Source organism: Thiorhodococcus fuscus, from assembly GCF_042682685.1.
GTDB classification, from domain to species: Bacteria; Pseudomonadota; Gammaproteobacteria; order Chromatiales; family Chromatiaceae; genus Imhoffiella; species Imhoffiella fuscus.
The window spans coordinates 1-56,299 of sequence record NZ_JBHUHX010000009.1 but is presented as its reverse complement, the minus strand read 5'-3'; the positions used below and the strand labels follow the sequence as shown (position 1 = coordinate 56,299).

Genomic DNA, 56,299 nt, shown 5'->3' with positions numbered 1-56,299 from the left:
TCAGCAGAGATCGAAGCGATCGAACTGCATGCTGAACTGTCCCCGGCCCTGGGTCATGCTGCGCAGGCGGGTGCTGTATCCGAGCAACGGTTCGAGCGCGACCTCGGCCTGGATGGTCACCTGATCGCCGAATGCCGCCGTGTCCTGGATGAGCGCGTGGCGAGCCTGCAGGTCACCTAGCACGGTCCCGAGGCTCGTCGCCGGAACCACCGCCTCCAGACGCATGATGGGATGTATGTGGGCTGGCGACGCCGACTCGAAGGCCTTGCGCAAGGCCTTCGAGGTTGCGGCCACGAGGGCCTCGGGAGTCGATCCGGGTCCAAAGAGTTCGACCTCGGTCACCTGAATCGCCACATCCATGACCTGAGTGCCATTGATCGGACCCGATGCGAGCGCGCCTTGGATGCCGTCTTGGATCGCTTGGACCTGCGCCTCGTTCAGTGACGCCCCCTCCGGCAGGACCCTCGGGGCGAGCTGGATCTCGCAGCCGCTGCCGCGCGGGCGCGGCGTCAGGGCGACCGCGACGCGGGCCATGAGATCCGGTTGGCGCACGTCCGGGCGCGGCGGCGGGGCGAAGAGCGCATCGGCGCTGGCGGTGCGACGGATGGTCTCGCGCACGGCGACCGCCGGACGACCGGCTCTCACCTGGATGCCGAACTCGCGCTCGATGCGTTCCAGCACGATCTGCAGGTGCAGCTCGCCCATCCCGCGCAGCAGCCGCTGTCCCGTCTCCGGATCCTCCTCGACCAAAAGCGTCGGATCCTCCTGCTCGATCTTGCCCAGCACCTCCAGCAGGCGCTCCTCGTCCGTTGCGGTGGCGGGCTCGATCGCCAGGCCCAGGACAGGCGCCTGCAGTGCGATGCGCTCCAGCATCAACAGATGCCCGGGCGCGCAGAGTGTGTCGCCGGTCGTTGCCCAGCGCAGCCCGGCGAGCAGGACGATCTGACCGGCCTCGGCCCGATCCAGCTTGGTCTTTTTGCCGGCGTCGATCTCGAACAGCCGGGCGACCTGCTCACGTCGAATTCGGCCGTCGCTTGAGCGGAATTCCAGCGCGTCTCCCGGGTTGAGGGTTCCTCGGTAGAGTCGGACGAAGACGTGACGCCGTCCGTCCCACAGTTGGACCTTGAATGCCAGCGCGGCGAGCGGTCCCTGTGGGTCCATCTCGACCGACTCCTGCTCTCCGTCGGGGCCCTCGGCGGACGCGGGCGGTCGGTCGAGTGGTGCGGGAAGACAATCGATGATGCCGTCCAGCAATGGCTGGACGCCCATGTTGCGTAGCGCGCTTCCGCCATAGCAGGGGCAGAGCAGTCCGTCCAGGGTGCCACGGCGCAGCGCCGCGCGGATGGCCTCGGGTGTGGGTTCCATCCCCGATAGAACCGCCTCGGCCAGGGTCTCGTCGGCCTCCGCCGCAGCGAGTAGAAGCGCCTCCCGTAATTCGGCGCAGCGCTCCCACAAGTCTGGTGGACAGGGTTCGGTGACGACCTCCTCGCCCTGTTCGCCGGTGAAACGAATCAGCGTTCGGTCGATCAGATGAATGACAGCGCCGCCGTCCGGCAGCGGTACGGTGACGGGCGCCGGCTCGGCACCGAGACGTTGCTTGACGGCGGCGAGACTTCGGTCAAAATCCGCGCCCGGTCGATCCATCTTATTGACGAAGAAAAGGGTCGGAAGCTTGAAGTGCGAGCGTTGCCGCCACACCGTTTCTGTCTGTGGCTCGACCCCGCGCACCCCGTCGAGAACGATGACGCAACCGTCCAGCACGCGCATCGCGCGCTCGACCTCGATCGTGAAATCGACGTGTCCTGGGGTATCGATCAGCTGGATCTGGTGGTCGCGCCAAGGGGCCTTGGTGACGGCGGCGGTGATGGTGATACCGTGCTGCTGCTCCTCGGCCATGTAGTCCATGTGGGCCGCTCCGTCATGCACCTCGCCGATTTTGTAAGAGGCGCCGGTGTAATAAAGGATGCGTTCGGTAAGCGTCGTTTTACCCGCATCCACGTGAGCGGCGATCCCGATATTGCGGACGTGCGAGAATCGGGCCGGTTTTTTCATCGCGTTTTACTTCGCTTAGGAGCAAGAGGGGTTATGAGAGCTGTTGTTCATGGCAAACGCAATCGGGCGTGGCTTGTGCCGGCGATGTGCGTATCGCTGCTTGGTTGGGGGGGCAGTACCGGCGCCCAGGCCGAAACCTTCCGGCTCGAGAATCCGAACGACTCGGTCGTCGGGGTTCCTTTCTATTTCAAGGCGCGCAATAAGGATACGCTGCTCGACATCGCTCGCCAGAACAACCTGGGCTTCGATGACATGCGCCAGGCGAATCCCAGCGTCGATATTTGGGTCCCCGGCGATGGAACCGAGGTGATGGTTCCGAGCTTCTTCGTGTTGCCGAACGTGCCGCGTGAAGGGATCGTGATCAATCGGGCCGAGAAGCGCCTCTATTACTATCCGCCCGAGGATCCCAGCGAGGTGCGCATCTACACCATCAGCGTCGGCAAGGACGCTATGGGAACCCCGCTCGGCAACTTCAAGGTCATCCAAAAGCGCAAAGATCCGACCTGGACTCCGGGACCCAACGTGCGTGCCATGCATGCCGCGCGCGGCGATATCCTGCCTGCCCAGGTTCCGCCTGGACCGGACAATCCGCTCGGCCGTTATGCCATGCGTCTGAGCAATCCCGATTACCTGATCCATGGAACCAGTATGCCATGGGGTCTCGGTATGGAGGTGAGCGGAGGCTGTATCCGCATGTACCCCGAGGGGGTCGAGGAACTGTTCGGGCTGGTGGACCTTGATACGCCCGTGGCTATCATCGATCAGCCCTACAAGATCGGTTGGCGCGGCAACGACCTCTATCTGGAGGTCCAGACTGGCGAGAAGAGTGTGACGCAGAGTGCCAGAAACGTCATCCCTGAATCGGTGGCGAATGCCGAGGGCGTCGTAATCGACTGGGGTGCGGTCGAGCGGGCGGTGAAGGAGGACTCCGGTGTCCCACAGGTCGTGGGACACCGGAGTGGATCAGGCAGTGGGTCTTACTTGCCCATGATCTTCTGATACATGCGGTCCAGACGCTCGGTGTTGGCGTTGCAGCAGGACTGGGCGCTGTTTGCGGTGTCCAGGGCCTGCTGAGCCATGTCGCGGGCGGTTTGGTCGGTGGTGCAGCCACCGAACATGGAAGCGGTCAGAATAGCGGCAGCAGAAAGGGATGCGAACTTCAGTGTTTTGCTCATCGGCTTAAATCTCCTGGTCTTTGGCCGTTAGGCCATCAATGTATAACACAGTATGCGGATTATTTCCGAACCTCACGCGCACCAATGCCGCCAGCTCTGGCGATTCGCCATGGTCCAAGTTCGTACGGGAGCCTGTGCTCATGCGGACGTACTCCGACTCATGCGAGAGGAGCGGCCCTGGGGTTGGGGTCGGTACAAAGATTGGGGCAAATTCGATTCAACATCAAGCCCACAGATGGGCTCAAAATCAGATTTTTTACCACGGTTTGCGTTCGGGCAGCATTCGACGATTTATCGCTCCCATGCGAAACATCAAGTCTTTTTAAGGCTATCTATATAATTCATATTCTTACAAGATAATTTTGTTCCTTTGTCGCATCTCTGGAAAAGAGATGATCAGCCGGTCGATCCGCGCCGTCGCCCCTTCCTTCGAGGTGGGCGAAGGGGTGGAGGACAAGAATCGATGCCTCGAACCAACAAGTTGCAAAATCACCAAGCCCGCTTGGGTCGTCGGGGTATTCCTCCCTGCAACTCACTGTTCGACCCGCGTTTTCGAGCACGAATCGAGTGCGATTGTCCGGCTGTTGTTCTGCGACGCTATCCGTCTTTTCGTCACCCGAGTCCATATCCTTACCGGCTGGATCGAGGTCGTGAGGGAATCTAGGAGTTTTCGATGCATCGTTACTACGGACGCGTCGCTCAGGCGCCGTCTCAATTGCCCTTTCGCTGCAGCGGTTTCTCGCAGGATGCAGTGATCACATCGGTTTCTGGGGATTCCGTCCCCTTGAGCGACCTACCTGCCTTTCTGCGCGCCCTTCTGGTCACCGATGGCACCGTGACCAAGACCCTGGAGGCCTATTTCTGGGAGTCGATCGCTGTGGATACTCTGGAACAGCGGTTCGAGGTGGCCAGCGAGCCGGTGCCATGGATTCAGGTTCAGACGGGCGATCTCTGTCTGGTGCGCGATGCCAGGCTGCGCGGTACCCGTACCGATCGCAACTATGTCGAGGCCTTTTCGCTCATCCGTATCGACCTCATCCCGCCGGGCTTTCGGCAACGGCTGATCGACCGCGAAATCGGCATCGGGGTCCTGATTCGCGACAGCGGTCTGGAGAGCTATCGGGAGGTTCTGGATATCGGGCTGGACCGAACGGCCGAGGGCGTGGCGGCGGTCTTTCGCACCTACCGCATCATCATCGACGGACGACCGGTGATCCTGATCACGGAATACTTTCCGTTGACCCTCTATCGTTGATCCTTCATCTTCAGCGAGCACCCCGCGCCGCCCGTCCTTCATCGATCGAGTCAGGCTCCCATGTCGCCACCTCTGGATACCATTCGCTTCAACGAAACCCCGGAGGGCGTGGATCTGGGATTGCGGGTCGCGGGTCCCGTCCCGAGGGCGCTCGCGTTCCTGTTGGACGCGGTCGTTCGCGGTGCGCTCTACCTGGCCCTGACGCTGCTCATGGCCTTCGCAGGGGTCGGACTCGGTCTCATGCTGCTCGGTTTTTTCCTGCTCGAATGGTTCTATCCGGTCCTGTTCGAGATCACCAAGGGGGCCACGCCAGGCAAGTCGGCGATGGGATTGACGGTCGTCCATGACGATGGAACCCCGGTTGCCCTGCCGGCCTCGATGATCCGCAATCTGCTGCGTGTCCTGGACTTCATGCCGGTCCTCTATGGCGTGGGACTCGTCTCCTGTCTCGTCGACCGCGATTTCAGACGTCTCGGCGATCTGGCCGCAGGTACCTTGGTGGTGCATCGGGAGCGCCGTCGGCAGGTCGCTGGGATTCCGCAGATCGCCTCCCGTCCGCCGCCTCCCGGTTTGGATTTGGCGACTCAGCAGGCGATCCTCTCCTTCGTCGAGCGCGGTCCGCGTCTATCGACGGCCAGACGCGTCGAGCTGGCCGAGATCCTGACGGCGGATACTGGCCCTCGGGGTCCGGCAGCGGTCGATCAGGTGAATGGTTGGGCCAGTTGGCTGGCGCGCGGACAGGGCTGATCGACGATGAGACAGCAGCCCTTCGAGTCCGAGAACCAGGCCGAATGGGATGACTACCGCGCGCTCATCTCACGGCTCGACGCGCCAGGAAAGAGGGGCGACGCGCCCGATCGGGTGTCGCTCGACGCCTTTCCCAGGCTCTTTCGACGTCTCTCCAGCCACTATGCCTTGGCGCGTCGGCGCGGTTACAGTCCGGGGCTGATCGAGGAGCTGCACGATCTGGTGCGACGCGGCCACGGTCATCTCTACCGGCGCAGAACGCGCTACCTCACCGCCGCGCTCGGATTCATGGCCTATGACTTTCCTCGAACCTTGCGTCGTCATGCCGCACTCTTCTGGCTTGCGGCGGCGCTCCTTTTCCTGCCCATGCTGGCGATGGGGCTGCAGGCCTACCAGGACGCGGAGATCATTCTCTCCCTGATGGACGCGGATCAGGTCGCCGAGATCGAGACCCTGTACGACCCGGACAACCGCAAACCGGGCCGTGCCCAAGAGCGCCAGGCGGACACGGATTTCGCCATGTTCGGTTTCTATATCCTCAACAACGTCGGCATCGGCTTTCGCAACTTCGCCGGGGGGCTGATGTTCGGTTTGGGCAGCGCCTTCGTGCTGCTCTTCAATGGGCTGCATATCGGCGCGGCGGCAGGACATCTCACCCGACTGGACTATGGCGGCACCTTCTGGCCCTTCGTCAGCGGTCATGGTCCTTACGAGCTGACGGCGATCGCCATCTCCGGTGCGTCCGGATTGCTGCTCGGAAAGGCGCTGCTGGCGCCCGGCAATCGCCCCCGGCTCGTCGCGCTTCGGCGCAACGCGGTCGATGCCATCCGGCTGGTCGGGGGCGCGGGGCTCATGCTGCTGCTGGCAGCCGTGGTCGAGGCATTCTGGTCATCCGGTCCGGCGCCCTCGGTCGTCAAGTACGCGGTCGGTGCGGCGGGCTGGATTCTGGTGGCGCTCTATCTGACCCTGGCCGGTCGTGGACGTCCGCGCATGGAGGCCGAATCGGGCGATGGAGATTGATCGGATCCAGGTCGCCTTGCGTCCGCGCAGTTCCTGGGAGGGGTTGGATCTGGGATTCGCGCTCGCGCGGGGCTGGTTCTGGCCGCTGTGGGGGCTCTGGTGCGCCGGAGCGCTGCCCGTCGCAATCATCCTGTTGCCGCTGACCGGATTTCGTCCGGATATCTGGCTGCTGGCTGTCTGGTGGCTCAAGCCACTCTACGAGGCGCCGCTACTGGCCTGGTCGAGTCGCGCGCTCTTCGGTCGCGTTCCAGCTCGCGCCGAGCTTCCCGGTCTGCTGCGAACCGGATGGGGGCGACGGATCCTGCCGTTTCTGCTCTGGCGGCGGCTCGGTCCCAGGCGCTCGTTCGTCATGCCCGTGTCTCTGCTCGAAGGGCTCGGAGGACGCGACGGGCGCCAGCGTCGACGGCTACTCAACGAGGGCGGGGCGACCCCGAGTTGGCTGACGCTCGTCTCCTATCATTTCGAGATCGTCCTCTGGGCTGCGGCGTTGCTGGGGCTCTTCTTTCTGGTGCCGTCCGAGTTGCCGCGCATCGATCTTCAATCGGCGGTGCTGGACGCGGAGACATGGGCCTACTGGATCAGCGCACTGGCCTACGTTCTGGTGTTCTCCTGCATCGCGCCCTTTTACGTGTGTGCCGGTTTCATGCTCTATCTGAATCGGCGTACCGAGCTGGAGGCTTGGGACCTGGAGTTGGCCTTTCGCAAGGCGGCCGAGCCCACATCCCGTTGGTCCGCCTCGGCGCGAGTCGCACCGGTCCTGTTGCTCGTTCTGGCCTTGGGCGCGGGTCTGCCGACCGGTTCGGCGGAGGCGGCCGCCACGTCGGACCCGGAGCGTGCGCGACAGCACATCCAAGAGATCCTCGACATGCCTGACTTCGGTCGGGCGCGCGAGATGTGGGTCTGGGTTCCGATCGAGCGAGCCGAGCAGGGTGCCGAGCCCGCCGAGGCGCTCCCGGATTGGATCGCCGCGATCGCGGTTCGCGTCGGTGGCATCCTCAAGTGGGGGCTCATGGTCTTGGCGCTCCTGGGGCTGGCCCTGCTTGCGCGGCGCGTTTTGCGCGACTGGCGCCGCCCGTCTCTTCGGCCGCCAAATCCAGGGCCGGAGCCCGTGGGCATCTTCGAATCGATCCCTGAAGGGATGTCCCTGGATGCGATCCCGGACCAGGTTCGTGCCCATCTGGCCCAGGGCGATGCGCGTGGCGCGCTCGGGCTCTTGTACCGTGCGGCACTGCTGCATCTCGTCCACCGAGGGCTCGGCATCCCGGACGGTGCGACCGAACTCGAATGTCTGGCGCTGGCCCGGAAGCGATTCTCCGCGACCGAGCTCGGCCCCCTGCCGCACCTGGTGCGTGAGTGGCGGGGGCTCGCCTATGCCCATGTCGTGCCCGATCCCGGAACGATCGAATCCTTGCTGACCGATTGGTGTCGCTGGAGGCAGTCCAGATCCACCGAGGAGGTGGCGGTATGAGCTCAGAGCGACGCCTTGTCTCGCTGGTCCTCTATGGATTGCTGTTCGTGCTCGGCGTTGGAGGCGTGGTCTGGTTTTTCGACAACTTCGAGCGCCGCGCCATCCAGGTTCCGGTCGGCTATTCCGCCGAAGCGCGCCGCAATCCCTGGCTGGCGCTTGAGCGTTATCTGAGTCGGAGCGGGACCCAGGTCGAGAGCCTGACCGGACGCGCCCCGTTGGGCGATCTACCGCCCACGACCGACACCCTCGTCGTCAGAGGTCTCGGTCCGCTGAACGCGTCGCGACGCGACGCGCTGCGGCACTGGATGGAGGAGGGTGGCCATCTGATCGTCGAGGCCAGACGGCTGTGGGACGAGGATGCGCGTCCCCGCGACGACCTGCTGGCCGATCTCGGAATCCGGCTCCAGATCGAGTCCGACGAGAAACGGCTTCAAGAGGGTTCGGAGGCGTCCGCATTCGAGATTCCGGCACCGGATCTACCCAGGCCGCTCATGGTGGCCTTCGATCCCCGTTACCATCTGGCTGCGGAGGGCGAGGCGTCCGGCGATCTGATGCTGGGCGGTCGGCTGCGTCTGGTCGAGCGCGCGGTCGGGGCCGGCCGGCTGACCGTGCTTAGCGATGGCGGTTTCATGACCAACGCCGAGATCGGCCATCATGATCACGCCTTCTTCGCGGCGCGGCTCGTCGCTTCCAGTTCCGGCAGCAAGGTCTGGTTGCTCTACGACAGCGCGGTTCCCTGGCTCGGCGAGCTCGTCTGGTCGGCCGCGCCCCAAGCGGTGATCTCGGCCGGTACGCTGATTCTGGTGTGGCTCTGGTCGCTCGGCGTTCGCTTGGGGCCGTTGCGGAACGAATCGCGAGCGCGCCAGCGCGATCTGCTCGAACACCTGGATGCGAGTGGCGATTTCCTCTGGCGCCAGGGCCGTGCCGCCCAACTGGTCGAGACGGGCCGGCGCCGGGTCCTTGCCGCCTGGGTGAGACGTTACCCGCATCTGGAGCGCTCAGATCGGAACGCTCAGGCCGATGCCATCGCCGAGTCCACCGGCTGGCCGGCGGAGCGGGTGAGCCGTGCCCTGTTCACCCGTGCCGAGGATGCCGCCGGATTCGTCGAGCAGGCCAGGTTGCTCCAATCGCTCTGGCGCCGGGCCGGACCCGGCCGCAGCCGGCCGTCGAGCCACCGGCGATGAGGGCGGAACGAGCTGTCAGAGACCAGCCTCCAGCTACCAGCTTGATGTAGGTGCGAATTTATTCGTACCTGCGAACATCGGGACGCTGTTGTCGGACGACTGCTCAAGGCGAAAATCTTCGCAAAACAACGGCTGGAAGCTGGTCGTTGGCGGCTGACTGCTTATCGATGACTTTTGGAGAATTGGATGAATCGAACCGAGATCGCGTCACCCCAGGAGGTGGAACGTGCCGCCGATCGGCTTGCGCGGCTGGAGGCGTCGGTGGCACTGGCGCTCGTCGGTCAGCGTCGGGTGGTGCGCGAGTCGATCGTCGCCCTGGCCGCCGCCGGGCATGTGCTGCTCGAAGGCGTGCCCGGGGTCGGCAAGACGCTGCTGGTGCGCGCCCTGGCCGCCGCGCTCGGTGGACGCTTCTCGCGCATCCAGTTCACGCCCGACCTGATGCCGAGCGATGTCACGGGTCACGCCATGTTCGACCTGAAAAGCGAGGAGTTTCGGATTCGGCGTGGTCCTCTCTTTTGCAACCTGCTCTTGGGCGACGAGATCAACCGCGCGCCCGCCAAGACCCAGTCGGCCATGCTGGAGGCGATGCAGGAGCAGCAGGTCACCATCGAGGGCAAGGCGCTGCCGTTGCCCTCGCCCTTCCTGGTCTTCGCCACCCAGAACCCGATCGAGCAGGAGGGCACCTATCCATTGCCCCAGGCCCAACTCGACCGCTTCCTGCTCAAGGCGTTCATCGACTATCCGGAGGCCGAGGATGAATTGGAGCTGGTCCGCGCAGCCACCCAGGGCAAGGTCGGCGATCGGCTGGATACCTCGCAGGTCGAACAGGTCTGCGGCCCCGAGGATCTGCTCGATCTGCAGCGGGTCGCGGCCCGGTTGCGGATGGACGAGAGTCTGCTCGACTATGCCGTGCGGCTGGTTCGCGCCGCGCGCGATTGGCAGGGCATCGAGACCGGGCCCGGACCGCGCGCCAGCGTCGCGCTGGTTCGCGCCGCCCGGGGGCATGCGCTCCTGGCCGGAAACGGCTTCGTCACTCCGGACGACGTCAAGGCGATGGCCCCTTCGGTGCTGCGTCATCGGCTCAAGCTGACCGCCGATCTGGAGATCGAGGGCTATCGCCCGGACGAGGTGCTGGCCGACCTCGTCGCCGGGGTTCCTGCACCGCGCGTCTGAGACGGACCTTAAGGGCGGGGACGCGTTTTTTTACGGGTTCTCGCTCATGGGGGATGCGGGTGGGCAGCAGGGTTCCGCTTCGTCCCACACGATGCGCAAGACTTCGATCTCCCGCACGCCGGCACTCGTCGGACACGGGTCGCAGATATCGCGAACCGGGCGTCGTCGACAGCCGTGACAGCGCTCGACCAATGCCAAACCCCGCGCGATGTCCTGGCGCCGCTCCTCGATCGCACGGGCACGCGCCTCCAAGTCGGCATCCATCTTTCTGAGTCGCGATGCCACCGCTCGACTCGCCTCGTCGCCCGTCTGGCTCGACCTTCGCAGATCTGCAAGCTCAGCGAGCTGCTGCAAGGAAAAACCGAGGCGAGCCAAGGTCAGCAGGGCCGCGAAGCGAGCCTCATCGTCTTCCGTATAGAGCCGAGTCCCGCCGGGTGTCCGGCGGGGATGTACCAGGCCATTCTCTTCGTAGAACCTTAGGGTTCGCACCGTCGTTCCCAGTCGTTGCGCGATCGCGCCGATCTTCAGACTCATCGATCGACCGCTCATAGATCCACGATTTGGACCTGATAGCCCTGCTCGCGCACCGCCGCGAGGACGCGGTGCGGCGGTGCGTGCACGGGATCGCTCGGCAAGAACAGTAGATGGGGCTTTGCGGAATGATGGGTTTCTCCCGAGACACCCAGCTGCTCGGCAAGCCGGGCAACCAACTGCTGCTTGGTCTCGCTGTCCAACGCTTCCTTGATATGCAACATCACATCAGTGGCCATGGGGGTTCCTCCGCGACAGGGGGGTGTATTTATCTAACGTTAACGTTAGATGTTTTTATCTCACGTCAACGTTAGATCAATGTCAAGCTCGATGTTTCGCGATCGGTCGTCTATCGATTGCTTCCCGATCTCGACTCTCGGCTCGTGCGCTTCCGTTTCGCTCGGCGGAATGACGCGCTTGGCGACGTGGAGATGCCGTCTCGGACTGGCAGAAGCCCGGCATCAGCGCCGGGTTTTCGAGGGATTCACCGAGAAGGTTTGATTTATATTTTTTGGTTCGAGCTGCGTAGAGTAGCCGCGTCCAAACCCATGCGAGGTGTTATGTCATGAACGTACAAGAGCAGACCATGATCGAGGATTTGTTCCAGCGTCTGCGCAAGGCGGAGTCTCGGACTGGTCCGCGCGATGTCGAGGCGGAGAGTCTCATCCTCGACCTGACGGATCGCCAACCGGCCGCACCCTACTACATGGCCCAGGCGATCCTGGTTCAGGAGCAGGCGCTACACCGGCTGCAGGAGCGCGTGGAGGAGCTGGAGCGAGCGGAGGCCGAGCGTCCCCAGGGCGGTGGCTTCCTCGGTGGTCTATTCGGGGCCAATCCTCAGCCTTCCGCCAAGACTCGGTCGTCGATGAAAGGCGATTGGAACGCCAATCGTCACCTACCGAGTTCGGCTGGCGCCATGTTTCAGCCCTCGGCGGGTGGCGGCGGCTTTCTGAGCGGTGCCGTTCAGACGGCCATGGGTGTGGCGGGCGGCATGCTGATCGGCAATGCCATCGCGGATCTGTTCTCGGGCGAGGAGCCGTCCGCCGAGAGTCCGCCCGCCGCGTCTTTTGAGCCGGCCGACGGGACCCGCATGGCGGATGTCGAGGAGGAGGACGATGGCGGTTTCTTCGACGGTTTCGGGGGAGGCGACGACGGGTTCGCCTGATCTCCAGCGAAGCCGTATCCGGCGAGCGCTTGTCTGACGGGGCGGGGTCGAGATGCGCTTCAGCCGGAACCGGCGAAGAGCCAGATTCCCAGGTTCAAGGTGACGAATGAGAGCAAGGTCGTGACCAGTAGCGCAGAGGCGCAGCGCTCGCCCTGGCCGTAGTGTTGGGCGAGCAGCGGGAAGATGGTCACCATAGGCAGTCCCGCCAGGATCACCGCCGCCTGGGTCAGTGTCGGGTCGAAGGCCGGAACCACTGCCAGCATCAGAAGGACGGCAGCCGGATGCAGGAGCAGCTTGCCGGCGGCGATCGCCAGGGTCCCATCCAGTCCGTGGTGCAGACGTTGTCCGGCCAGATTGCCGCCGATGGCGAAGAGTGCGACCGCCGCTGCGGATCCGGCCAGCAGATCGACGGTTCCCGACAGCGCCCGCGGAAGATGCCAGCCCAGTCCCGAGAAAAGGAGTCCCAAACCGATCGCGAGCAGGAGCGGATTTTGCGCCACGACGCGCACGACCTTGCCGAGTGTGTGCAGCATCCCCTGATGCTCGCGACTCTGGTGAACCTCGATCAGGATGAGCGTCAGCGGCAGGATGACCAGCACCTCGGTCAGGATCGCCATGGCGACCGCGTTCAGCGCAGTCTCGCCCAAGAGCTGGGCGATGAGCGCATAGCCGAGATAGCCGCTGTTTGACATGGAGACGCCGAGTCCGAAGAAGGCGTTGTCGAACAGGGGCGTGCGGCGCACTGCCGTCGCCACGCCGAGGCCGATGGCGAAGGCGATCAGCGATCCGGCCACATAGGCGGCCAGGAAGGGCGCAACGATGATGTCGTCGAGCGGGCGTTGCGCAAGCGTCTTGAACATCAGCGCCGGCAGGGCGAAGGAGAGTACGTAGCGCCCCATGGCGGCCGTCCCTTCGCGCGGCATCCAGTCCGCACGCACGGCGAATGCGCCGATCACGATCAGCAGAAAGAGCGGCGCGGTGGTGGCGAGGAGGGATGACACGGCGAATGTCCAGTCGGAGCGTCCCATGGTGTCGATCCGAAGGTTTGCTTGTCAACCCGCGTGTGGGCTGAAAATCTCCTGTCCAGCGTGCATGGGGTCAGGATCCATACGACCGTTCAATAGGGCCGCGAGAGCGATTCAACATGGGTTTCCCGTGTCGTGTTCGGGCGGATTCGGGCGGCTCGCGCGTCTTGACGCGCCATGAACGCCTATCGATAATGAATGAAATTTCATTCATGAATACAATGTCTTCCGTGACTGCTCAAACCAGCGACGGCCCCGTTATCGAAGACCGCAAGGACATGATCTTTCATCATGCCAGCCGGGTCTTTGCCGCCAAAGGCTATGCCGGGACCAAGATCACCGACATCGCCGCCGCCGCCAATATGTCGCAGGGGCTGCTCTATCGCTATTTCGATTCCAAGGAGCGGCTCTTCACCGAGTTGGTTCGGGCCTCCTTCGAGAGACTCAATGCCTCCGTTTCCGAGTTGGAGCAGATGCCCCTATCTGCGGGCCGCAAGATCGCGCTGGCGCTCGAACAGGTGGTCGGCGGCATGGAAACCGATTCCGCCTTCGCCGAACGGGTCCTGCTGATCGCCCAGGCGACCCTGTCCGAAGGGATCCCCGAGACCACCAAGCAGCTAATTCTGCGCGAGCGCGACAAGCCCTACGAGGCGATCGCCCGCATCATGGCCAAGGGGCAAGAGGAAGGGGGTATCCGGCCCGGATCGCCGGAGGATCTCTCGCTGCTCTTCTGGACCAACATCAAGGGGCTGGCCTTGCATAAGGTGTCCTTCGGGAGTCGCTTCTGGGTTCCCGATTTGGAGCTGTTGATCGGCTTCTTCGTGCAGTGCCGCGACTGATGGCTTCGATCGTCGTTCCGATCCTCATTCGGTATGCGTCCCAGAAACCGGGGCCGCGCTTCCGCGAGCATGCTGTGTGTTGGCGCCATGACTCGACCTCCGTTCGCGACCTCAACGGCCTTAATCGATGAGAGGCGTAAATCCTGAATGAGTCTCCAGGGTCAGATGCGCGATAGGTGTGCGCCGTGCGATGAAACAGGAACTTCGTCATCCGTGTCAGATAGGGACGTCGAAGATGGACGGTCCCGCGACTCACGGGTGGGTGGTGTCTGGGCAAGGTTCTCATGTGCCACTATGATCATTAACCCTTCGACGCGGGGAGTCTGAGTCCATTGGATTCGCCCCGTATCCGTTGCTTCCATCGTTAGCGCCGCCGCATGCAAACCCGAACCAAACTGGCCGCCGGGCTCGTTATCATTCTCGTCGTCAATCTCGTCGTCAGTCTCTATGGCATCTATCAGTTGAAAGAGACTGCAGATCGCGAGGCGGCCGTGCGCGAGCACAGCTCATTGGTCGTCACGACGGCATTGACTGCCCAGGTGTATTTCAAGAAACAGGTGCAGGAGTGGAAGAACATCCTGCTCCGGGGGCAGGACAAGGCACTCTTCGACCGCTATCTCGCCCGTTTCGAGCATGAGGAGGCGCTGACCAGCCGGAGCATCCACCAGCTGATCGGCCAACTGGCCGATGAACCTCGGGCGATCGCCATCGCCCGACGTTTTCTCGATGCCCACGAGCGGCTGGGCCGCGAATACCGTCAGGCGCTCGTTTTCTACCGCGCCGAGGACGCAAGTCCCCAGTTGGTCGTCGACCAGCGGGTGCGCGGGATCGACCGCGAGCCGACCGATCTCATCGACGAGGTGGTCCGGGCCGCGCTCGCGCACAAGGATCGCGTCCTGGCCGAGATCGATGCCTCGGCCACGCGCGTGGAGACCTGGATCCTCGGTCTCATGATCGGGGCCATGAGCGGGGCCGTCTTTTTGCTCATCTGGCTCGTCGATCGCAACATCGGGCAACCGATCGCAACCGCGACCGCCATCGCTCGGCGGGTCAGCGCGGGCGATTTTTCGGTCCCGATCAAGGTCGAGGGCTTCGGTGAGCAGGCCGAGATGCTCTCCGCGCTCAAGGCCATGCAGGAGAACTTGTCCAGTTCGCAGGCGAGTCTGCGCGAGAGCGAGGCGCGCTCGCGCATGCTGCTGGAATCCACCGGCGAGGGCATCTATGGGGTCGATACGGACGGGATCTGCATCTTCTGCAATCCGGCTGCAGCGCGCATGCTCGGCCATCAGTCGCCGGCCGTGCTCATCGGTTGCGACATGCATCAGGTGGTCCACCATTCATACGCCGACGGTACGCCCTATCCGCTGGAGAGCTGTCAGGCGTTGGCGACCTACACGCAGGGCGTTCCGGCCTTCGGCGACGACGAGGTCTTCTGGCGCTCGGACGGAAGCTGCTTTCCCGTCGAGTACCATTCCAACCCCATTCATCGCAGAGGCAAGCTGGTCGGCGCGGTGGTGACCTTCTCCGACATCTCGGCGCGCAAGGAGGCGGAGTTGGCGCTGCGGGTGGCCCATGCCGCGCTCGCCGAGGAGCGTTCCCAGCTCGCCGACCGCGTGCGGCGTCGCACACAGGAGCTGGATCGGGCCAATGCCGAGTTGGCCCGCTCGGCCCAGGCCAAGGACGAGTTCCTTGCCGCCATGAGTCACGAGCTGCGCACCCCGCTGACCTCCATCCTGGGGTTGTCCGAGACCCTGGGCGATCGTCTTCTAGGACCACTGAACGGCCAGCAGGAGAAGGCCATCCGCATGGTTCACGAGAATGGCGCCCATCTGCTCGAACTCATCAACGACATCCTCGATATGTCCCGCGTGGCCTCGGGTCAGATGAGCCTGCGCATGGATCAGGTCCCTGTCGATCAGCTCTGCGACGCCAGCCTGCGGCTGATCGGTCTATCGGCCAAGCGCAAGGAGCTCAAGGTCACCATGAGCATCGACCCGGCGGTGCGTCTGGTCCAGGGCGACAGCCGTCGGCTCAAGCAGATGCTGGTCAACCTGCTGGGCAACGCGGTCAAGTTCACCCCTCAGGGCGGCTCGGTCGGTCTCGACGTCGTCGCCGATGCCGCTCGACGCGAGGTGCGTTTCTGCATCTGGGACACGGGTGTCGGCATACCGGCCGAACAGTACGAGCGTCTCTTCCAGCCGTTCGTACAGCTCGACAGCCGGCCGTCGCGTCAGTACGACGGCACGGGACTGGGGCTGGCGCTGGCCTCGGGCATGGCCGAGCTGCACCAGGGGCGCATCGAGGTGCGGAGCCAGGTGGGCGAGGGCAGCCGGTTCGAGATCGTCCTGCCCTGGGATCCGGAGGCGCAGAGCGCCGACCGGCTCGACCGGCATGCGGTTCCGAGCGTGGAAACCGACGGCCCGGTCGAATCGGGATCGCCTCCACGGGTCCTGCTGGTGGACGACAACGAGAGCAATCTGGAGATGATCTCGACCTATCTGCGCATCAGAGGCTGCGAGGTGCGTACCGCCAACAGCGGGTTGAAGGCGATCGCCATGGCCAGGCAAGCACGTCCCGACATCGTTCTGATGGACGTGCAGATGCCCGAGATGGACGGTCTGGAGACCACCCGGCGTCTGCGCGACGACCCGGCGCTGCGTCTAACCCCCATCATCGCGGTGACCGCGCTGGCCATGCCGGGTGATCGCGAGCAGTGCCTGGAGGCGGGCATGGACGATTATCTGAGCAAGCCGCTCGGTCTCAAGGAACTGCATGGAGCCCTGATCAATTGGATCAGCCGGACGCGGGCTGCATGAGGGGCGTCGCCTAAGTTTCGCTTTCGCTTGGGGTCCGAAATGGGCAGCTGGCGATCACCTTGGATGGAACCCGCGCAGCAGACGGCGGAGCCGATTGGCCGTCGTTGCCTCTTGTCCCGCGCGACCGAATCGGGCCGGGACATAGAGCGCGATGAAGCGGCTCACCGTCGCCGCGAGGTCCGGGCGCCGTCGGGCGACCCGTCGGCCATAGTCGCTCGGTCCCTCCTGTGGCTGGCGCGCGAGCCCTGCGCGCGCGAGGCGTTGGCAGAATCGCTGGTACTGGGCGTCGAGCGGATCCAGCCGGCGCTCGCCACGCAGCATGGCAAGCAGGATGAGGCCGAGCGTGAGGGATGCGGCCAGGATCATGAGGATCGCAATCCCGTATTCGCCGAAATCGGCGAGTCCGATCCGTTCGAGCAGTGCGTACTGGTCGGCGAGGGAGAAATCCAGCACCCAGTTCTGCCAGGCCGCGTCCAGGCTGTCGGTGAAGAGCCTCAGGTTCTTGATCAGCCGGGCGAGCCGGTCGGCTTCGTGGAGATCGAAGCGAACGGAGGAGCCCGCGCCGAGCAGCCGCGTGGCGCTGCGGTTGTCGATGCGGCTCGGGTCGATGGCGGCGGTCGGATCCACCCGGACCCAGCCGCGTCCCTGGATCAGCACCTCGACCCAGGCGTGCGCATCCGATTGCCAGACCGCCAGGTAGCCGCCGATTCGGTTCGGCTCGCCCCCGAGGTAGCCCAGCACGATGCGCGAGGGCAGGCCGCCGATGCGCATCAGCAGGGCGAAGGCGCTGGCGTAGTGCTCGCAGAACCCGCGGCGGGTCTCGAACAGGAATTGGTCCGCCGGATTCGCGCCTAGCGCGGGCGGTAGCAGGGTGTAATGAAAGTCCTCGCGGTGCAGATACTCGAGTCCGCGTTGGACCAGGCCCCAATCGTCGTTCGACTCGGCACGCCAGTCGGCGACCAGATCGCGCATCCGTTGGGTGACGTTGGCTGGAAGCCTGAGCGCATAGTCGCGCCGCGCCGCGTCGGGTTCCACTGTTCGATAGTCGAGTGCCGAGCGCACCCGGTAGCGCTTGGCGGTGTCCACCGGCTGGCGCGAGACGAGCTGGAGGTCGGATGTGATGAAGCTGGCGTCGGGTGCGGTGATCGGCACGTCCAGGGCGAACAGCCATGTCCGGTTGGTCTCCTCCAGCAGCACCTCGTAGTCGAGTTGTCTCGTCGCGCGCTCCAAGCGCGCTCGGGCGGGATCGGCCACTGGCGGCGGGTTGCCGGGTGTCCAGCGTCGTCCATCCATCTCCCAGAGCACGGGGCCGCGCCAGTAGCGTTCGGCGGACGGCGGCGGCTGGTCCTCGAAGCGGACCCTGAAGGCGAGCGCGCCGTTCACGACCAGTTCGCTGATACGTCCGGGCTCCATGGTGTCGGACATCCCGGTCGTGCCCTTGTCGCGGTCCAGTCCCAGGTCCCAGAGCGGGGCGGTCAGTCGTGGGAAAAGCAGGAAGAGCACCAGCGTCAGTGGCAGGGCCTGGAGCGCGAGTTTGGCCGCGACCGTCAGGGCCGAGCGGAGCTCGCGGTTCCTGAGCCCGCCGTTGATATCGACCAGCAGACCGACCAGACCCAGGGCGACCAGCGACTGATAGAGCGCAAGTCCGAACGACTGGTCGAAGAGGAATTGGGCCACGATCAGGAATCCGATCAGGATGATCGTCAGACGCAGGTCGCGCCGGGTCTTCAGCTCCAGCAGCTTGAGCGCCAGCATGGTGGTCAGGAGCGCGGTCCCGCCGTCCTGTCCGACCAGGGTGTGGTTGGCATAGAGACAGTTAGCGATCGCGGCGATGGTGAGCAGTGCGCGTAGCGCGGGTCCGGGGAGCGCGGCCGGCCAGCGAAAGGCGGCGAGCCGCACCGCGACCACCAGGGCGAGAAAGGCGTCGACCCGCCAGTCCAGGTAGCGCGTCAGCGGCAGCCCGGCAGCGATCACCAGCAGGCTGGTCCAGAGCGTCTGGTGGGGCTCGGGACGCTCGTGCGGCGGGATGGGGCGGGTTTTGCGCATCCTCGTTAGGGGTTTTCCGAGACGATTCATGCCCATCGACGGTGGAGTGTTCTGATTCGATTCAAAGGATCAAAAGGATGACAGACATTCTGCTAACGCAGTCGAGTCTCTCGCCGGCGCCGAAGCCTCACGCGCCTTCATATCCGAACAGCGCCAAGCGTGTCAGGCAACGCTGGGTGTGGGCCGCACCCTGGTCCAGCCCCTCGACGGCACCGGGAAGACGCAGCCCGAAGCGGATCCGGGCGGTGCTGGCGTCCAGCACCTGACGGGCCAGCAGGCTCAGGCGCACCTCGGGGTCAGGTGCGTCGAGGTGCGACCAGTCGAGCCAGAGTTCCTGGCCCTGGTCCCCGCCGAAGACCTTCACCGTCAGACCACGCTCTCGGGCAAAGGCTTTCCAGTCGATATGGCGCGGGGAGTCGCCCGGGCGATAGCCGCGCGATCCCTGGTAGTCCTCGGCGCCCTCGCCTCGGTGGCGATGCGGACGGCGATCGTCCCCGGCGTCCGATGCGGGTGGCGGCGCCTGAGTGGCCGGTTTTGGATAGACGAGCGTGCTGGCGTCGCTGGCGATGAGACACCAGGCGCGAAAGAGTCCCATCGGGTGGTGCGTCTCGACCTTCAGATCCACGAGCCGCAGCGGGCCGCGACGCTCGGTCGCGATACCGAGATGGACCGAACGTTGGTCTCCGGGCGGGACGTAGTGCGGATCCGGTCCCTGGCCATCCTTGAGGACGCGGATGTCGTAGCGGGGACGCGGACGCTCGGAGCGCAAGGCGACCTCGAACTGGGCCGTTTCCCCCGCAAAGACCGCTGTCCCGCCCCGGACCTGGATGGCGAGGCCGAGCAGATTGAACCAGGCGTGGTGCATGGCCACGATTCCGACCGAGGCGAGAAAGAAGGTGAAGAGCAGCCCCAGGTTATTCTGATAGTTCAGAGATCCAATCAGCATCAGCATGAGCACGGCGCCGAATAGCATCCCGGTCGCGGTCGGCAGGATGTAGATCTGGCGCGCCCGCACGCGTGCTACGCCGTCGGGGCCGCTTGGCACGCGTCGCAGCAGTCCCTCGAAGACACGACGGATGCGGTTGCGCGGGCTCACACAGGGACCCGTTCCAGGAGAAAGGTTGCGATCTCATCCTCGCCGACCTGTTGTCCGGCGATGCCAGAGGTCAGTCGATGCACAGCGCAGGACGGCAAAACCGCCTGCACGTCCTCCGGAATCGTGTAGTCCCGATTGGCCATCAGCGCCCAAGCCTTTGCGGCGTGCAGCATGCCGAGACCCGCGCGCGGAGAGAGTCCGAAGGCGAACCGTTCGCTCGCCCGCGTGAACTGAAGGATGGCGTGCACATAATCGATGACGGGGGGCGCGGCATGAACCTGGAACACCGCGTCTTGGAGCGCGATCAGTTGGGCGTTGTCGAGCACTGGGGTCTGGCGGGCGACCATGGCGCGGCGGTCCTCACCGGCGAGCAATGTCTTCTCCTGCTCGGCGTCCGGATAGCCGAGCTGGATGCGCATCAGGAAGCGGTCGAGCTGAGACTCGGGCAGCGGGAAGGTGCCGACCTGGAACAGCGGGTTCTGGGTGGCGATGACGAAGAAGGGTTCGGGCAGCGGACGGGTCTCGCCTTCGACCGTGACCTGACGCTCCTCCATCGCTTCGAGCAGCGCGCTCTGGGCCTTGGGCGTCGCCCGGTTGATCTCGTCGGCCAGGACCAGCTGCGAGAAGATCGGCCCTTGGTGGAAGCGGAAACCCTCGCTCGCGCGGTCGTAGACCGAGACCCCGATAACGTCCGCCGGCAGCAGGTCGCTGGTGAACTGGATGCGCGAATAGTCGAGGCCCAGCAGGCGCGCCAGCAGGTGGGCGAGGGTGGTCTTGCCGACGCCCGGCAGGTCCTCGATCAGCAGATGGCCGCGCGCCAGCAGGCAGGCGAGCGCGAGCCGCAGTTCATGGTCCTTGCCGAGGATGACGGCGCGCGCGCTATCGAGGATGGTCTCGGTTAGATTGGCGCGCGGTGGCAGATGTCGTTGGGTCAGGCTCATGGACGCTGGGCTCCGCTCGGTTCGTTGCCGCTGAGGGCGACGAAAAAGGCCCTGGTTTCAAGTGGCTGGGCCACTCCGGTGAGGGCGATGAATTGGGTTGTCGGCGATGAATTGGGTTACACTACTCCGCTTCTTTGAAGCGGGTTCCCTGTCATGATTGCGAGCGATCGATACGATGTCGTGGTCGTCGGTGGCGGCCACGCCGGCACCGAGGCGGCGCTGGCGGCGGCGCGTGGCGGCGCCCGCACGCTGTTGCTGACCCAGAACATCGAGACCATCGGCCAGATGAGTTGCAACCCGGCGATCGGCGGGATCGGCAAGGGACATCTGGTCAAGGAGATCGACGCGCTCGGCGGGCTCATGGGGCGTGCCGCCGATCTGGGCGGGATCCAGTTCCGCATCCTCAACGCTAGCAAAGGGGCGGCCGTGCGCGCCACCCGAGCCCAGGTGGATCGTCTGCTCTACAAGGCGGCGGTGCGCTCGGCGGCCGAGAATCAGCCCGGGCTCTCGATTTTTCAGCAGGCGGTCGACGATCTCATCGTCGAGCAGGACCGCGTCGTCGGCGTCCAGACCCAGATGGGGCTGCGTTTCATGGCCTCCGCCGTGGTGCTGACGGTCGGGACCTTTCTCGGCGGTCGTATCCATGTGGGTCTCTCCAACTATGAGGGCGGTCGCGCCGGCGATCCACCGTCCAATGCACTGGCCAAACGGCTACGCGAGCTTCCGTTTCGTGTCGAGCGTCTCAAGACCGGCACCCCGCCGCGCATCGATGCTCGCAGCATCGACTTCAGCCGCATGACCGAACAGCCCGGCGACGATCCGGTTCCGGTCTTCTCCTTCATGGGCCGTCCAGAGGACCACCCGCGTCAGGTCAGCTGCCATATCACCCATACCAGCGAGCGCACGCACGAGATCATCCGCTCCGGGCTGTCGCGCTCGCCGCTCTTCACCGGCGTGATCGAGGGCGTGGGGCCGCGCTACTGTCCCTCGATCGAGGACAAGATCGTGCGTTTCGCCGACAAGAGCTCGCATCAGATTTTCGTCGAGCCCGAGGGCCTCACCACCCACGAGGTCTATCCCAACGGCATCTCCACCAGCCTGCCCTACGACATCCAGGAGGCGCTGGTGCGCTCCATCGTCGGCTTCGAGCAGGCCCATCTGACCCGGCCCGGCTACGCGATCGAATACGACTTCTTCGATCCGCGCGATCTCAAGCCTTCCTTGGAGACCCGCTTCGTCCAGGGACTCTTCTTCGCCGGACAGATCAACGGCACCACCGGTTACGAGGAGGCCGCCGCCCAGGGACTGCTCGCCGGCGCCAACGCGGCGCTCCAGGTCCAGGGGCGCGAGCCCTGGTCGCCCTATCGCGATCAGGCCTATATCGGCGTCATGGTCGACGATCTCATCACCCGTGGGACCAACGAACCCTACCGCATGTTCACCAGCCGTGCTGAGTACCGGCTCATGCTTCGCGAAGACAATGCCGATCTGCGTCTGACCGAGATCGGACGAGGTCTGGGTCTGGTCGGCGAGGAGCAATGGCGGTTCTTCGAGGATAAACGCGAGTCGATCGAGCGCGAGCGTCAGCGTCTGCGCGACACCTGGGTCCGGCCCGAGACGGTGGACCAAACAATCGCCGCTCAGGTGCTCGGCGAGCCGTTGCGCCGCGAGGCGCGCGCCTTGGACCTGCTGGCGCGGCCCAACGTCGGTCATGCCGGCATCCGGACGCTGATCGGCGATCCGCCCGAACCCCTGGCACCCGAGGTGGCCGAGCAGCTGGAGATCCAGTCGCGCTACGACGGCTACATCGCCCGCCAGCGCGCCGAGATCGACCGCCAGCGCGAGCAGGAGGCCAAGGTGCTGCCGGACGACTTCGATTACGATCAGGTGCGGGGACTCTCGGCCGAGGTGCGCGAGAAATTCAACCGGGTCCGCCCGGCTACCGTGGGTCAGGCGGCGCGCATCCCAGGTGTGACCCCGGCGGCGGTGTCGCTCTTACTCATCCATCTCAAGCGACAGGCCGGCTAGTTGGGGGGTTGGGGGGCGCCTGAGACGCGTCGGTGGTCTCGGCCCTTGCAAGAGTCTGACCGAGCGAGAGTCTGACCGAGCGAGAGAGGCTGCCAATGGCGGTCTGAATGCGTCGGCCTTGTCCCAGGAGCTGTCACCGACCGATCGCAAGGCGGTGACTCTTCAATCCTGAAACCGGAAAATCGGCCAGCTCGGCTCAGAGGTCGTTCTGTCCCAGGGTCGTTCTGTCCCAGGAGCGGAAACTCGCCGCTCTTGTTCCGCTGACGGCTCTCGACCCAGAGCTGTCACCCAAGGCTGCGCGCCGGGTATCAGGTATGACGGCATAACCTGCCAGTCAACGATGTCGAGGTCGCGACTCATCCATCCTGGTAGCGGATAGTCGATCACGCTTCAACCCGTGACAAGTTACGACCCTGATCTGTCTGTCGCGTTCACCACGCGAGCCTCCGCTATAGCACGGTCAGCAGACGGCACGATCCGGTTCGTTTTGCCTTACGGGCAAAAGGGAAGGCCAGACTCCGCCCACGTTGGACGGCCGTTGGTGCTCAGATGCGGCCGCTAGGGCAAAACAGAACCGGGAGCGCTTGGTCGCCGTCCTGTCATAAAAGCGCGCAAGTATTGGCAATCGTGCGATACGGCTGTGCAGGTATACAGGGTAGACTTCGTCTCAGAGCGAGCAACAACCAAATAGAGAACCAGATCATGGCGTCCGGAAGGCTCTTGAGACAGCTTATCAAGACGGGTGCGGAGGGCAACCGGGACGCCTTTCTGCAGGCGACCGAGGCGGTGATCCGCGACGAGCGCAGCAAGAATCACCACCTGCTGGCAAACGATCTAGAGCGGATCCTGTATAGCCGTGCAGAAATCCAGGGGGCGCCCCCGATTTTTGCCGATCGTCTGCCTAAGGATAAGGAGCGCGGGCTCCCGCTGTTGCAGATCCGTGAGTCCGCACGTCTGCTGGACGACGTCGTGCTCTCGGACGAGAACCGCTCCCTCGTGGACGAACTGCTCACGGAGCATCATCGTAGCGAACTGTTGCGCAGCCACGGCCTCTATCCCGCAGACCGCCTGTTGTTTTGTGGCCCTCCTGGATGCGGAAAGACCATGACCGCAGAGATTGTTGCCAGCGAACTCAGCCTGCCACTCGCCATAGTTCGTATCGACAGTGTCATGTCGTCCTACCTGGGAGAGACGGCCGCCAATCTGCGCCAGGTGTTCGATTTCATCACGGCCTACCCGCTGGTGGTCCTATTCGACGAATTTGACGCTTTGGCAAAGGAGCGATCGGATGCTTCCGAGCACGGCGAGTTGAAGCGGGTGGTCAATGCGTTCCTGCAAATGCTCGACGGCTACTGCGGCAAGAGCCTGTTGATTGCGGCGACCAACCACGAGCGGATCTTGGATACGGCAATCTGGCGCCGATTCGACGAAGTGCTGGTCTTCGACCCGCCCAATCAGGAACAGCTAAAGCGCCTGCTCTCCATCAAACTCCGCGGGGTGCGCCGTCAGTTTGAGGCGGACGACGGTGACATCATCGGACTGTTCAAAGGGATGTCCCACGCCGATGTGGAGCGTGTGTTGCGCCGGGCGGTCAAGGACATGGTTCTCACCGGCGTGGAGTTTCTGACGCGTCGCAATGTCGAGGCCGCAGTGCGCCGCGAAGATGCAAGAAGAGCGAGGATGAAACGGGGTTGACAAGTCATGGATGAGAGCTATTCGCACCTGACCTTGGAGCGGGAGGTCCCGGTCACCGAGAAGCGTAAAGGGGGAAACCCGCGCCCGATCGCCCCCGAGGATCCTGTCGCCCATGCCCGCAGCCTCAAGGCACGCATTGAGGATGCGCTGCAGCAAACCGAAGGGGATCTTGGCGGATTCGACGACCGGCGGCTGTTCCGCTTCGATGTGAACAAGGGTTTCAATCCGGACGACCTAAGGCACGTCTCCCCGGACATCGAGTTCGTGAGTCAGGAGGCTGACACCGTTGTTGTCGCCTTCGTCAGCAAGGCAGCGCTCGCCTCCTTCGAGGCGCGGCTTGCCTCGATGGCACAAGGAAACGTCGTCAGCTACAAGCAGGTGATCTACGCCTTGCAGGGAGTCGACGGTTGGAGCGCTGACGACCGTATCGGCTGGGCACTGCGCCGGCAAGGGATGCCAACTGCGGAACCCTTCCTACTCGACCTGGAGCTTTGGCCGGTTGATGCTCGTCCGGCGGAGCGTGACGCCCTTTGGGATGCCTTTCGGGCCTGGCTGACCAAGAATGGGATCGAAGCCCTTGATGGCGTCCGGCAGCCCGGGTTGTTGCTCCAACGCGTTCGCTGTACCCGCGTCCAGGCGGAACGGCTGCTCCGGCATCGCGACGTTCGGACCGTTGATCTGCCGCCTCGGTACGGTCTGGACCTTCGCGTTCTCACGACCGGCATCCAGGACATTCCCCCGGTGCCTTCCCCTCCGGAAGAGGCACCCGGTATCGCGATACTCGACAGCGGTCTGGCAACTGGACACCCGTTGTTGGCTCCGGCGGTCGGCGACGCGGAAAGCTTCCTCCCCGGCCATGGCCCGGACGACGAGCACGGTCATGGCACCCATGTGGCCGGCCTAGCCCTCTACGGAGACGTGCAGCAGACCCTCAAATCGGGGGTGTTCGTTCCGGAGCTTCGGCTCTTCAGCGGACGAATTCTCGACCGAAACAACGAGAACGAAACAGGGCTCGTCGAGAACCAGGTCGCCGAAGCCGTCCGCTATTTCTATGGCCAGTATGGGTGCCGGGTTTTCAACCTGTCCTTCGGAGACCGCAACAAGCCTTACCTCGGCGGCCATGTTCGCGGTCTAGCGTTTACGCTCGATACCCTGTCCCGCGAGTTTGGCGTCCTGTTTGTCGTCTCGACCGGTAACGTGTCCGGCAGTCAATTAACTGACCTCGCCTGGAAGGACGATTACCCCGGTTACCTGTCGTCGGCTGATTGGAGCCTGATCGATCCGGCCACGGCGCTCAATGCGCTCACGGTCGGTAGTATCGCCCGCTTCGACAGGAGCCATGCCAGCGGCCGGTACCCGACAGATCCGTCCGAAGTTCCGCTCGCTCGCCGCGATCAGCCAGCTCCATTTACCCGTCATGGACCGTCGGTTGGCGGTGCCGTGAAACCTGAGGTCGTCGCCTACGGCGGAAACTGGGCACTGAACACCCGTGGCGCGGCCAACTACCTAGTGAGCCAGGGTCTCGGCGAGATCTCGACGAATTTGAGATTCGCAGGCGGAAATCTGTTTGCGGTCGACTCCGGGACCAGCTTCTCGGCCCCCCATGTTGCGCACCTGGCGGCCCGTATGCTGGTCGAACGCCCCGACGCCTCGTCGGATCTGCTGCGGGCACTGCTGTTGGCGCATGCAAGCGTTCCGCCCGCCACGTCGGATCTGATTCCCCAGTCGGAGACCTGCCGCTCGGTGGTCGGGTACGGTCAGATTGATCATCTGGCTCTGTTCCGGTCCGTCGAGAATGATGTCTCGTTGGTTGCCGTCGAAAGCATCGCGAACAAACGCCATCATTTCTACGAGATCCCGGTACCTGACGATTTTTTGAGTTCCGGCCGCAGGGCTCGGGAAATCGCCATTGCCCTCGCATATACCCCAGCAGTCCGCTCGACCCGGGTCGCTTACAAGGCCAGCCGCATCGATTTCAAGCTCGTGGCTGGGCCGAGTATCGACGACGTCTCCAAAATGTTCAGTCGTGCAACAGACAAAGACGACTACGAGAACATCCCGGAGCTGAAGACGCCTGACTGTAACGCCCAGGTGCGTGGTAAGGGTACGGTTCAGAAGGCCACTTGGCAGTTTCGGCAAATCAATAAGCGGTCGATCCTGAAGAAACAGCGCTTGTTCGTCGTCGTTACTCGCAACGACTACCCTTGGGGTGAAGCGTTGAGTCTTACTGATGAGTCCTATGCTCTGGTTGTATGCTTGCGGGATCGGGCGAACGAAAGTGCGAGGCTATACACTCAGATTCGGGGGCAGTTGAGGGTGAGGCAGGCGGGTCGGGCCAAGGTTCGGGTTTAACGTGGGTCGAAACGAATGCGACCAGAGCCAGGTTCGAATCATTAGGACCGGAAGCAGTGTTTGGCGCTGTCGGTTGCAGACGCGATAGCTGAGTGGCCGCTGATGGCAATCAACCAGCCGTCTGTTTTAGGAGAATAATCGTCTGGTTTTGGTCGAGTCCTTCTGGATCGCAGACAGGGTTGAGTGACCGGTAGTGGGGCGGACCGGCCACAGAGCGAAGCAGGTCGACTTTCCGCTCCCCGCGTGCAGAAGTCGCTCGCACCGATGAGACGGGTGTCAACTCTTGGGGCGCTTGTGTCACCTCTTGAAACAAGCCGAATGGCAGGTATCCGCGTGCTGCGGGCGGTTCCTCGCGGCGATCGTCGGCATAGGTGACGATCCCCGTCCCCCCCGCGCTTGCCGACCTCATCCTCGGGCGCAAGAGCACCATGAGTGCGCTGGTGTCCACCAGGCAATCGCGCTGGCTCATGGGGACCTGATCGAGGTTTCCCACGTGTGACGCTCGGCAAGCGCGGCATCGACGAAATTGCGGATTTTGGTCGTGACTCTCACTTCGCCCATCGTCGTGACCCCAAGGTGGCTGTGTCCATGGTGATCTGTCCAGACCGTCTATAAGGCGAAGGCGTGCCAGGGTCGTTCCAAAGCGTGTGCGTTTCGAGGAGCCGCGTGCGGTCAGCGCATGCGTTTCCAGTCGATGCCGCGATAGACCCGCACCGCATTGCCGCGTTCGAGTTGGGTGTGCTGTCGCCAGCGCTGGTCCTCGGCGGCCTGGGTTTGGTCCTGGTCGCGCTCGGCGAAGAGGGCCGCGAGCCGGGCGAGTGCCAGTCTGCGATTGAGATGCTGCGAGCGTTCCTCCTGGGCCAAGCTGCTCAGGCCGCTCGGGAGATGGGTGATGCGCACGGCGCTCTCGGTGCGGTTGACATGCTGGCCGCCGGGACCGCTCGCGCGCAGGGTTTCGATGCGCAGATCCTGGGGGTTCCAGGTCTCGGTGCTGGGTTCCGCGAAGGCGGCGACGCTGACGAACCAGTTGCGGCGCTGGTGACGCGGGCGATAGGGGCTGGTCCCGGTCCATTGAATGGTCCCCAGCCAGTCGGCAATGCCGGCGTCGACCTTCGGGCCGCCGATCCGCAGCAGCACGGAGCGGGCATCGCCGCGATGCGCCCCTGGTGTGCGGTCGATCTCCTCGACCGCGAGTCCTCTGGATCGCAACTCTTCGGTCAGACGCGGGGCAAGTCGGCCGACCACCCATTCGCATTCGGCCGGACAACGTCCAGCGGAGATCTGCAGCCAGAGGGTCGGGTCGGTCATGCGCGGCGCCGCTGGGGCTTGCGGTGGCCCGGCTGTTTGTGGGCCGGACGACGCACCTTGTAGGTCAGTGCCGGGCGCAGGGTGGCGATGATGTGGCAGAGCCCTGCCTCGACCAGGTCGGCGACCACGCGGTCGATGCCCTTGTATGCCTCGGGAGCCTCGTCGTAGAGCAGTTCCTTGTCCTCGCAGACGACCCGTCCGCCGAGCGCGGTGGTGAGCAGATCGTCCGGGCGCTGACGGGCGCTGAGGCGGCCGCGCGCCTCGCCGCGTTTCCATTTGCGCCCGGCACCATGGGCGAGCGAGCGCAGACTGGCGTCGCAATCGGGGCTCGGCTGGACCAGATAGGAGAGGGTTCCGCGCGATCCGGGAATGACCAACGGGCCTTGGTCGGCCGGTGCGGCGCCCTTGCGGTGCAGCCACAGCCGCTCTCCGGACCAGTCGAGCGGGTGAACCAGGTTGTGCCAGACATCCAGGCGCGGCTCGGCCTCCGCGCCCAGTGCGTCGAGGAGACGCGCGGCGATCAGCCGGCGGTTGGCTTTGGCCCAGTCCAAGGCACGATCATGGCGGGCGAGATACGCCTGGGCGGCGTCCGAGGCGGGATCCAGTCCCTGGTGTCCCTGCTGCTCGATCAGGGTACGCAGGATGGACTCGCCCAGTCCGCGCGAGCCGCTGTGGACCAGGAGCAGCAGTTGTTCGGCGTCCAGATCCAGCGCGCTGAAGGCGTCGCGATCCAGGATCTCGGCGACTGTCTGAAGTTCTGCGAAGTGGTTGCCCCCGCCGATGGTGCCGAGCGCGCTGTCGAAATCGGTCGATTCGAGGTCCTGCTCGCCACGCCAGGCATCCAGATCCCCGTTCCAGGGGCCTTCGAGCCCCTGCAGGCGTGCGACGGCGCGTTCGGGTTTGAGCTTGCGGGTGGCCAGGTCCGTCTGCCATAGCGCCATGCCGCAGCCGATGTCGTTGCCGACCAGGGCGGGATAGATGCGCTCGGAGAGGAAGGCGGCGCCGATGGGATAGCCCTTGCCGGGGTGCAGGTCGGGTAATCCGACGGCGGCGCGCATTCCGGGTAATGCGGCGGTCTGCTCCAGTTGGCGCAGGGCCTCGCCCTCGATCCAGGTGTCGGCGGATGCGATCAGGCGCACGCCGGATGGCGACGCGGCTGGGTGTTCGCTGCGGTCGTTCATGCCAGCGAACTCTAACCGTCTGGTGCCCTTTTCGCCAAATCCTCGTGCGCCCTGGTCAAGCAGAGACCAGCGGCGCCCGTGATGTCGGCGCCATGCGGTGCCCCGATCGGCCGCCGAGCCGTCGCCACGGAACCCAGACCCCGATGCCCAGCCCGGCCAGGCCATAGAGCGCCCAGGTCGGAATCCGTGTCAACCAGTGGGCGATGAGCCGGATCAGATCGCCCTTGTAGCCGATCTTGGTGGCGCGGGCGGAATACTTGACGAAGGTGACGGCGCCGATTCTGTCGAGGGTGCGCAGTCCGCCTAGACCGAAGGTTGCGCCCAGCTTGACGGCGTTGCGGCCGAGAGCGCCGGCGCGTTCGGCGGTCGTGACGATCGTCTCGCCGCCAATGCGGTACAGGGTCGCGCTGTGCTGGCCGAATGCCTCGGCGAAACGGGCCATGCGAGTGAGCGAGGCGGCGTCGCGGGTGTGGCTGAGCAGTGTCAGTCCGCCGCGTGTCCTGGCCAGGGTATAGACGTCGCCGAACAGGCCCTTCACCGAATCCAGCGAGCGGGTCTTCTTGACCGTCTGGGCCTCCTCGACGAGCCTCTTGCCCAGCCAGGAGGGCAGTTTTCCGAGCTTGCGCGCGCTCTTGAGGACGGCCGATCCGCCCTTGACTGCGGTCGCGGCGGCCAGGCCCGGCGAGGCGGCGCCCGCCGTGCCGAGGGTCGCGGCCCCGGTGGCAAGCTGTGCCGCGCTGGCCGCCACGCCGATGGTCGCCAGGGCGACGATCACCTCGTCCGTCTCTTCCTCATGCCACCACCTGGTCCCCTGCTTGGCGAGATCGCGCAGATCGCCGATGACGAAGAGGTCGGTCGCCACCCCGGCCGCCTGACCGATGGTCTCGTCGCTGGTGCCCGACAGGAGTCCTTCGCCGAGCTTGCTGGCCTTGTAGTCCAGGCTCCCGCGTACCGCTTCGATCTCCCGGTGCAAGGCTTGCGCGGCCGGATCGGACTGGACGTAGGGGTAGTCCATGAAGAAGCCCAGATAGTCGGCCGCCTCGGCGTAGCGTTCCTGCTCGACCAGCTGGCGGGTCTCGGGAACCGGATCGATGCGGGTCAGGGCCAGGGTCGTGAGTTGCGCGCGCTGCCAGAGCACCCCGATGGCGGTCAGGGCGACGAGGAGGAGGATGGCTTTGGCGATGAGCTTGATCATGTTCCTTCAAGGATGTGCTGCGATTGATGTGTCGGCCGGGCTTTATCGTATAGTTCCGCCTTTGATCATAGGGTGTGTCGTTTGAATATTCCTCTAGACCCTCTTGGCGCGTCCGAACGGAGCGGCATCGAGGACAGACTGGCTCAAGGCTGCGAGGCATTGGGGCTGGCATGCCGCCCTGAGCAGCGTCAGCGGCTCACGGCCCTCATCAGTCTGCTCGTGCGTTGGAACAAGGCCTACAACCTCACGGCCGTGCGCGATCCGCTGGAGATGGTCTCCAAACATCTGCTCGACAGTCTGGCGGTGCTGCCCTTCCTGTTCGGCGATTCGGTGCTGGATCTCGGAACCGGGGCCGGTTTGCCGGGTCTGCCCTTGGCCATCATGGCGCCAAAGCGGCGGTTCTGGCTGCTCGACAGCAATAACAAGAAGGTGCGTTTCGTGCGTCAGGCGGTGCTGGATCTGGGGCTCGACAACGTGGAGCCGGTGCAGGCGCGCATTGAGACGTACCGGCCGGAGCAAAAATTCAGTACCATTGTCAGCCGCGCGGTCGCGGCCGACGAAATTCTGAGCGGCTCGAACGCCGAATTGCTTGCGTACCCCGGCCGGTTGCTGCTCATGAAAGGCCGTCAGCCGGACGAACGGATCGAGACGACGGGTTTGCCGTCGGCGGTTGTGATGATCCACCGTCTGAGCGTGCCCTTCCTCGATGTCTCGCGTCATTTGATCGAAATCCGGAGCACTTGAGCCGACCATGGCCAACATCATTGCGATCGCCAATCAGAAGGGCGGGGTCGGTAAGACCACGACGGCGGTCAATTTGGCCGCCTCCCTGGCCTCCATGAAACGTCGCGTCCTGCTCGTGGATCTGGATCCGCAGGGCAACGCGACCATGGGGTGCGGGATCGACAAGCACACCGTCGAGCATTCCGCCTGCGACCTGCTTCTGACCGACATTCCCGTTGCGGATTGCATTCAGCGCGTCACAGAGCCCTCGCCCGGATTCGACCTGCTGCCGTCCAATGCCGATCTCACAGCCGCTGAGATCGGGCTCATCGATTCGCCCGACCGCGAGCACCGTCTGACCAAGGTGTTGGCCCGCGCGGCCGAGGCCTACGAACTGGTCATCATCGACTGTCCGCCCTCGCTGAACATGCTGACGGTCAATGCGCTGGTCGCGGCGCAAGGCGTGCTGATTCCGCTCCAGTGCGAGTATTACGCCCTGGAAGGGCTGTCGTCTCTGCTGGATACCATCGAGCAGATCCGCGAGAGTCGCAATCCGACGCTGTGTATCGAAGGTATCCTGCGCACCATGCACGACCCGCGGAACAATCTGGCCAACCAGGTCTCGACCCAGCTCATCACCCATTTCAAGGATCAGGTGTACCGCACCATCATCCCGCGCAATGTGCGTCTCGCCGAGGCCCCGAGCCACGGTCAGTCGGCCCTGCTCTACGACCCGCAATCGAAGGGCGCGGTATCCTATCTCGCCTTGGCGAGCGAGGTGTTGCGTCGTTTGGATAAGCGTCAACAGGTGGCCTGACTCGACAGCGCATGGATATCGACCAAAGAACACCACCGAAGAAGAAGGGGCTGGGGCGCGGTCTCGATGCGTTGCTGGGCGCCGCCCGTGCTCCGGCAGTCGCCGTCTCCGGCACCGATGCTGCGCCGAGCATCGAGGCGTCCGCAGCCGCCGCAGCGGAGCGCGTGACCCATCTGCCGCTGGAGTTCATCCAGCGTGGGCGTTATCAGCCGCGCCGTGAGTTCGATCCGGACGCGCTGCGCGAGTTGGCCGATTCGATCGTGGCCCAGGGCGTCATTCAGCCGATCGTGGTGCGTCCAGTACCTGGGGCCTCCCCGGATTCTCGGCGCTACGAAATCATCGCCGGCGAGCGCCGTTGGCGCGCCTGTCAGCAGGCCGGGCTTGCGGAGATCCCGGTGGTCATCCGCGAGGTCGACGAGCCGACCGCGCTGGCCATCGGTCTGATCGAGAATATCCAGCGCGCCGATCTCAATCCGCTTGAGGAGTCCGGAGCGCTCAACCGGCTCATCTCCGAATTCGGGCTGACCCATCAGCAGGTTGCGGAAGCGGTTGGCAAGTCGCGCACCATGGTGACCAATCTGCTGCGGCTCCAGGAGTTGAATCAGGACGTCAAGGATTACGTTGTGCAGTCGCGTCTGGAGATGGGGCATGCGCGCGCGCTGCTCGGTCTCAAGGGGGGCGTTCAGAGTCAGGCTGCACGTCAAGTGGTCGCGGCCGGTCTCTCGGTGCGCGAGACGGAGAAATTGGTTCGGCGTCTGCAACAGGCGGGTGAGGCCGAGGCGGCTGGCCAGCGCCAGCCGGAGATCGACCCCGATATCCGTCGCCTGCAATCGGATCTGACCGATCGGCTGGGAGCGCCCGTTCAGATCCAGCACGGGGCCCGTGGTTCGGGGAAGCTGGTCATCGCGTACACTACGCTGGACGAATTGGACGGTATCCTCTCGCACATCAAGTGAGCGACTGTCCGAGCGGCTCTGATGTCAGGGTTCGTTCCCTTGAAGCTATTTCTAATAGAAAAATTATCGATGAGCCTATTAATTTTTTGTTCGTGCCGCGTTGACCCTATATCCACAACCGCTTATACTTCGCGCCCGGTGGGCAATGAGTTCACCCCGCCCACGACGATCTGATGCAACAGCCAGACGCGTTCCGGGCCGGAAAGATCCTCCGAGTTCAGGTGGTTTTCGGTCTGGCTTCAGTAGTGCTTGCTTTGCCGTTTGGTGGTTCAGTTGCGCTTTCGGTTCTATTGGGGGCCGGAATTTGCCTGATGGCTAATGTCTTGCTCGCGGCCTGGGTCTTTCGCGGATATCGCGCCCAGCAGCCCGAGAGGCTGGTTTTGCGTTTTTACAGCGCCGAAACCGCGAAGATTGTATTTGTGCTCGGTTCATTCGGAGCTGCCTATGCAGTGTTCGAAAGAATCAATGTACCAGCGTTGCTTGGTGCCTATTTCATGGTCCAGGTCATACCAACCCTGATAGCCGCCCAGTTCGGCAATCGAACCACGAAGTGAGAGATGATCGATGGCTTCTTCTGAAATGATGACTTCCCAAGAATACATCCAGCACCATCTCACCAATCTGACGTTTGGTCTTCATCCCGAGCACGGCCTGGGCTTCGCGCATTCGAGCGCCGACGCGGCCGCAATGGGTTTCTGGGCGATCAATGTCGATACGGTTTTCTTCTCCATCCTGCTGGGCGGCCTATTCCTTTGGTTCTTCAAAGGTGTCGCCGAAAAGGTGTCCGCCGGAGTGCCCGGGGCCGCGCAGAACTTCGTCGAATGGATCGTCGACTTCGTCGAGGACAACGTTCGCGGTTCGTTCAGCGGCAAGAATGCCATGGTCGCGCCTCTGGCCTTGACCATCTTCGCCTGGGTCTTCCTCATGAACTTGATGGATCTGCTCCCGGTCGATCTCATTCCCTATCTTTTCGGCCAGTTGATGGCGACATTCGGCGCCGAGCCGCACCACGTCTTCCTCAAGGTGGTGCCGACGACGGATCCCAATGCGACCTTCGGTATGGCGTTGACGGTCTTCTTCCTGGTGCTTTTCTACAGCATCAAGATCAAGGGCGTCGGTGGTTTCCTCGGTGAGTTGACGCTGCAGCCGTTCGGTAAGTGGGGCATGCCGGCCAACCTCATTCTGGAAGGTATCAGTCTTCTGTCCAAGCCGGTCTCTCTGGCTCTGCGACTCTTCGGCAACATGTATGCCGGTGAGATGATCTTCATCCTGATCGCCCTGCTCTACGGCGGTGGGATCGTGCTTGCAGGTACGGCTGGACTGCTGCAATTCGTTTGGGCCGTCTTCCACATCCTGATCATTACGCTCCAGGCGTTCATCTTCATGGTGTTGACCATCGTCTACCTCGACATGGCGCATCAGGAACACCACTGATCGCTTAGGCCGTCATCGTTCGTTCATTAACCGTTTTTCTTTCAATCGACTTACGTCGAAAACTTTAACCTGGGGGAACTCATGGAACTCGAAGTCGCACAAGCATTTGCTATGGCCATCAAATTCATCGGCGCTGGTCTGATGCTGGGTCTCGGTGCCGTCGGTGCCGGCGTTGGTATCGGTATCCTGGGTGGCCGTTTCCTCGAAGGCGCTGCGCGTCAGCCCGAGCTGATCCCGATGCTCCGTACCCAGTTCTTCATCGTCATGGGTCTGGTCGACGCGCTGCCGGTTATCGCGATCGCCATGGGTCTGTACCTGATGTTCGCTGCCTAAAACCCGATCCGGCTCCCTTCTCGGGGTCGGTGTCACTCGCCTGGCGTCATTCTGACGAGGTTCGAGGAAAAGGCACGAGGCAACGCTATGAATATCAATCTGACTCTGTTCGCCCAGATGGTCACCTTCGCGGTGTTCGTCGGGTTCTGTATGAAGTACATCTGGCCGCCCATCGTCAAGGCATTGGCGGAGCGCAAGGCCAAGATCGCCGAGGGCCTCGCCGCCGCCGAGCGTGGCCATCAGGAGCAGGCTCTTGGTGAGCAGCGTGCGCTGGACCTCATGAAAGAGGCCAAGACGCAGGCGGCCGATATCGTTGGTCAGGCCCAGAAGCGGGCGACCGATATCGTCGAGGAGGCCAAGTCCGATGCTCGCGTCGAAGGCGAGCGTCTGGTCGCGGCGGCACAGGCCGAGATCGAGCGCGAGACCAATCGTGCTCGCGAAGATCTGCGTGAGCGGGTCGCTTCTCTGGCCATGCTCGCCGCCGAGAAGATCCTCCAGAAAGAGATCAACGTCGATACGCATCGCGCGATCGTCGACGAGTTCGCCAAGCAGCTCTAGGGAATATCATGGCCGGAGATATCACCACCATCGCACGGCCCTATGCCGAGGCGATCTTCGAGCGCGCTAAGGAAACCGGGCAACTCGACGCCTGGTCCGAAGCGCTGGCGCTGCTGGCAGCGGTGACAGCGGATCCGCTGTTGGCCGCTCAAATCAGTAACCCATCCGTGCCGCGCGAGCAAATCCGCGAGCTCATCCTCGAAGTTTGTGGTGATGGGCTGTCGGCCGAGGCCGGCAATCTCCTGCGGTTGCTCGCGCAGAACGCACGCCTGGCGGCCATTTCCGAGATCGCCCGGCTGTTCGAGGCCCGACGTATCGCCGATCTGGGCGTACGTCACATCTCGATTCGCAGCGCGTTCGAGGTCGGGAGCGATCAACAGGAAATGCTTGCCGCTGCACTGGCGAAGCACTTCGGCGATCAGGTCGAGCTGACGGTCGAGACGGATAGCGCCCTGCTCGGCGGAATCGAGATTCGCGCCGGGGATCTGGTGATCGACAATTCCGTCCGCGGCAAGATCAAGCAACTCGCCAACGCTTTGCAATTCTGAACTGGATACCGCCATGCAACTGAACCCATCCGAGATCAGCGATCTCATCAAACAGAAGATCGAGAAATTCGACCTTCAGACCGAGGCTCGGACCGAAGGCACCATCGTCAGTCTGACCGACGGCATCGTGCGTATCCACGGGCTGTCCGACGCGCAGTACTACGAGATGCTCGAGTTCCCGGGCAATGCCTACGGACTGGCGCTGAATCTGGAGCGCGATTCGGTCGGCGCGGTCGTCCTGGGCGACTACACCCACCTGTCCGAGGGCGACTGGGTGCGCTGCACCGGCCGCGTCCTCGAGGTGCCGGTCGGCGAAGGACTGCTCGGCCGTGTCGTCGACGCCCTGGGCAACCCGATGGACGGCAAGGGTCCGATCGAGGCCGCCGGCACTTCTCCGATCGAGAAGGTCGCGCCGGGCGTCATCGAGCGTCAGTCGGTCGACCAGCCGGTCCAGACCGGTCTCAAGGCCATCGATGCCATGGTGCCTGTCGGTCGCGGCCAGCGCGAGCTGATCATCGGCGACCGTCAGACGGGTAAGACCGCCGTCGCCATCGACGCCATCATCAATCAGAAGGGCACCGGCGTTAAGTGTATCTACGTCGCCGTCGGCCAGAAGAACTCCTCGGTCGCCTCCATCGTGCGCAAGCTCGAAGAGCACGGCGCCATGGATCACACCATCGTCGTCTCGGCTCCGGCCGCAGAATCGGCTGCCATGCAGTTCCTGGCGCCCTATGCCGGCTGCGCCATGGGCGAGTACTTCCGCGACAAGGGCGAAGACGCGCTGATCGTCTACGACGACCTCACCAAGCAGGCTTGGGCCTATCGTCAGGTTTCCCTGCTGCTGCGCCGTCCGCCGGGTCGCGAGGCCTATCCGGGTGACGTCTTCTATCTGCACTCGCGTCTGCTGGAGCGCGCTGCGCGCGTCAACGCCGACTATGTCGAGAAGATGACCGACGGCAAGGTCAAGGGCCAGACCGGCTCGCTGACCGCGCTGCCCATCATCGAGACTCAGGCCGGCGACGTGTCCGCGTTCGTTCCCACGAACGTGATCTCGATCACCGACGGTCAGATCTTCCTGGAAACCGACCTCTTCAACGCGGGTATCCGTCCGGCCATCAACGCCGGTCTCTCGGTGTCCCGTGTCGGTGGCGCAGCCCAGACCAAGATCATCAAGAAGCTCGGCGGCGGTATCCGTTTGGCCCTGGCTCAGTATCGCGAGCTGGCTGCCTTCTCGCAGTTCGCCTCCGATCTGGACGAGGCCACTCGCAAGCAGTTGCAGCGTGGCGAGCGTGTCACCGAACTCATGAAGCAGTTCCAGTACTCGCCCATGAGCGTCGGCCAGATGGCCATCTCGCTGTTCGCCGCGAACGAAGGCTACCTCGACGACGTCGACGTCAAGAAGGTCGTGGACTTCGAACGCGCGCTGCAGGGCTATATCAAGTCCGCTCAGTCCGAGCTGCTCGCCAAGATCGATTCCACCGGCGGCTACGACGACGAGATCGTTCAGGCGATGCATGCGGCGATCAAGAGCTTCAAGGCAAGCAACACCTGGTAAGAGACAGCCGCCAGCAGCCAGCCGCCAGCCTCCAACGGGAGGCATGGCGGTTGGCGTGGTGCGTTCAAAAGTATCGAACCTCCTCAGCCCCAGGCCGGACAGGCCGGCGGCTGGAAGCTGGAGGCTGGGAGCTAAAAAATGGCAGGCGCCAAAGAAATCCGCACCAAGATCGCGAGCATCAAGAGCACGCAGAAGATCACCAAGGCCATGCAGATGGTCGCGGCCTCCAAGATGCGCAAGGCCCAGGATCGCATGTCCGCTTCTCGCCCCTATGCGGAGAAGATGCTCCAGGTCATCAGTCATCTGGCCCAAGCGACGCCCGAGTATCGCCACTCCTTCATGGCGGAGGAACGCCCGCGCAAGCGGGTCGGCTACATCGTCGTCTCCTCCGATCGTGGTCTCTGCGGCGGTTTGAACAGCAACCTGTTCCGTCGTCTGATCGCCGAGATCAAGGAGCAGCGCGAGGCGGGCGTGGAGCCGGTCTTCTGCACCATCGGCACCAAGGCGCTCGGCTTCTTCAAGCGTTTCGGCGGCGACGTCAAGGCGCAGACGACGCATCTCGGCGACCAGCCTCATGTCGAGGATCTGATCGGCACGGTCAAGGTCATGCTCGACGCCTTCGAGTCGGGTGAGATCGATGCCATCTACGTGGCCAGCAACGAGTTCGTCAACACCATGACTCAGCGCCCGACCATTCGGCAGCTGGTGCCGCTCGTCCCCGGCGAAAAGCAGGACTCCATGCCGTACCACTGGGACTACATCTACGAGCCCGATGCCAAGACGGTTCTGGATGCCCTGCTGACGCGCTATATCGAGTCGCTCGTCTACCAGTCGGTGGTCGAGAACAGCGCATGCGAGCAGGCCGCCCGGATGGTTGCCATGAAGGCCGCCTCCGACAATGCCGGCAACCTCATCGGCGAGTTGCAGCTCGTCTACAACAAGGCGCGCCAGGCCGCAATCACGCAGGAAATCTCCGAGATCGTGAGCGGCGCCGCCGCAGTTTGACCGCAGCCGGCTGTCGCGGGTGCTTCCCAGATACTTGACCAGATCCAGACAGAATCGCTAGATGCCGCAAGGCATAAGAGGAAAAGACTATGAGTTCCGGTAACGTGGTGGAAATCATCGGCGCCGTCGTGGACGTTCAGTTCCCACGCGGTGAGATGCCCAAGGTCTATGACGCCCTGAAGATCGAGTCGACCGGGCTGACGCTCGAGGTGCAGCAGCAGCTCGGCGACGGCGTGGTGCGGACCATCGCCATGGGCACGACCGACGGTCTGCAGCGTGGTGTCGATGTGACCGCGACGGGTGCTCCCATCCAGGTTCCGGTCGGCCAGGCGACCCTGGGCCGCATCATGGACGTTTTGGGTAACGCGATCGACGAGCAGGGCGAGGTCGAGAGCGAGGCGCGCTGGTCGATCCACCGCTCGGCCCCCAAGCTGGAGGATCAGGCAGCCTCCACCGAGATCCTCGAGACCGGCATCAAGGTCATCGACCTCATCATGCCGATCGCCAAGGGCGGTAAGGTCGGTCTGTTCGGCGGCGCCGGCGTGGGCAAGACCGTGACCCTGATGGAGCTGATCCGCAACATCGCGGTCGAGCACTCGGGCTTCTCGGTGTTTGCGGGCGTTGGCGAACGGACCCGTGAGGGTAACGACTTCTATCACGAGATGAAGGAGTCGAACGTTCTCGAAAAGGTGGCCCTGGTCTACGGCCAGATGAACGAGCCGCCGGGCAACCGTCTGCGCGTCGCGCTCACCGGTCTGACCATGGCCGAGTACTTCCGCGAGGAAGGCCGTGACGTGCTGATGTTCATCGACAACATCTACCGTTACACCCTGGCCGGAACCGAGGTGTCCGCACTGCTCGGCCGCATGCCGTCCGCGGTGGGTTACCAGCCGACCCTGGCCTCCGAGATGGGCGCCCTGCAGGAGCGCATCACCTCGACCCGCACCGGCTCCATCACCTCCTTCCAGGCGGTGTACGTGCCTGCGGACGACCTGACCGACCCCTCGCCGGCCACCACCTTCGCGCACTTGGACGCGACCCTGGTGCTCTCGCGTCAGATCGCCGAGCTGGGCATCTACCCGGCCGTGGATCCGCTGGACTCCACCAGCCGTATCCTCGATCCCAACGTCGTCGGTTCCGAGCACTACGAGACTGCGCGCGCCGTGCAGGGTACCCTGCAGCGCTACAAGGAGCTCAAGGACATCATCGCGATTCTGGGTATGGACGAGCTTTCCGAAGAGGACAAGCTCACCGTGTCCCGCGCGCGTAAGATCCAGCGCTTCCTGTCCCAGCCCTTCTTCGTGGCCGAGGTCTTCACCGGTGCGCCCGGCAAGTTCGTGTCCGTCAAGGACACCATCAAGGACTTCAAGGCGATCGTCAACGGCGAGTACGATCACCTGCCCGAGCAGGCGTTCTACATGGTCGGCGGTATCGACGAAGCGGTGGCCAAAGCAGAAAAGATGGCCAGCTAAGGGGGATTTCCCATGGCAATGACAATCCGCGTCGATATCGTCGGCGCCGAAGGCGCCATCCACTCCGGCTCCGCCACCATGGTCTATGCCACGGCGGAGATGGGCGAGGTGGGTATCGCTCCGCGTCATACCGCCTTCATCAGCCGGCTCAAGCCGGGTGATGTCCGGGTGGAGACCGAGAACGGCGAGCAGGAGCACTTCTATATCTCCGGCGGCCTGCTTGAGGTTCAACCGAGCGTGGTGACGGTTCTGGCCGACACGGCGGTTCGCGCCCATGATCTGGACGAGGCCGCCGCGCTCGAGGCCAAGCGTCGCGCCGAGGATGCGCTCGCCGGTCATACGGCCGAGTTCGAGTATGCGAAGGCTCAGACCGAGCTGGCCGAGGCCGTGGCGCAACTGCGCGCCATCGAGAAGCTGCGCAAGATAAAGCGGGGCTAAGACGATTCCCGGATATGAGCTCACCCGACGATCGGCATGTTTAGATGGGGGTTCGCCCCTCGCCATACCCTTCGGGTAGGATCCTTTCCGACCATTGTCTAAATCCCGCATCGAATGCTTCTGGCATCCTGCCGGTACCGACAAACGCCCCCGTTGACCAACGACGGGGGCGTTTGCATTTATGGCAAACTTGGATCTCCGCCCGCATCTTTATCTCTATCACATAGGCCCAATCACCCGACCGATCGCATCGCGATCGTTAGGAGGAGTCCATGACCATGTCCGATCAGGTCGTTCGTGAAGGCAAGCTGGTCTCTCTGACCTACCGCATCGCAGACGAGCGGGGCGTGATCCTTGAACAGACGGACCTTCCAGTGACCTACATCCAGGGAGGTCTGGTCGAACTCATCGGTGGGATGGACAAGGCGATCCACGGCAAGCGGGCCGGCGACGAGGTCGAACTCTCTCTGGAGCCGGAAGAAGGGTTTGGCAAGCGAGATCCGGATCTGGTCTTCACGGATGATCTCGACAACGTTCCGGCCGAATTGCGTGTCGTTGGGGCCGAGGTGCAAATGCAGAACGATCGCGGCGAGGCGCGGATCTTCCATGTCACTCAAATCGCCGAAGGACGGCTCACGATCGACGGAAACCACCGGCTCGCGGGCAAGGCGCTGAAGGTTTACGTGCGGATTCACGAGGTTCGCGATCCAGGTCCCTCGCAGCAGCCACATGGCCTGGACGGGGGCGAGCGGCCGATCGGCAGGCTTCACTGAGCGGCGTCGACCCAGCGCCTCCAAACCTGGAAGGCGCGGCGGCTCGTCGCCCAAACTGGAAAGGATGATATGAAACTCGGTGTCGTGATTCTGGCGGCAGGTCTCGGGAAGCGGATGCGTTCCAGCCTGCCGAAGGTGCTTCATCCCTTGGCCGGCAGGCCGCTGCTCGCCCATGTGCTGGACGCCGCGCGCGGCTGTGAGGCCGAGCGGGTGGTGGTCGTCTACGGCCATGGCGGTGACCGTGTCCAGGCCGCGTTGCAAGGCGAGGGTTGCGCCTGGGCCGAGCAGGCGGAGCAGCGCGGCACCGGGCATGCCCTGATCCAGGCCATGCCTCTCATGGGCGACATGGATCGGGTCATGGTGCTCTATGGTGATGTCCCGCTGATCGCACCGGAGACCCTGAGGCGTCTGATCGCGACCGGTGCGGAGACCCAACTGGGTCTGCTCACGGCCGAGATATCGGATCCGACCGGTTATGGGCGCATTTTGCGCGACGCGAGCGGGCGCGTAACCCGGATCGTCGAGCAGAAGGATGCGACCCCGGAGGAACGCGAGGTTCGCGAGATCAACACGGGTTTCCTGGTTTCCGATCGCGCGCGCCTGCAGGAGTGGCTTGGGCGGCTCGGCAACGACAACGCCCAGGGCGAGTATTACCTGACCGATGTCATCGAGATGGCGGCCCGCGAGGGGGTGACCATCGCCACCACCCAGCCAGAGGACCTGTTCGAGGTCGCCGGTGTCAACGATCGCGTCCAGCTCGCCGAGCTCGAGCGTCTCTATCAGCGTCGCGCGGCCGAGGATCTGATGCGCTCCGGCGTGACCCTGGCGGACCCGACCCGGTTCGATCTGCGCGGTCGGCTAGAGGCCGAGCAGGATGTCTCCATCGATGTGAACGTGGTGATCGAGGGCGAGGTCAGGCTCGCCTCGGGCGTGCGCGTCGGACCCAACTGTCTGCTTCGGGATTGCGTCATCGGTTCCGGCACCGAGATTCAGGCCAACTGCGTGATCGAGCAGGCCGAGGTGGGCGCCGACGCTCGGATCGGACCCTTCGCCCGATTGCGGCCCGAGGCCAAGCTCGCCGATCAGACCCATGTCGGCAACTTCGTCGAGATCAAGAAGACCTCGGTCGGACTGGGCAGCAAGGTCAACCACCTCACCTATCTGGGCGACGCCGAGGTGGGTGCCGGCGTGAACGTCGGCGCGGGCACCATCACCTGCAACTACGACGGCGCCAACAAATTCAAGACCCGTATCGGCGACGGGGCCTTCATCGGTTCCAACGCCGCATTGGTCGCGCCCGTCACGGTCGGCGAGGGTGCCACCATCGGAGCCGGCTCTGTCATCGGCAAGGATGCACCGCCCGAGCAGCTGACCGTCGCGCGCGCGCGTCAGGTTACGCTTCGGGGCTGGAAGCGTCCCACCAAATCGAGCTGACCGGGCGGCGTTTTCCGAACGGTTCGTTTTCTGCGTTCTTTATCGATCGCTCAGTGAGAGATGTCCCATGTGTGGAATCGTCGGTGCCATTGCTCAACGTCCAGTGACCGCCATCCTCTTGGAGGGGCTGCGACGGCTCGAATATCGCGGCTATGACTCCGCCGGAATCGCCGTGCTGGCGGCTCCAGGGGAACTGAAGCGTATCCGCACGCTCGGCAAGGTCGCCCGTCTGTCCGGTGAAGTGTCCGCCGATCCGCTGCTGGGCACGCTCGGAATTGCCCATACCCGTTGGGCGACCCACGGCGAGCCGGCAACCCACAATGCTCATCCCCACATCAGTCACGACCGCTGCGCCATCGTGCACAACGGTATCGTCGAGAATCATGAGGCGTTGCGTCGCGAGCAGATCGCGGCCGGCCATGTCTTCACCTCGGAGACCGATACCGAGGTGGTGGTCCACGCCATCCATGACGCGCTGTCTGACGGCCGCAGCCTGATCGATGCGGTGCGGGGCGCCACGGCTCGGCTGCGCGGTGCCTATGCCTTGGGCGTGATCGACGCCCAGGATCCGGATCATCTGGTTGCGGCACGTCAGGGCAGTCCGCTGGTGATCGGTGTCGGATTCGGCGAGCATTTCATCGCCTCGGACGTCTTCGCCCTGCTGCCGGTCACCAATCGCTTCATCTTTCTCGAAGAGGGCGACATCGCCGAGTTGACCCTGGACCGGGTGCGCATTTGGGATCGCGATGGCCGTGAGGTCGAGCGTCCGGTCAAGACATCGAGTCTGGCGGTCGACGCCACCGAGCGTGGCGAGTTCCGTCACTACATGCTCAAGGAGATCTTCGAGCAGCCACGCGCCATCGCCGATACCTTGGAGGGTCGCCTGTCGGACAACCGGGTGCTTCCCGAGACCTTCGGCAGTCAGGCCGTCGAGCTGTTCGAGGGACTCGGCGCGGTCACCATCGTGGCCTGCGGCACCAGCTATCACGCGGCGCTGGTCGCGCGTTACTGGATCGAATCCATCGCCGGCGTGCCCTGTCAGGTGGAGGTGGCGAGCGAATACCGCTATCGCCGCCATGTGGTGCCGGAGCGGGCGCTGTTCGTGACCATCTCTCAGTCGGGCGAGACCGCCGATACGCTCGCCGCGCTGCGTTTGGCGAAGGGGTCCGGTTATACCGCGACCCTGGCGATCTGCAACGTTCCAGAGAGTTCGCTGGTGCGCGAGTCCGATCTGGTCTTCCTCACCCACGCCGGACCCGAGATCGGTGTCGCCTCGACCAAGGCCTTCACCACGCAGCTGGTCGCGCTGTTGTTGCTGACCCTGAATCTCGCGCGCTGCAAGGGGCTCGATCGCCAGTTGGAGCAAGAGCTGGTGGCCGTCCTGCGCGCAGTGCCGAGCAAGATCGAGGAGGCGCTCGCGCTCGACGCTCCCATCGCCCGGTTGGCCGAGGAATTCGTCGACAAGCATCACACGCTTTTCCTCGGTCGTGGCGAACAATATCCCATCGCGATGGAGGGGGCCCTCAAGCTCAAGGAAATCTCCTACATCCATGCCGAGGCCTATCCGGCCGGCGAGCTCAAGCACGGACCGCTCGCCCTGATCGACGAGCAGATGCCGGTGGTCGCGGTGGCGCCCAACAACGGGTTGCTGGAAAAGCTCAAGTCGAATCTGGAGGAGGTGCGCGCGCGCGGCGGGCGGCTCTATGTTTTCGCCGATTTCCAGGTCCCCATGGAGGAGTCGGATGGGGTGACCGTGATGCGGCTGCCCGAGACTCATGATCTCATCGATCCGATCGTCTTCACGGTTCCGTTGCAACTGCTGGCCTATCATGTGGCCGTGCTCAAGGGAACCGATGTCGACCAACCGAGGAACCTCGCCAAGTCGGTAACGGTCGAGTAAAGTGGTCAACAATGATCGGGGAGTCCAGGGTTTGCGACCCGGTTGGCAGTTCTCCTCGATCCTATTTTTTATACTGATGCTGGGAAGGAGCCTGTTCGCGAATTCCCGGCGGCTTTAGCGATTTGGGCCCCTTGCGGCCTCCGCAGATAGAGCCAATGATCCGGGATACCTGAATCTCAACTGCTTCACTTTCGGTCAACCGCCCATCGCACACTCAATCATGGCCGACAAACAAACCTCCAACGTTGTCCCGATCGGGGGCCGAGATAGCTCCATGGCGGTGGATATCTCCGAGGATTGCGCGGCAATGCTCGCGACCTGTCGCGATCGTCTGATCGATGGTGTAACGGCTGTCTTCATTCAGCATGCCGGCCGCGCCAACGAAGAATTCATGTTGATGGCGGACCGCGCGGCCAATTCCGAGCAGCAACAGATCTACTTCGCCGCCTCGCAGCTGTTCGCGAGCCGTCCGCAGCATTTGCTACAGCGGTTTCGTGCCGCCTATTGCGCCCATTTCGACGCATCCGTGGCCGGTCTCGGCGGCGGTCGCTCGCGGCGCGAGTCGGCCTTGCCGGACGAGCTGCGTCTCGTGGATCCGGACGAGTTCGAGCAGGATCTCGCCATCAGCAAGCTGTCGGCTCGGGCCGCTTTCAATTGTTCCCAGCAGTTGGTCGCGCTCGATCGCCGGCTCGCTGCCTTGATGAAGGTTCAACGGATCAGGCAGGACGACAATCCGCTTCATCCCGGCAGCCTCTACCGATCCATGCTCGCGGCCCTGACCGAGATGGATATCGAGCGGCCGGTGTCACTGGCTATCCTACAGTCGTTCGAGCGTCAGACGGCGGCCGAGTTGCCGGGCGTCTACGCGGGCCTCAACCGCTTCCTGGCCCAGTCCGGCATTCTCCCGACCATGTCGACCGACACGCATCAGGAGTTCGCCAGACCCGATGGTGGCGGCGGTGGTGGTGGATACGGTGCGCCGGTGGGACCTGGTGGCTCTGGATCGACTCAGACAACCGCCGGTTCCTCGTCCAACTATGCCCAGGCAGCGTCCAGGGATGGATTTCAGACTGGCGGAGAAGATCTCTTCAGCCAATTGCTGCAGGTGCTCAAGTCCGCAGCCTCTATGGGCGCGCCAACGGGGGGCGCTGTTCCCGGCTATGCGCCCGGATCCTCGATGCAGGGTGGTGCGATGCCAGGCGGCATGCCCGGCGCTCCTGCTCAATCCATGAGCGCGCAGCAGCTGGTCGATGCGCTCGGCACCTTGCAGCGCGGGCCGATGGAGCCGGGAGCCATGCCCGGTATGGGGGCGAATCGGCTCGATCCTCAGGGCTTCAATGTCCTGCAGCAGATCCGCTCGACCCCCATGGCGAGTTGGTCGCATCCCACCGATGCCATGACCATCGACATCGTGTCGATGCTGTTCGACGCCATCTTCAACGACCCCGACCTGTCCTCGACCATGCGTGCCGAGATCGCCAAGCTGCAGATCCCGGTCCTCAAGGTCGCGTTGCTCGACAAGAGCTTCTTTTCGGACCGCAAGCATCCGGCCCGCCGTCTGCTCGACGCCATCGCCAACTCGGGTATCGGCCGTAGCGATCACGACGAGCCGAGGTTGGTCGCCAAGATTGCCGCGATCGTCGAGTCCGTGGTCAAGGGATTCGATTCGGATGTCCAGATCTTTGCCTCCCAGCTCCAGAAGCTTGAGGAGTTCCTGCGCGACGAGGAGGCGAGGGCACAGGACAAGTCGACCCAGGTGGTCGCTCAACTGGAGGCACGCGAGCGTAAGGAGATCGCCCCCGCTCGCGCCACCTCGGAGATCGAGACTCGGGTCAATCGGCGCAATCTACCGCCGCTGGTCGCCGATTTTCTCGCCCGTCACTGGCGTCTGGTGCTGATCGAGGTCTTCGCGCGTGCCGGTGACTCGGGCGGCGACTGGTCCGAGGCCGTGCGTCTGATGGATGAACTCATCTGGAGCGTTCAGCCCAAGCAGAGTTCGCAGGATCGCGATCGGTTGCTCATTCTGCTGCCCGATATGCTCAAGCGATTGCGAAGCGGTCTGGAGCGCGTCGACCAAGAAGGCTCTTGGGACGCCTTTTTCACCGAGCTCATTCGGCTCCACATGGCGGCCCTGCACAAGGACGCCTCGTCCGCCGATCCGGCGATACCGCCCGGAGCGTCGTCGACCAAATCGGCCGAATGGTCGGAGGCGCGGCTTCCACCGAGCGCGACGCCGACGAGCCCTTCTCCCGAGGCCGCGCGTCGTTCCACCGAGGCCGAGGTTGCCGAATCGGATCCTCAGCTCAAACTGGTACGGGCGCTGGAGGTGGGGGCCTGGGTCGAGTTCCAGAGCTTTCGCGGGACCCGTAACACGCTACGGCTGAACTGGGTCAGCGAGTTCAAGCGGGTCTATCTCTTCACCAACCGTCAGGGCGAAAACGCCATGACCCTGGCCGCCACCAGTTTTGCCGAGCATCTGCGCAAGGGAACCGCGCGGCTGCTCAGCCAGAATCCGTTGACCGATCGTGCCGTGGCCCAGGTTCTGGAGAAGGTCGGTCCGCCATCCGACGAACCAAATGGGGGATCTCGCTCTCCAGGCTATGCCTGGGAGTGAATCCGAGCCCGTGCTCCAGCTTGCCGGATGAATACCAGGCATCTCCGGCCAGCTTGGAGAGCCCGTCGAGTGTGAGCGGCATCCGCCGTCCCAGCAGCCTTTCACCTGCCGATCCGACCGCCGCAGCCGCCTTCAGCATCCAGAATGGCACCGACCAGGCTGGGATCGGTCGCCCGAGCGCCAGCCGGATGCGTTCGTAGATCCAGCGGGTCGAATAGGTTCGGCCATCCGTCACGCAGTAGGTCTCTCCCGCGCTGTTCGGGTGTTCCGCGACGAGCAAAATCGCTGCGATCACGTCCTCGATATGGACCGCCGAGCGGCGGTTTCGGATGCGCGGCCAGGGCGGGAAGCGTCTCCGGGCGACCGCCTCGATCATGCGGACGACGTTTCCCTCGCGGCCGAGGCCATAGACCATCGGCAGGCGCAGCACGCTCGCCGCTATTCCTGCCTTGTCTGCGAAATCGAGAATCGCACGTTCGGCGTCGAGCTTGGCCTGGCCATAGAGTGTGTCGGGTTCGGGCGGCGCGTCTTCGTCGGCCGGCCGGCCCATCGCTCCGGCCTTGTCGCCCATCGCCTTGATCGTGCTGACGTAGAGGATCCGTTCCAGCCGTGCGCCGCCGAGTCCTGAGGCGTCGAGCCGCGACAGCAGGTTGCGGGTACCCTCGGCCGTGATCGACCAGTGGCCGGGCGCATTGTAGAGATCGGGCTCCTCGGGTCGCGGCGCATAGCTGGCCAGATGGAACAGGGTCTGGATGTCCTCGCCGACAGCCGCCAGGGTGTCCGGGGCCGCCAGATCGCCGACACGTATCTCGACCCTGCCGTCCGGCCAGAGTCGTTGCGCGGCCTCGGGCGAGCGCGTTAGGACCGCGACCGAGGCGCGGCGGTTCAGAAGCTCGTCGACCAAGGCCCGTCCGACCCGTCCGGTCGCGCCCGTGACCAGGATCTTGCCGAGCGGCGATGCCCCGGACTGCGTCATGGCGATCACTCCGTGCCCCGTCGGACACGCCAGGCGCGCGGCCCGAGGATCAGGGTTTTGAGCAGCAGGTGCGCCCGGATACCGAGGATGACCAGCAGGCTGAAGGGGCGCGGATAGGACGCGTACTGAAACTTGCGGAAGAAACGCTCCATCCCTCGGTGCTTGTGGCGCTCGACCGCCAGCGGTCTTGCGGTGCTGCAGGCGCCCTTGTGGTGGACGACGCGCGCGTCCGGGACCAGCGCGACCTTCCAGCCGGCCCGATGGAAGCGCACGAACCAGTCCAGATCCTCGCAGTGCAGGAAATAGCCCTCGTCCAATGGACCGACCTCATCCAGTGCGTGCCGGCGCACGAACATGAAGGATCCCGAGATCGCCTCGACCTCGACCGGCTCGGTCGGCAGTGGATCCTTCTGGTGATTGAGTGTCCGTCCACCCCCTCCCGGTAGGAGGCGGTCCAGATGCAGGATGCGTTTGAGGGCGATCCAAGGATCCGGGATCGAGCGCCGACAGGCGACTTGCTCGCTACCGTCCGGGTTCAGGACCAGACAGCCGGCCATGCCGACGTCGGGGCGCCGGTCCATGAAATCGGCCATGCGCGTCAGTGTGTCGCCATCGACCAGACAGTCCGGATTGAGGAACAGCAGATATTCGGCCCGAGCGAGCGGTAGGGCGCGATTGTTGGCCTTGGCGAATCCCAGGTTCTCGCCGTTTTCGATGACCGTCAGACGGGTGTCGTCGGTCATGGGCGCGAGTCGTTCCAGGCTGGCGTCGTGCGAGCCGTTGTCGCTGACGATGAGCTCGACCGGAAGGTCGGAGCCGAGGACGGCCGAGACGCAGTCGGCCAGCAACGGTCCGGCGTTGTAGTTGACGACGATGACCGAGACGCGGGGCGTCGGTTCGGATCCATGATTCATGGGCGGGTCTCTTCCAGTCCAAGCGCCGAGCGTAGTGCGCACTCGGCGGCGGCGAAGCCGAAATGGCGCTCCATCACCGCCAGCCCGCCATCCGAGAGGCGCGTCCAGAGTGCGTCGTCTCGGTAGAGCCGGACCACCGCGCTGGCGAAGTCGGCCGGGGTATCGGCGATGAGAATCGAGTCGCCGTCGCGCAGATGCATCCCTTCGGCGGCGATGCTGGTCGCCACCACCGGGAGTCCGTGGGCGAGGCTTTGGTTGACCTTGCCCTTGACCCCTGCGCCATAGCGCAGTGGGGCCACCGAGATGCGGCTGTCGGCCAGGTAGCCTGTCACGTCGGGCACGTAGCCCAGGATCTCGACGCCCTGTCCGGCGCACTCCTGGACTTCGATCGGCGGATCGGTGCCGATGATCTTGAGCCGCACATCCGGCAGCTCCGCGCGCACCAGAGGCAGGATCTCTTTGCAGAAATAGACCATCGCGTCGCTGTTCGGCGGATGGGCGAAGGCGCCGATGAAGAGCAGGTCGCGACGTTGCTCGGGCGGCTTGGCCGAACCGAAGATGCGATGAATGTTGGAGACCAGTCGTACCTCGACGTCCGGCGCTTCCTCGGCCAGGAGCGCGCGTTCGGTTTCGCTCACCACCAGAGTCAGGTCGGCCTGTCGCATCAGATCCAGCTCTTGGCGCTTGCGCATCTCCGCGACCAGATGCGTGGCCCGATCGCCCTTGAGTTCGGCCAGACGGCGCTCGCGCAGGAAATGCAGGTCGACCGTGTCGAATAGAATGCGGGCCGCCGTGCAGTGACGGCGCACGGCCTTCATGGTCTGGGCGGCCGCATCGGCTCGACTCAGAATCACCAGATCGTAGTCCCGTCCGCAGCGCGCCAGATGACTGGCGATGCTCCGAACGTAAGGGCGGTAGAGCACCTCGATGCCGATGCGTTGCAGGTCGGCGACATAGGGCTGAGGGGCCTCCAGGTTCGCGGCGGCGAAGGTGACCTTGTAGCCGAGCCCCTGGAGGATGCGGAATAGGTTGAGCATCCGCAGCGATCCCGATTCGCGATCCGGGGTGACCATGTAGTTGTCGACGACCAGCGCACGGCGCGCGACCAGACGCTCGCGCGCTCGATCGACATCCTGATCGCGCGGACCGAAGGTGGCGAGCACCGCTCCCCAGCGGTCGCGGAAGGTCTCGGCATGGAGCCGCTGGTAGCGTTTGAGTCCGGTGTCCGCGTCCGTGTCGCGTCCGGCGCTGATGCCCTCGAAGTGCACTACCTGGGACAGCGGCTGGTAATAGACCTCATGCCCCGTGGCGCGCACGCGGAAGGCGAGATCCGTGTCCTCGTAGTAGGCCGGGGCGAATGCCGGATCGAAGCCGCCCAACTGGCGGAAGAGCGCGGTTCGGATCGCCAGCGCGGCGCCCGAGCAATAGTCGACGGCCCTCAGATAGCTGTACTCGGGCCGGTTGGGCTCGTCCAGATGGCCGTAGTTCCAGGCCGATCCGTCCTCGAAGAGAATGCCGCCCGCCTCCTGCAGACGCCCGTCCGGGTAGATGAGACGGCTGCCGACGATTCCCGCGTTCGGGAAATCCTCGAAGGTGCGGACCAAGGACGCCAGCCAGCCCGACTGAACCTGGGTGTCGTTGTTGAGAAAGACGATGATCTCGCCCCGCGCCGCCTCCGCGCCCCGATTGCAGGATCCGACGAAGCCAAGGTTTTCCTGGTTGCGGATCAGTCTGACGCCTGGATAGTGCGCCAGGCGCTCCGAAGTGCCGTCGGTCGAGGCGTCATCGACCAGGATGACCTCGAACGGCGCCTCGTTCTGGGTGAGCGCCAGGGCCGCCAGGCAGTGATGGCTGTAGGCGAACTGATCGTGGACCGGAACCACGATCGAGATCCGAGGCCGCTCTTCCCGCCGCAGGGCGATGGGCGCGAAGGGTTCGGAAAAGGCCAACAGTCTCGGCGGTCCCTCGATCGCGAGCGGGGTGGTGCCTAGCCGGCGCTTGAGCTTGCGCAGCAGCACCCCGCCGCCCTCGGTGCGAAACACATGGATGGCGCGCGGAAGATACCTCAGGGCGACGGTGAAAAGGCTTTGGCCGGATGTTGGCATGAGGGTCATTCAGTCGCGCTCCCTGGGCCGTGACCGGCGCCTTGGCGATTGGGTCTCGGTCACTGTTGCTACCATGCGATCGCCGACTTGGCGAGTTCCTCGTAGGTCGCGGCGATGCGGGCCATGATCGGGCTCGCGGTCCGCTCCTCGATGGGAATCGCACGATGCACGACATAGGTGATGCCGCGCTCGTCATGACGTTCGTAGACGCTGATGATGAAGGGACAGTTGACGATGCGGGTGGGGTCTTCTCGCAGCATGGCCCGGGACAGGACGGCACTGCAGAACTCGACCGATTGCGCCTTGGTGTAGATGGGATCGGGCGTCCCGAGGTCCTTGCCGGTGCGTTCCAGCATGCCGCCCATATCCATGACGTTGTTGATGTACATGCCCCGTTCCTGGATCGCCGCCTTGAGTCCGTCGAGCACGTCCTCGAAGGCGGTGTCGGTGCGATAGACCTGGTAGCTGCCGGCCGCCATGGCGGTGCCGCTGGCGAGCAGGAGGCTAGTGATCAGGAACGCGCGAAGCTTGGCAGCGAATCGTTGCATGGGCCTGGAACTCCCTCGACAGTGTTTGTTGGAGGCGAATGGTAGCAGGCAAGAATCGGGGAAGGACGAAAGGATATGTCAAAACCGGGGCGATACGGTCGCCCCGCCGTGACGGCGGGGTTCGGGAGCGGGGAGGGTATGGCCGGTCAGTATTGATTCATCGGACGGAATGCCGGGGCCGATGGCCATTCGTTGCCCTGTGGACGCTGAGTCTGCTGCTTGCTCTCCAGCTCCTCGATGCGACGCTTGAGCGCCTCGATCTCGCTCTGGCTCGCGCTGGGCGTCGGTGCCGCAGCGGGTGCCGAGGGCGTCATGCCAGGCGCTGCGCCGTAGGCGGGCGCGCCATACGCAGCCGGTGGCGCTCCGAATCCAGGCGCGCCATAGGGCATGCCGCCGTAAGGTGCGCCGTAGGCGCCCGGGTAGCCGTAGCTGCCGAAGGGCATGCCGTAGGGGCCGCCATAATAGGGCTCGTCGTCATAGCGATCGTTGCCGTTCATCCAGCGGCTCGGATTCATCATGTTGCCGAAGTTGAAGGCATGGCTCACCGGGACGACGGCCACGAAGCCGAGCACGGCGGCGAGCGAGAGCCTGGAGAGGGTTTTCTGGGTCTTGGTCACGGTTGCAAGTCCTCCTGATCTGGTTCTATTGGGTCGAAAGATGCCGTCGGCCTGGTCGTCACGTCGATGCGCGGGTTCAGTCGTGATGATGGTGCGCATGCGCCGACTGGTCGTGATGATGATGATGCCCGTGGTGGTGATGGCCGTGATCATGGCTCTCGCCGGTCTCGCTGTGCGCTCCGGGAGAATGCTGCTGGATGTTCGGTCGGGTCGAGCGGCCTTGTTCGAGACGTGCGCGCTGGGTGTGCAACTCGTCGCGCAGCCATTGCAGCCAAGGCTCCAGGTCGCCGTCGCCTCGGGTCGAGATCACCTCGAAGGGGGCCGCACTGGCGAGATCGCGCAGATAGCGCTCGGCCCGCTCGGGTTGGAATTCGGGCAGCACGGGGAGCAGATCCGCCTTGCTGCAGAGGACGAGGTCGGCGGATCGGAACATGACCGGGTATTTGGCTGGCTTGTCGTCCCCTTCTGGAACCGAGAGCAGGGCGACGTTGCGATGCTGCCCGAGATCGAAGCTCGCAGGGCAGACCAGATTGCCCACGTTCTCGATGAAGAGGATGTCGATGTCGTGCAAGTCGATGTGGTGGAGCGCCTCATGGACCAAGTGCGCGTCCAGATGGCAGGCGCTGCCGGTTGCGATCTGGACCGCCTGAACCCCCTTGGCTCGGATGCGCTCGGCGTCGTTCTCGGTCTCCAGGTCGCCCTCGATCACCGCGATGCGCACGTCCTGCCCAAGCGCGTCGATGGTCGCCTCAAGCAGACTGGTCTTGCCTGCACCCGGGGATGACATGAGGTTCAGGGCCAGTACCTCATGACGATCCAGGTGCTCGCGATTGTGGGCCGCCTGATGGTCGTTTTCAGACAGCAGGCCCTTGAGAACAGTGACGGCCGTTCGACCATCCTCGGTCGTTGCAAGCTTGCCATCGCCGCGAACCAGGTGCTCGTTACCGGGTGTCACATTGCAGCCGCAGGTATTGCACATGATGAGCATCTCCCAGCCAAAAAGTCAGTGTAAGCCATCGCTGGGAGGAAGGGTTAGTGTTCTCTAGGAACGCCCGCCCATCGGCTGTTCGGCGTCTATGTCATCCTGATCCGGGACGATGAGCTCCAGATTGGCCAACAGCATTTCATCGCCGCTGATGAGTCGGGTCTGGAAGCCTCCGCACACGCCGCACAAGAGCCGATTGGGCTTCGCCTCGGTCTCGGCGCCGCAGGTGTGGCAATGCACGCGGATCTCGGCGGGCTCGATGACGAGCTCGGCGAACTCGGCGAGCGTGCCGGTTGCGGCGAGCGGGTAGGCGTGTTTCAGGAGCGCGGGCTCGACGCCCGAAAGCGGGCCGACCTTGAGCAGGATGCGGTCGACCCGGCTCGCTCCATGATCTCGGGCGATCTGGGTGACCTGATCGAGCAGGGCCTGGCACAGCGAGAGTTCGTGCATCAGTATGGACTCCGAGTCGATGCGTCAAGCGAGGCCCGGTGCGAGCCGGGGGCGTCAATCCCTATGGGATCTCGGACCGCCTTGGTCCAGGAACATCATCCCTGAGTGACATTGCGATGCAGTGACTGCCAGGATCCGTCGTTCCGTCGAGCGGTGACTTGGTCAGGTCTCCAACCAGAAGGTCACGGGACCCGCGTTGACCAGATGCACCTGCATGTCGGCACCGAAGCGTCCGGTCGCGACATTGGCGAAGTTGGAGCGAGCCTGGGCGACCAGATGATCGAATAATCGCTCGCCCTCGTCCGGTGGCGCGGCTGAGGTGAAGCTGGCGCGTGTGCCCTTGCGGGTATCGGCGGCCAGGGTGAACTGGGGCACCAGGAGCAGTCCGCCGGCGATGTCGCGCAGGCTGAGGTTCATGCGGTCGTCGGCGTCCGGGAAGACGCGGTATCCCAGCAGCCGCTCCAGCAGGCGGTCGGCGCGTGGCTCGGCGTCGCCTTTCTGGACGCCGATCAGTACCAGCAGGCCGCGATCGATGGCGCCGATGGTCTCGCCGGCAACCTCGACCCGTGCCTGGTTCACCCGTTGCAGTAGGCCGATCACGCCAGTTCCTGTGCGAAGCGGTCGGTGGCCGCCACCAGCGCCCTGCTGATGCCGGGCTCGAATGCCGAGTGGCCGGCATCTGGAATCACCTGGAAATCGGCGCTCGGCCAGGCCTGATGCAGCTCCCAGGCCGAACGCATGGGGCAGATGAGGTCGTAACGCCCCTGAACGATGACGCCTGGAATGTCGGCGAGACGCCCGGCATCGCGCAACAGCTGATCCGGCGCCAGGAATGCGTGGTTGACGAAATAGTGGCATTCGATTCGCGCCAGGCTCAGGGCGACGTGGGCGTCGGAGAAATGCGCCTGGACATTGGGATTGCCGCGCAGTGTCGCGGTCCTTCCTTCCCAGATCGACCAGGCCTTGGCCGCCTCCATGCGCACCGACGCATCCTCGTCGATGAGGCGCTGGTGATAGGCCGTGAGCATGTCGTCACGCTCTTCGACCGGGATCGGAGCCAGATAGTCCTCCCAGTAGTCGGGGAACACCCAATTCGCGCCCTCCTGATAGAACCAGCGGATCTCCGCGTCGCGGCACAGAAAGATGCCGCGCACCACCAGCGCGGAGACGCGCTCGGGATAGGTCTCGGCGTAGGTCAGCGCCAGGGTCGAGCCCCAGGAGCCGCCGAATACCAGCCAGCGGTCGATTCCCAGTGCCTCGCGAATGCGCTCGATGTCGGCGACCAGGTCCCAGGTGGTGTTGGCCTGTAGGGAGGCGTGGGGACGCGAGCGTCCGCAGCCGCGCTGATCGAAGAGCACGGCGCGATAGCGCGATGGATCGAAGAAGCCGCGATGCGCCGGTTCGCACCCGGCGCCGGGGCCGCCGTGTAGAAAGATGGCCGGAATGCCGTCCGGTCGACCACACTCCTCGACATAGAGGTGGTGTCCGTTGTCGACGACGATTTCATGGACGGCGAAGGGTTCGACGGGTGGATAGAGGGTGTTTCCTGAGGTGTCCATGCGGAAGCCAATGGTCAGTGAGTGCGTGGCGGCGAATCAGAACGGCACTCGCCCCGGGCGCGAAGGTCAGGCCAATACTATACCCAACCCGAGTCCGATCGGGGCGTTCCGACCCCATCGTGAATTGTTCACCCGCCCCATAGCACGCGTGGAGAGTCGCGATAGTCGTCCTGTTCGGCGCGAGCGGGTCCAGGCGAAATAGCGTTTGCGCACGCCCGCACGTGCCAGTCCCTCGGCCAGCTCCCATCCGAATGTCTCGTCGATGAAGTTCTCGTCATCGCAGAAATAAACCTGGTGCGTATAGCCGGTGAAACCGATCAGTTCGGGCTTGAAACGCCGCAGCATGGCGGCCGCTTCAGACCCAGCACGGTCGGCAAACGTGCCTTGGGTTTCACGAGCAAGATCTTCATCTGCGTCGCACACCTCGGGTGTCCGTCGAGTGTGACGGATGGTGCCCCGAAATTGAGTTCCCCAAAGTCCAGGACCGTTATCCGAGGCTTCGACATCAATGGACGGAGAGGCTGCCTCTGCGATACATCCGGTTCAAGCCCGCTCCATTCCTGCCGTTAAGCATCTGTGTTGCGGTCCTCATTTTTGATAGGCGCGAACGGCTAAGCTGGCGCCAGGATGCGACCTAAATGGCCACATTACATTAGGTGTGGTTGTTTTGAACCCGGACGTGGAGTGAACGACGATGGCTGATCAGGGTGTCACCGCCAAAACGGCAGGAACGTTTTCCAATAACTTGGCCTATGGCGGGATCGATTACTTCAGCGATGTCGACTGGTTCGAGTTCACTGCCGCAAGCGACACCTATTACAGAATTCTCATCGAAGGTTTGGATGGGGGCGGGCTGTCGGCTCTCACCGGTGCCGAGCTCCGTCTGGTCGACAAAAAGGGCGTCGACCTCAACTCCGACAGCGACCCTGATAACGACTACATCCCAGATACCACCAGCGGTGGAGAGCTTGACGCCCTCATCTTTATCAACAATGAAGCCAAGGCGGGAAAGTATTACGTCCAGGTTTCTGGCGGAACTGGGTTAACTGGGCACTATCGACTGACCCTCGACCCGATATCTGACGACTACGGCCAAACGTCGAAGACAGCGGGGACGCTGGGATCGAGCGATCAAAGCGGTCGCATCGACTGGGGCGCGGACATCGACTGGCTCAAGCTCGACGTTGCCGCCGACACTTACTACGACATCAGCCTCGACAGCAGTGATCTGACCGACGGCACCCTGCGCCTGCTCGACAAGAGTGGCAAGGACGTCACCGCCGAGGTCGCCCT

At 64.0% G+C, this 56,299-nt stretch carries 51 protein-coding genes; 30 read left to right on the top strand and 21 right to left on the bottom strand.

What is annotated here, in order from left to right; genetic code table 11:
* Positions 1-2,052: an elongation factor G gene (locus ACFSJC_RS04765; RefSeq protein ID WP_386023992.1), complete on the bottom strand. Its 2,052-nt coding sequence runs from the start codon at positions 2,050-2,052 to the stop codon at positions 1-3.
* Between the two features lie 33 nt (positions 2,053-2,085).
* Here ACFSJC_RS04765 and ACFSJC_RS04760 point away from each other — a divergent pair, with 33 nt between their 5' ends.
* Positions 2,086-3,051 carry a L,D-transpeptidase family protein gene (locus tag ACFSJC_RS04760; protein ID WP_386023989.1) on the top strand — a complete coding sequence of 322 codons (966 nt, stop codon included), beginning with the start codon at positions 2,086-2,088 and terminating at the stop codon, positions 3,049-3,051.
* Here ACFSJC_RS04760 and ACFSJC_RS04755 read toward each other — a convergent pair.
* Positions 3,030-3,227, bottom strand: a complete 198-nt coding sequence (locus ACFSJC_RS04755; RefSeq protein ID WP_386023987.1) for an alanine-zipper protein — start codon at positions 3,225-3,227, stop codon at positions 3,030-3,032. The two genes, ACFSJC_RS04760 and ACFSJC_RS04755, sit on opposite strands and share 22 nt — an antisense overlap.
* Positions 3,228-3,900: 673 nt before the next feature.
* Here ACFSJC_RS04755 and ACFSJC_RS04750 point away from each other — a divergent pair.
* From ACFSJC_RS04750 to ACFSJC_RS04725, 6 genes are all read left to right on the top strand, one after another.
* Positions 3,901-4,482: a chorismate--pyruvate lyase family protein gene (locus tag ACFSJC_RS04750; protein ID WP_386023985.1), complete on the top strand. Its 582-nt coding sequence runs from the start codon at positions 3,901-3,903 to the stop codon at positions 4,480-4,482.
* Between the two features lie 60 nt (positions 4,483-4,542).
* Positions 4,543-5,229, top strand: a complete 687-nt coding sequence (locus ACFSJC_RS04745) for an RDD family protein (protein ID WP_386023983.1) — start codon at positions 4,543-4,545, stop codon at positions 5,227-5,229.
* A gap of 6 nt (positions 5,230-5,235) precedes the next feature.
* On the top strand, positions 5,236-6,249 hold the full coding sequence (locus tag ACFSJC_RS04740; protein WP_386023981.1) for a stage II sporulation protein M: 1,014 nt from the start codon (positions 5,236-5,238) through the stop codon (positions 6,247-6,249).
* The gene (locus ACFSJC_RS04735) at positions 6,239-7,717 is read left to right on the top strand and encodes a hypothetical protein (protein ID WP_386023978.1); all 1,479 of its coding nucleotides are present in this window, start codon (positions 6,239-6,241) and stop codon (positions 7,715-7,717) included. The genes ACFSJC_RS04740 and ACFSJC_RS04735 overlap by 11 nt, the downstream gene beginning before the upstream one ends.
* The gene (locus ACFSJC_RS04730) at positions 7,714-8,901 is read left to right on the top strand and encodes a DUF4350 domain-containing protein (RefSeq protein WP_386023976.1); all 1,188 of its coding nucleotides are present in this window, start codon (positions 7,714-7,716) and stop codon (positions 8,899-8,901) included. Before ACFSJC_RS04735 ends, ACFSJC_RS04730 begins: the two co-directional genes overlap by 4 nt.
* A gap of 186 nt (positions 8,902-9,087) precedes the next feature.
* Positions 9,088-10,074, top strand: coding sequence for an AAA family ATPase (locus ACFSJC_RS04725; RefSeq protein WP_386023973.1), 987 nt, complete (start codon positions 9,088-9,090; stop codon positions 10,072-10,074).
* Between the two features lie 30 nt (positions 10,075-10,104).
* Here the strand turns inward: ACFSJC_RS04725 and ACFSJC_RS04720 are convergent, their stop codons facing one another.
* Positions 10,105-10,608: a MerR family transcriptional regulator gene (locus ACFSJC_RS04720; RefSeq protein ID WP_386023970.1), complete on the bottom strand. Its 504-nt coding sequence runs from the start codon at positions 10,606-10,608 to the stop codon at positions 10,105-10,107.
* An 11-nt stretch (positions 10,609-10,619) separates the two neighbouring features.
* Positions 10,620-10,844: a hypothetical protein gene (locus ACFSJC_RS04715; protein WP_386023967.1), complete on the bottom strand. Its 225-nt coding sequence runs from the start codon at positions 10,842-10,844 to the stop codon at positions 10,620-10,622.
* Positions 10,845-11,170: 326 nt separating this feature from the next.
* Here ACFSJC_RS04715 and ACFSJC_RS04710 point away from each other — a divergent pair, with 326 nt between their 5' ends.
* Positions 11,171-11,770, top strand: a complete 600-nt coding sequence (locus ACFSJC_RS04710) for a DUF2076 domain-containing protein (protein ID WP_386023964.1) — start codon at positions 11,171-11,173, stop codon at positions 11,768-11,770.
* Between the two features lie 59 nt (positions 11,771-11,829).
* Here ACFSJC_RS04710 and ACFSJC_RS04705 read toward each other — a convergent pair whose 3' ends face one another.
* Positions 11,830-12,771, bottom strand: a complete 942-nt coding sequence (locus ACFSJC_RS04705; RefSeq protein WP_386023962.1) for an AEC family transporter — start codon at positions 12,769-12,771, stop codon at positions 11,830-11,832.
* Between the two features lie 236 nt (positions 12,772-13,007).
* Here ACFSJC_RS04705 and ACFSJC_RS04700 point away from each other — a divergent pair, with 236 nt between their 5' ends.
* Entirely contained in the window at positions 13,008-13,634 is a 627-nt protein-coding gene (locus ACFSJC_RS04700) for a TetR/AcrR family transcriptional regulator (protein ID WP_386023959.1), read from the top strand.
* A 377-nt stretch (positions 13,635-14,011) separates the two neighbouring features.
* Positions 14,012-16,450, top strand: coding sequence for a response regulator (locus ACFSJC_RS04695; protein WP_386023956.1), 2,439 nt, complete (start codon positions 14,012-14,014; stop codon positions 16,448-16,450).
* Positions 16,451-16,504: 54 nt separating this feature from the next.
* Here the strand turns inward: ACFSJC_RS04695 and ACFSJC_RS04690 are convergent, their stop codons facing one another.
* From ACFSJC_RS04690 to ACFSJC_RS04680, 3 genes are all read right to left on the bottom strand, one after another.
* On the bottom strand, positions 16,505-18,496 hold the full coding sequence (locus tag ACFSJC_RS04690; protein WP_386023953.1) for a transglutaminase TgpA family protein: 1,992 nt from the start codon (positions 18,494-18,496) through the stop codon (positions 16,505-16,507).
* Positions 18,497-18,623: 127 nt separating this feature from the next.
* Positions 18,624-19,592, bottom strand: a complete 969-nt coding sequence (locus ACFSJC_RS04685; protein WP_386023950.1) for a DUF58 domain-containing protein — start codon at positions 19,590-19,592, stop codon at positions 18,624-18,626.
* Positions 19,589-20,533: an AAA family ATPase gene (locus tag ACFSJC_RS04680; RefSeq protein WP_386023947.1), complete on the bottom strand. Its 945-nt coding sequence runs from the start codon at positions 20,531-20,533 to the stop codon at positions 19,589-19,591. The genes ACFSJC_RS04685 and ACFSJC_RS04680 overlap by 4 nt, the downstream gene beginning before the upstream one ends.
* A 153-nt stretch (positions 20,534-20,686) precedes the next feature.
* Here ACFSJC_RS04680 and mnmG point away from each other — a divergent pair, with 153 nt between their 5' ends.
* The 3 genes from mnmG to ACFSJC_RS04665 all read left to right on the top strand — a co-directional run bounded on the left by mnmG (position 20,687) and on the right by ACFSJC_RS04665 (position 26,608).
* Positions 20,687-22,561, top strand: a complete 1,875-nt coding sequence (mnmG, locus tag ACFSJC_RS04675) for a tRNA uridine-5-carboxymethylaminomethyl(34) synthesis enzyme MnmG (RefSeq protein WP_386023944.1) — start codon at positions 20,687-20,689, stop codon at positions 22,559-22,561.
* Between the two features lie 720 nt (positions 22,562-23,281).
* Positions 23,282-24,256 (top strand): AAA family ATPase, encoded by a 975-nt coding sequence (locus tag ACFSJC_RS04670; RefSeq protein WP_386023941.1) that lies wholly within the window; start codon positions 23,282-23,284, stop codon positions 24,254-24,256.
* A 6-nt stretch (positions 24,257-24,262) separates the two neighbouring features.
* Complete coding sequence (locus tag ACFSJC_RS04665; protein WP_386023938.1) at positions 24,263-26,608, top strand: S8 family peptidase; 2,346 nt, start codon at positions 24,263-24,265, stop codon at positions 26,606-26,608.
* Positions 26,609-27,280: 672 nt separating this feature from the next.
* Here the strand turns inward: ACFSJC_RS04665 and prfH are convergent.
* The 3 genes from prfH to ACFSJC_RS04650 are packed head-to-tail and all read right to left on the bottom strand — an operon-like array spanning position 27,281 to position 30,292.
* Positions 27,281-27,916 carry a peptide chain release factor H gene (prfH, locus tag ACFSJC_RS04660; protein WP_043755902.1) on the bottom strand — a complete coding sequence of 212 codons (636 nt, stop codon included), beginning with the start codon at positions 27,914-27,916 and terminating at the stop codon, positions 27,281-27,283.
* The gene (locus ACFSJC_RS04655) at positions 27,913-29,097 is read right to left on the bottom strand and encodes an RNA ligase RtcB family protein (protein WP_386023935.1); all 1,185 of its coding nucleotides are present in this window, start codon (positions 29,095-29,097) and stop codon (positions 27,913-27,915) included. The genes prfH and ACFSJC_RS04655 overlap by 4 nt, the downstream gene beginning before the upstream one ends.
* 55 nt (positions 29,098-29,152) lie before the next feature.
* Complete coding sequence (locus ACFSJC_RS04650; RefSeq protein ID WP_386023932.1) at positions 29,153-30,292, bottom strand: hypothetical protein; 1,140 nt, start codon at positions 30,290-30,292, stop codon at positions 29,153-29,155.
* An 81-nt stretch (positions 30,293-30,373) separates the two neighbouring features.
* Here ACFSJC_RS04650 and rsmG point away from each other — a divergent pair, with 81 nt between their 5' ends.
* From rsmG to ACFSJC_RS04570, 16 genes are all read left to right on the top strand, one after another.
* Positions 30,374-31,036, top strand: coding sequence for a 16S rRNA (guanine(527)-N(7))-methyltransferase RsmG (gene rsmG / locus ACFSJC_RS04645; RefSeq protein ID WP_386023929.1), 663 nt, complete (start codon positions 30,374-30,376; stop codon positions 31,034-31,036).
* A 7-nt stretch (positions 31,037-31,043) separates the two neighbouring features.
* Positions 31,044-31,832 (top strand): ParA family protein, encoded by a 789-nt coding sequence (locus ACFSJC_RS04640; RefSeq protein ID WP_386023926.1) that lies wholly within the window; start codon positions 31,044-31,046, stop codon positions 31,830-31,832.
* 11 nt (positions 31,833-31,843) lie between these two features.
* A complete protein-coding gene (locus ACFSJC_RS04635) occupies positions 31,844-32,788 on the top strand; it encodes a ParB/RepB/Spo0J family partition protein (RefSeq protein WP_386023924.1) in 945 nt (314 codons plus the stop codon).
* 173 nt (positions 32,789-32,961) lie between these two features.
* Positions 32,962-33,342, top strand: coding sequence for an ATP synthase subunit I (locus tag ACFSJC_RS04630; RefSeq protein ID WP_386023921.1), 381 nt, complete (start codon positions 32,962-32,964; stop codon positions 33,340-33,342).
* Between the two features lie 10 nt (positions 33,343-33,352).
* Positions 33,353-34,222, top strand: a complete 870-nt coding sequence (gene atpB, locus ACFSJC_RS04625) for a F0F1 ATP synthase subunit A (RefSeq protein WP_386023918.1) — start codon at positions 33,353-33,355, stop codon at positions 34,220-34,222.
* Between the two features lie 81 nt (positions 34,223-34,303).
* Complete coding sequence (atpE, locus tag ACFSJC_RS04620) at positions 34,304-34,555, top strand: F0F1 ATP synthase subunit C (protein WP_007042874.1); 252 nt, start codon at positions 34,304-34,306, stop codon at positions 34,553-34,555.
* Positions 34,556-34,642: 87 nt separating this feature from the next.
* Entirely contained in the window at positions 34,643-35,113 is a 471-nt protein-coding gene (locus ACFSJC_RS04615) for a F0F1 ATP synthase subunit B (RefSeq protein WP_386023912.1), read from the top strand.
* Positions 35,114-35,121: 8 nt separating this feature from the next.
* On the top strand, positions 35,122-35,661 hold the full coding sequence (locus ACFSJC_RS04610; RefSeq protein ID WP_386023909.1) for a F0F1 ATP synthase subunit delta: 540 nt from the start codon (positions 35,122-35,124) through the stop codon (positions 35,659-35,661).
* A 13-nt stretch (positions 35,662-35,674) separates the two neighbouring features.
* On the top strand, positions 35,675-37,216 hold the full coding sequence (gene atpA, locus ACFSJC_RS04605) for a F0F1 ATP synthase subunit alpha (protein ID WP_386023907.1): 1,542 nt from the start codon (positions 35,675-35,677) through the stop codon (positions 37,214-37,216).
* A 138-nt stretch (positions 37,217-37,354) separates the two neighbouring features.
* A complete protein-coding gene (gene atpG / locus ACFSJC_RS04600; protein WP_386023904.1) occupies positions 37,355-38,221 on the top strand; it encodes a F0F1 ATP synthase subunit gamma in 867 nt (288 codons plus the stop codon).
* A gap of 89 nt (positions 38,222-38,310) precedes the next feature.
* Positions 38,311-39,693: a F0F1 ATP synthase subunit beta gene (gene atpD / locus ACFSJC_RS04595; RefSeq protein WP_386023902.1), complete on the top strand. Its 1,383-nt coding sequence runs from the start codon at positions 38,311-38,313 to the stop codon at positions 39,691-39,693.
* 12 nt (positions 39,694-39,705) lie between these two features.
* Positions 39,706-40,131, top strand: a complete 426-nt coding sequence (locus tag ACFSJC_RS04590; RefSeq protein ID WP_386023899.1) for a F0F1 ATP synthase subunit epsilon — start codon at positions 39,706-39,708, stop codon at positions 40,129-40,131.
* A 272-nt stretch (positions 40,132-40,403) separates the two neighbouring features.
* Complete coding sequence (locus ACFSJC_RS04585) at positions 40,404-40,904, top strand: FKBP-type peptidyl-prolyl cis-trans isomerase (protein WP_386023896.1); 501 nt, start codon at positions 40,404-40,406, stop codon at positions 40,902-40,904.
* 69 nt (positions 40,905-40,973) lie between these two features.
* On the top strand, positions 40,974-42,338 hold the full coding sequence (gene glmU / locus ACFSJC_RS04580; protein WP_386023893.1) for a bifunctional UDP-N-acetylglucosamine diphosphorylase/glucosamine-1-phosphate N-acetyltransferase GlmU: 1,365 nt from the start codon (positions 40,974-40,976) through the stop codon (positions 42,336-42,338).
* A gap of 67 nt (positions 42,339-42,405) precedes the next feature.
* A complete protein-coding gene (gene glmS / locus ACFSJC_RS04575) occupies positions 42,406-44,238 on the top strand; it encodes a glutamine--fructose-6-phosphate transaminase (isomerizing) (RefSeq protein ID WP_386023891.1) in 1,833 nt (610 codons plus the stop codon).
* Between the two features lie 274 nt (positions 44,239-44,512).
* Positions 44,513-46,852, top strand: a complete 2,340-nt coding sequence (locus ACFSJC_RS04570; protein ID WP_386023888.1) for a DUF1631 domain-containing protein — start codon at positions 44,513-44,515, stop codon at positions 46,850-46,852.
* Here ACFSJC_RS04570 and ACFSJC_RS04565 read toward each other — a convergent pair.
* The 10 genes from ACFSJC_RS04565 to ACFSJC_RS04520 form a co-directional block, all read right to left on the bottom strand.
* Positions 46,740-47,828, bottom strand: a complete 1,089-nt coding sequence (locus ACFSJC_RS04565; RefSeq protein ID WP_386023885.1) for an NAD-dependent epimerase/dehydratase family protein — start codon at positions 47,826-47,828, stop codon at positions 46,740-46,742. The two genes, ACFSJC_RS04570 and ACFSJC_RS04565, sit on opposite strands and share 113 nt — an antisense overlap.
* Before the next feature lie 5 nt (positions 47,829-47,833).
* The gene (locus ACFSJC_RS04560; RefSeq protein ID WP_386023882.1) at positions 47,834-48,742 is read right to left on the bottom strand and encodes a glycosyltransferase family 2 protein; all 909 of its coding nucleotides are present in this window, start codon (positions 48,740-48,742) and stop codon (positions 47,834-47,836) included.
* Positions 48,739-50,856, bottom strand: coding sequence for a glycosyltransferase (locus ACFSJC_RS04555; protein ID WP_386023879.1), 2,118 nt, complete (start codon positions 50,854-50,856; stop codon positions 48,739-48,741). Before ACFSJC_RS04555 ends, ACFSJC_RS04560 begins: the two co-directional genes overlap by 4 nt.
* Before the next feature lie 59 nt (positions 50,857-50,915).
* Complete coding sequence (locus tag ACFSJC_RS04550; protein ID WP_386023876.1) at positions 50,916-51,395, bottom strand: DUF302 domain-containing protein; 480 nt, start codon at positions 51,393-51,395, stop codon at positions 50,916-50,918.
* 146 nt (positions 51,396-51,541) lie between these two features.
* A complete protein-coding gene (locus tag ACFSJC_RS04545) occupies positions 51,542-52,012 on the bottom strand; it encodes a hypothetical protein (RefSeq protein WP_386023873.1) in 471 nt (156 codons plus the stop codon).
* A 76-nt stretch (positions 52,013-52,088) separates the two neighbouring features.
* The gene (hypB, locus tag ACFSJC_RS04540; RefSeq protein ID WP_386023870.1) at positions 52,089-52,991 is read right to left on the bottom strand and encodes a hydrogenase nickel incorporation protein HypB; all 903 of its coding nucleotides are present in this window, start codon (positions 52,989-52,991) and stop codon (positions 52,089-52,091) included.
* A gap of 63 nt (positions 52,992-53,054) precedes the next feature.
* Positions 53,055-53,447 (bottom strand): hydrogenase maturation nickel metallochaperone HypA/HybF, encoded by a 393-nt coding sequence (locus tag ACFSJC_RS04535; RefSeq protein WP_386023867.1) that lies wholly within the window; start codon positions 53,445-53,447, stop codon positions 53,055-53,057.
* Between the two features lie 162 nt (positions 53,448-53,609).
* On the bottom strand, positions 53,610-54,047 hold the full coding sequence (gene dtd, locus ACFSJC_RS04530) for a D-aminoacyl-tRNA deacylase (RefSeq protein ID WP_386023864.1): 438 nt from the start codon (positions 54,045-54,047) through the stop codon (positions 53,610-53,612).
* Positions 54,044-55,006 (bottom strand): prolyl aminopeptidase, encoded by a 963-nt coding sequence (pip, locus tag ACFSJC_RS04525; protein ID WP_386023861.1) that lies wholly within the window; start codon positions 55,004-55,006, stop codon positions 54,044-54,046. The genes dtd and pip overlap by 4 nt, the downstream gene beginning before the upstream one ends.
* A 66-nt stretch (positions 55,007-55,072) precedes the next feature.
* On the bottom strand, positions 55,073-55,429 hold the full coding sequence (locus ACFSJC_RS04520; protein WP_386023858.1) for a hypothetical protein: 357 nt from the start codon (positions 55,427-55,429) through the stop codon (positions 55,073-55,075).
* Between the two features lie 271 nt (positions 55,430-55,700).
* Between ACFSJC_RS04520 and ACFSJC_RS04515 the strand changes: the two genes are divergently transcribed.
* On the top strand, positions 55,701-56,299 hold a 599-nt coding region (locus ACFSJC_RS04515; protein WP_386023855.1), incomplete at its 3' end, for a pre-peptidase C-terminal domain-containing protein.

What these genes read in the sequence shown, in the direction of transcription:
- ACFSJC_RS04655 (WP_386023935.1), bottom strand. Translation starts at nt 29,097, where the DNA reads ATGAACGACCGCAGCGAACACCCAGCCGCGTCGCCATCCGGCGTGCGC.
- ACFSJC_RS04665 (WP_386023938.1), top strand. Translation starts at nt 24,263, where the DNA reads ATGGATGAGAGCTATTCGCACCTGACCTTGGAGCGGGAGGTCCCGGTC.
- ACFSJC_RS04615 (WP_386023912.1), top strand. Translation starts at nt 34,643, where the DNA reads ATGAATATCAATCTGACTCTGTTCGCCCAGATGGTCACCTTCGCGGTG.
- atpE (WP_007042874.1), top strand. Translation starts at nt 34,304, where the DNA reads ATGGAACTCGAAGTCGCACAAGCATTTGCTATGGCCATCAAATTCATC.
- hypB (WP_386023870.1), bottom strand. Translation starts at nt 52,991, where the DNA reads ATGTGCAATACCTGCGGCTGCAATGTGACACCCGGTAACGAGCACCTG.
- ACFSJC_RS04555 (WP_386023879.1), bottom strand. Translation starts at nt 50,856, where the DNA reads ATGACCCTCATGCCAACATCCGGCCAAAGCCTTTTCACCGTCGCCCTG.
- ACFSJC_RS04635 (WP_386023924.1), top strand. Translation starts at nt 31,844, where the DNA reads ATGGATATCGACCAAAGAACACCACCGAAGAAGAAGGGGCTGGGGCGC.
- ACFSJC_RS04730 (WP_386023976.1), top strand. Translation starts at nt 7,714, where the DNA reads ATGAGCTCAGAGCGACGCCTTGTCTCGCTGGTCCTCTATGGATTGCTG.
- ACFSJC_RS04590 (WP_386023899.1), top strand. Translation starts at nt 39,706, where the DNA reads ATGGCAATGACAATCCGCGTCGATATCGTCGGCGCCGAAGGCGCCATC.
- atpG (WP_386023904.1), top strand. Translation starts at nt 37,355, where the DNA reads ATGGCAGGCGCCAAAGAAATCCGCACCAAGATCGCGAGCATCAAGAGC.
- ACFSJC_RS04570 (WP_386023888.1), top strand. Translation starts at nt 44,513, where the DNA reads ATGGCGGTGGATATCTCCGAGGATTGCGCGGCAATGCTCGCGACCTGT.
- ACFSJC_RS04720 (WP_386023970.1), bottom strand. Translation starts at nt 10,608, where the DNA reads ATGAGTCTGAAGATCGGCGCGATCGCGCAACGACTGGGAACGACGGTG.
- ACFSJC_RS04690 (WP_386023953.1), bottom strand. Translation starts at nt 18,496, where the DNA reads ATGCGCAAAACCCGCCCCATCCCGCCGCACGAGCGTCCCGAGCCCCAC.
- mnmG (WP_386023944.1), top strand. Translation starts at nt 20,687, where the DNA reads ATGATTGCGAGCGATCGATACGATGTCGTGGTCGTCGGTGGCGGCCAC.
- ACFSJC_RS04640 (WP_386023926.1), top strand. Translation starts at nt 31,044, where the DNA reads ATGGCCAACATCATTGCGATCGCCAATCAGAAGGGCGGGGTCGGTAAG.
- ACFSJC_RS04710 (WP_386023964.1), top strand. Translation starts at nt 11,171, where the DNA reads ATGAACGTACAAGAGCAGACCATGATCGAGGATTTGTTCCAGCGTCTG.
- ACFSJC_RS04550 (WP_386023876.1), bottom strand. Translation starts at nt 51,395, where the DNA reads ATGCAACGATTCGCTGCCAAGCTTCGCGCGTTCCTGATCACTAGCCTC.
- ACFSJC_RS04740 (WP_386023981.1), top strand. Translation starts at nt 5,236, where the DNA reads ATGAGACAGCAGCCCTTCGAGTCCGAGAACCAGGCCGAATGGGATGAC.
- ACFSJC_RS04680 (WP_386023947.1), bottom strand. Translation starts at nt 20,533, where the DNA reads ATGAGCCTGACCCAACGACATCTGCCACCGCGCGCCAATCTAACCGAG.
- ACFSJC_RS04765 (WP_386023992.1), bottom strand. Translation starts at nt 2,052, where the DNA reads ATGAAAAAACCGGCCCGATTCTCGCACGTCCGCAATATCGGGATCGCC.
- glmU (WP_386023893.1), top strand. Translation starts at nt 40,974, where the DNA reads ATGAAACTCGGTGTCGTGATTCTGGCGGCAGGTCTCGGGAAGCGGATG.
- ACFSJC_RS04745 (WP_386023983.1), top strand. Translation starts at nt 4,543, where the DNA reads ATGTCGCCACCTCTGGATACCATTCGCTTCAACGAAACCCCGGAGGGC.
- ACFSJC_RS04760 (WP_386023989.1), top strand. Translation starts at nt 2,086, where the DNA reads ATGAGAGCTGTTGTTCATGGCAAACGCAATCGGGCGTGGCTTGTGCCG.
- ACFSJC_RS04715 (WP_386023967.1), bottom strand. Translation starts at nt 10,844, where the DNA reads ATGGCCACTGATGTGATGTTGCATATCAAGGAAGCGTTGGACAGCGAG.
- ACFSJC_RS04560 (WP_386023882.1), bottom strand. Translation starts at nt 48,742, where the DNA reads ATGAATCATGGATCCGAACCGACGCCCCGCGTCTCGGTCATCGTCGTC.
- pip (WP_386023861.1), bottom strand. Translation starts at nt 55,006, where the DNA reads ATGGACACCTCAGGAAACACCCTCTATCCACCCGTCGAACCCTTCGCC.
- ACFSJC_RS04630 (WP_386023921.1), top strand. Translation starts at nt 32,962, where the DNA reads ATGCAACAGCCAGACGCGTTCCGGGCCGGAAAGATCCTCCGAGTTCAG.
- ACFSJC_RS04750 (WP_386023985.1), top strand. Translation starts at nt 3,901, where the DNA reads ATGCATCGTTACTACGGACGCGTCGCTCAGGCGCCGTCTCAATTGCCC.
- ACFSJC_RS04650 (WP_386023932.1), bottom strand. Translation starts at nt 30,292, where the DNA reads ATGATCAAGCTCATCGCCAAAGCCATCCTCCTCCTCGTCGCCCTGACC.
- atpD (WP_386023902.1), top strand. Translation starts at nt 38,311, where the DNA reads ATGAGTTCCGGTAACGTGGTGGAAATCATCGGCGCCGTCGTGGACGTT.
- ACFSJC_RS04610 (WP_386023909.1), top strand. Translation starts at nt 35,122, where the DNA reads ATGGCCGGAGATATCACCACCATCGCACGGCCCTATGCCGAGGCGATC.
- ACFSJC_RS04725 (WP_386023973.1), top strand. Translation starts at nt 9,088, where the DNA reads ATGAATCGAACCGAGATCGCGTCACCCCAGGAGGTGGAACGTGCCGCC.
- ACFSJC_RS04585 (WP_386023896.1), top strand. Translation starts at nt 40,404, where the DNA reads ATGACCATGTCCGATCAGGTCGTTCGTGAAGGCAAGCTGGTCTCTCTG.
- glmS (WP_386023891.1), top strand. Translation starts at nt 42,406, where the DNA reads ATGTGTGGAATCGTCGGTGCCATTGCTCAACGTCCAGTGACCGCCATC.
- prfH (WP_043755902.1), bottom strand. Translation starts at nt 27,916, where the DNA reads ATGACCGACCCGACCCTCTGGCTGCAGATCTCCGCTGGACGTTGTCCG.
- ACFSJC_RS04535 (WP_386023867.1), bottom strand. Translation starts at nt 53,447, where the DNA reads ATGCACGAACTCTCGCTGTGCCAGGCCCTGCTCGATCAGGTCACCCAG.
- ACFSJC_RS04700 (WP_386023959.1), top strand. Translation starts at nt 13,008, where the DNA reads ATGAATACAATGTCTTCCGTGACTGCTCAAACCAGCGACGGCCCCGTT.
- ACFSJC_RS04695 (WP_386023956.1), top strand. Translation starts at nt 14,012, where the DNA reads ATGCAAACCCGAACCAAACTGGCCGCCGGGCTCGTTATCATTCTCGTC.
- ACFSJC_RS04755 (WP_386023987.1), bottom strand. Translation starts at nt 3,227, where the DNA reads ATGAGCAAAACACTGAAGTTCGCATCCCTTTCTGCTGCCGCTATTCTG.
- atpA (WP_386023907.1), top strand. Translation starts at nt 35,675, where the DNA reads ATGCAACTGAACCCATCCGAGATCAGCGATCTCATCAAACAGAAGATC.
- ACFSJC_RS04565 (WP_386023885.1), bottom strand. Translation starts at nt 47,828, where the DNA reads ATGACGCAGTCCGGGGCATCGCCGCTCGGCAAGATCCTGGTCACGGGC.
- ACFSJC_RS04735 (WP_386023978.1), top strand. Translation starts at nt 6,239, where the DNA reads ATGGAGATTGATCGGATCCAGGTCGCCTTGCGTCCGCGCAGTTCCTGG.
- atpB (WP_386023918.1), top strand. Translation starts at nt 33,353, where the DNA reads ATGGCTTCTTCTGAAATGATGACTTCCCAAGAATACATCCAGCACCAT.